Consider the following 54,707-nt stretch of genomic DNA (forward strand, 5'->3'; position numbering starts at 1 on the left):
CACGGCACCATCCTCCCGCAGCCGGCCGGACCCGCGCAGGCGGGTCAGAAGTCGAAGCCGTCGAACAGGTCGCCGATGCCGTCGCCGATGCCGCCGAGGACGTCCCCGATGCCCTCGCCGATCGCGCCGATGCCCTCACCGAGCCCGTCGAAGCCGCCGCCGAAGAGCATGCCCATGAACATCCAGTCCATCGGCGAGAAGGTGCCGAAGTAGCCCTGGGCGTAGGGCTGGTAGGCGCGACCACCCTGCCAGTAGGGCACCCGGCGCGAGCCGACCATGACCTTGCGGATGTCGGGCTCGGCACCGGCCCGTACGCGCTCCACGTCGAGGGCGCAGGCGGGCACGTCGCGCGACGTCCCGCCCGGCGGCGTCCACGGCACGTCGGCGACGGAGAGGCCGTGCCGGGGGTCGAAGAAGCACGGCGGACGGCGCTGCGGGAGCGGCTCGCCCGCCACCCGCGCGCGCACGCACGCCATCGCGTAGCGACCGTCCTCGAGGATCTCGGTCACGTGCCTGACGTCCTCGGCACGGGTGAGCGCGGCGGCAGCGGTCTTGGCCGACTCGTAGGAGTCGAGCGCGCGCTGGTAGTCGGCGTTCGCACCGGGGTCGAGCGGGTGCCCGGCCAGCTCGATGTCGAGGTCCTGCAGCTCGACGCCGAGGGCGGTGACGTCCTCCTCGGCCAGCTTCTTCACCGGCGCGACCTCGGCCTCGACACGCGCGAGCTCGCGCTTCTTGCCGGACCTCCCGGCAGCCACCGCGACCGCCGTCAGCCCGCCGAGGACGACCAGCACGAGGACGAGTTCCATGACCTCAGGATACGCAGCGGCGGCAAGGACGCCGGCGCCCGCGACCTGCAGGAGCAGGCCGCCCATCGACCCCCGACGATGTGCGACCTGCTCCGACATGAGGCCGGTCGGCTGCGGGACCATCCCCTCGTGCAGTCCCGTCGCCCCGGCGTGGCAGAAGCATCCCGCGGGGGCGTGCTGCCCGGCATCCGTAGTCCTACGTATCTCTGGCCCGCGTAGCGATAGGTTCGGTGCGTGCTGTCGCCCTGTCTCGGTCGTGACGAGGTACGTCGCGCGTTGCACGACGCGCTGGCGGAGTCCCGCTGGGTGAGCGTCGTCGGCCCGCCCGGCAGCGGCAAGACCCTGCTGGTGCGCCACCTCGCCGCGGACTCGGCGACGGGACCCGCGGGCGGCCCAGGGGTGGCCTGGGTGGACGCCCGCACCCTCCGTACGCTCGACGAGCTCGTAGTCGCCGCCCTGGAGAGCCTCGGGGCGGAGACCGCGCCCGGCGACTCGCTGGTCGGCGCCCTCGGCCGCGCGGTCGACGGTCGCGACTGCCTGCTCGTCCTCGACGGGCTCGACCTCGACGCCACCGGCGCCGGACCGGTCCTGCAGACCGTGCTGGAGAGCACGAGCGACGCGCGGGTGGTGGTCACGGCACTCACGACGGCCCGGCAGCCGCTGGAGTCGGTCGTACGGGTCGGCCCGCTGCCAGTGCCGGCGCAACGCGCCCCACTGGAGGGGCCGGCGGTCGAGCTGTTCCTGCGCCGCATCCGCGCCGCGGGCGGGCAGCGGGTCGACCTCACCGCGCAGGCGCACGAGGTGCGCCGCCTGCTCGGCGCGACCGGTGGCCTGCCCTTGCTGATCGAGCAGGTCGCGGTGCAGTCCGCGCTGGTCGGCCTCGCCAACGCGATGTCGGCCGTCAGCCTGGACCAGGCCGTCGACTCCGCCCACGCCCTCCTGGACGACGCGAGCGCCACCGCGCTGCGTCGCATCGGGCTGCTCGACTTCAGGGTCGGCCTCGACGTCCTCGCGCGGGTGCTCGACGCGAGCGTCCCCGAGGCGGCCGAGCTCGCCGGCAACCTCGTGCGTCGCAGCCTGCTCGAGGTCGACGGCCAGGGGCAGTTCGACATGCTGTCCCCGATCCGGGGCCGGGCACGCGCACTGGCCCGCCGGTCCGACCACGACGCCGTCGCCGCGGGCCTGCTGGCCTGGGCGCAGGCGCACGCGCCGATGCACGACAACTACGGCGCCGCCGACGCCGCGTGGCTGCGCGACCTGCCCGCGATGCGCCATGCCGTGCTCAGCGCCTGCGCCGACCCCGCGACCCGCGCGGAGGGTTACTCGATCGCCAACCGGATCTTCTCCTCGCTCTACACCTCGATGCGGACCCGCGAGGCGGTCGAGATCCTCGAGGGCGCGCTCGCCAGCGGGGACGGCCCCCCGGAGATCGGCGCCCAGATCGCCCGGCGGGCAGGGATCGCGGCCTCGGAGATGCGCGGGACCTACGAGGGCCTGTGGCTCCTCGCGCGCTCGGACGAGCACGCCTCCGCGGCACCGAACCCCGCCGAGCAGCTGTGCAAGACCGCGTCCATCCGGGCCGAGATGCACCTCGACGCAGGAGACCTGGCGAGCGCCGAGACCGAGGCGGAGCGGGCGATCGACCTCGACCCCGACGGCTCGATCACCCGCCAGGCGACCCGCACGCTGGCCGACGTCTACACCTCGCAGGGCCGGTTCAGCGAGGCTGCCCGGGCCGTCGCAGCGGCGATGCCGGCGCGCACCACCGGCGACGAGCGCTGGATCGACCTGTCGTTGCGCACCCTGCTGGCCCGGATCGCGCTCGAGCAGGGCCGGATCGCCGAGGCGGTCGCGGGCACCCGCGCAGTGGTCCTGGAGGCTCGCGAGCTCGCCGAGGACCGGGTCGGCCTGCTGGCCGAGACGCTCCTGCGGGCCCTGGACCCCACGTGGGAGGCCTCTCCCGTCGTGCGCGAGACCCTGCCGTGGGCCGTACGCCTGCCGGTGCTGGCCCAGGACGGCCGCGACCTGCTGGTGCGCGGGGAGTCGAGGCAGGCGGCCGGCCTGGCCGCCGACGTGGTGGCACTGGCCGACTCCGCCCGGCTCGGCCGCGACGGCGTGGAGGCACGCCTGCTCCTGGGCCGTGCGCTGGTCGACCTCGGCGACCTCGACCAGGCGACCACGACCTACCTCACGGCGCTGGAGGACTGCCGCTCGATGCGCCTCCCGCTCCGCGCCGCCGACGTGCTCGACGGCCTCGCCGCCGTGGCACGCGTACGCGGCCTGCCCGAGGCCCGCTCGCTGGCCGCGGCCGCCCTCGCCCTCCGCGCCCCGCGGATGGCGGTGCGCTGGGGCTACTCGGCCGACTACGACGTCGTCCCGGCCAGCAGGCCGCCGGAGGGGTGCATCGAGGGCGACGAGCTCTCCGCCGACGCGGTCACCCTCGTGACCGCGGTGTTCCAGCGGCCGACGTCGGCCCAGCCGTCGGTCCTCGACGCGCTCACCGCCGCGGAACGGCAGGTGGCGGAGCGGGTGGCGCACGGTCTCACCAGCCGGCAGATCGCCGAGGAGCTGTTCGTCTCCCCCCGCACCGTGGACGCGCACCTCACCCACATCTACCGCAAGCTCGACATCAACACCCGGGCCCGGCTCGCCGCGCTGGTCGTCGACAGCCGCTGAGGCCCACCCGGGAGCGCGCGGTCACGGCGCGATGTCGGTGGGCTGCGTCACCATGGGCGGATGAGCCGGACGATCCAGGTGACCTTCGACGCCCACGACCCCGAGGCCCTCTCGCGCTTCTGGGCCGACGCGATGGCGTACGTCATCCCACCGCCTCCAGGACGCGAGCTCGCTCCGGGGCAGGACCCGTTCGAGGCGTGGCACGCCTTCCTCGCCGAGGTCGGCGTGCCGGAGTCGGAGTGGGGCTCCGCGGCCGCCGCCCAGGACCCGGTCGGCGCCGGCCCGCGGCTGTTCTTCCAGCGCGTGCCCGAGGCCAAGTCCACCAAGAACCGGGTCCACCTCGACCTGCGTGCCGCGCCGGGGCTCGTGGGCGAGGAGCGGATGGCCGCCCTCGAGGCCGAGTGCGAGCGACTCGTCGCCCTCGGCGCCACGCGGGTGGAGCGGCACGAGCCGGCCCCGCCCATGAACGCCGGTCACATCGTGATGACCGACCCCGAGGGCAACGAGTTCTGCTTGGACTGAGGGGACCGTCGCCTCAGCGGGCGCTGTAGTCGCGGAAGCCGCGACCGGTCTTGCGGCCGAGGTAGCCCGCGGTCACGAGGTGCTCCAGCAGCGGGGCGGGGGCGAACCCGGGCTCGCGGAACTCGAGGTAGAGCTCGCGCTGGATGGCCAGGGACACGTCGTTGCCGACCACGTCGAGCAGCTCGAAGGGACCCATCGGCAGGGCGCAGCCCTGCTTCATCGCGGTGTCGATGTCGTCGGCGGTCGCGTAGTGCGCCTCGAGCATCTTGACCGCGTCGTTGAGGTAGGGGAACAGCAGCGCGTTGACGATGAAGCCGGAGCGGTCACCGCACTTGACGGCCACCTTGCCGACCTCGTCGCACAGCGCCAGCACCGTCTCGGTGACGGCCTCGTCGGTCGCGACCGTGGAGACCACCTCGACCAGCTTCATGATCGCGGCCGGGTTGAAGAAGTGCATGCCGATGACGTCCTGCGGACGCTTGGTCACCTTGGCCATCGAGATGATCGGCAGGGACGAGGTGGTGGTGGCGAGGATGGCGCCGGGCTTGCAGATCTCGTCGAGGTTCTCGAACAGCGTCGTCTTGATCGCCAGGTCCTCCGCGATCGCCTCGACGACGATGTCGACGTCCTTGAGGTCGTCGAGCGAGGTGGTGCCGCGCACCCGGCCCAGCACCTCGGACTTCTGCTCCTCGGTGGCGCGACCGCGCTGGATCTGCTTGTCGAAGTTCTTCGTGATGGTGGCGACCACGCCGTCGACCTTGTCCTGGCCGCGGCCGGTGAACAGCACGTCGTAGCCCGCCTTGGCGAAGACCTCGACGATGCCCGAGGCCATCGTGCCGGTGCCGACGACACCGACCAGCTTGATGTCGTGGCGCAGCCGGGGCTTGTCGTCCGCGCTCGGGGTCTGGGCGTCGGCGACGACGACGGGGCTGTCGGGCGCCTCGTAGGTGTAGAACCCACGGCCCGACTTGCGACCGAGCAGGCCGGCCGTGACGTACTGCTTGAGGATCGGCGCCGGCGCGTGCAGGCGGTCGCGACCCTGCTTGTACATCGTGTCGAGGATCTCGTAGGCGGTGTCGAGACCGATGAGGTCGAGCAGCGCGAGCGGGCCCATGGGGTAGCCGCAACCGAAGCGCATCGCGGCGTCGATGTCCTCGCGCGAGGCGTACTTGCCCTCGTACATCGCCACCGCGTGGTTGAGGTAGCCGAAGAGCAGGGTGTTGGCGATGAAGCCGGCCTTGTCACCGCACACGACCGGGTTCTTGCCGAGGCTGCGCAGCAGCTCCTGCACGTCGGCGAGCACGTCGGGCTCGGTCACGACGGTGCGGATGATCTCGACGAGGTTCTGCACGGGCGCCGGGTTGAAGAAGTGGACGCCGACGACGCGACCGGGCTTGGCGTTGGCCGTGGAGATCTCGGTGACGCTCAGCGACGACGTGTTCGTGGCCAGCACCGCGTCGGGGCGCACGATGTCGTCCAGCGCGCGGAAGATCGATTTCTTGACCTCGAGCGACTCCACGACGGCCTCGACGACGAGGTCGGCGCCGGCGAGGTCCTGCATGTCGGTGGTGAGCGTGATGCGGCCGAGCAGCTCGTCGGCCTGCTCCCGGGTCATCTTCTCGCGCTTGACCGCACGGCCGGTCGAGTGCTCGAGGTGCTGGCGCCCGCGCTCGAGGCCCACGTCGTTCTGCTCGACGCCGATGACGGCGAACCCGTTGCGGGCGAAGACCTCGGCGATGCCGGCGCCCATGGTGCCGAGCCCGATCACGCCGACGGTGGTGAACTCACGAGTAGCCGTCTCAGTCATGGACGCATGCTCCCATGCCGTCCGCTCGTCACGGATGTGGGAAGCGTCACTCCGGCCGGGCGGCCCCCGGCCGTACGACGCGCACCTCGTCGCCCGGTCGGACCGGGCCCGGGCGCACCACCCTGGCGCACAGCCCGCGCAGCCTGCGTGGCTTGCCCTCGGGGCCGTTGACGAAGGCCATCGCGTCCTTGCCGAACCGGGCGATGAACTTGCCGCACCCGCTGTGGGGCTGGTCGGTCACCACGATCACCGCCCCGTCGGGCCCGCCGATGTGCAGCTCGCTCCACTCGGGCAGGTGCTCGTGGGACAGGTCGAGGTCGACGAACATCTGGTCGCCGGCGAGCCGCTCGCGCGCCGGGTCCTGCGCAAGGAACTCGACGAGGCGGTGGTTCATCAGGTTGAGCTGCATGTCGGGGTGCGCCGAGCCGTCGGGCGTACGCCGGCTCCCCCGCTGCGACCAGGTGTCCCCGACCAGGCCCTCGTCGACGTCGAGGTGCCCCACCTCGAGCACCTCGCGCTCGCCGGGCGCGGGACGGCGTACGACCGCACGGAGCGTGCCGACCTCGCGGGGGGACGCGTCCAGCACGGGCAGCAGCGTCGTGAGCTCGTCCGCGCTGCGGTGCGAGCGCAGCACCCGCCGCACCAGCACCCGGCCGGTCTCGTCGCGCCGGGATGCCAGCGGGCCGGGCAGCGGCTCGTCCGCGGGGACCTCGGCGAAGCCCAGGCCGGCCAGGGCCGCGGCCTCCGGACCCGCGTAGGGATGGGCGGTCAGCTGCCCGTGGCCGCGCACGGACAGGCGCTCGCACACGGCCTCCACCAGCTCGCGACGGGTGCCGCCGTGCAGGTCCACACCGACGACGAGGTCCGCGAGGTGGGCGTGCCCGTCGAGGAGGTCCACCCGTGCGTGGCCCACCGGCGGGTCGCCCGCGACCATCACGAAGCCGGGCCTGCCGGGGTGCTCGGCAACGCCGAGGTGCGCGAGGTCTCGCTGGCGCGCGGGGCGTACTGCGTGATCGGTCACGCGCTCACTGTAGATTCGCCCGTCGTGAGGATCGTCGTCGCACGCTGCCAGGTGGACTACGCCGGACGGCTCTCGGCCCACCTGCCGCTCGCCACCCGCGTCCTGATGCTCAAGTCGGACGGGTCGGTGCTGATCCACTCCGACGGCGGGTCCTACAAGCCGCTCAACTGGATGTCGCCGCCGTGCACCGTGCGCGAGGGGCTCTCCGAGGACGGCCAGGCGGAGTGGCTGGTGACCGCGACGAAGTCCGACGACACGCTGCGCATCCTCATCGAGGAGGTGCTGCACGACTCCTCCCACGACCTCGGTGTCGACCCGGGACTGCAGAAGGACGGCGTCGAGAAGCACCTCCAGGAGCTCCTCGCCGAGCACCCCGCCACCCTCGCCGACGGGCTCACCCTCGTGCGCCGCGAGTTCATGACCGCCATCGGGCCGGTCGACCTGATGTGCCGCGACGCCGACGGGCTGTCGGTCGCCGTGGAGATCAAGCGGCGCGGCGAGATCGACGGCGTCGAGCAGCTCACGCGCTACCTCGAGCTGCTCAACCGCGACCCGCTCCTCACCAGCAGGGGACCGGTCCGCGGCATCTACGCCGCCCAGGAGATCAAGCCCCAGGCCCGGGTGCTCGCGACCGACCGCGGGATCACCTGCGCGCTCGTCGACTACGACGCGCTGCGCGGGATGGACGACGCGGAGCACCGCCTCTTCTGATGGTGCCCGAGCGCATCTTCCACATCGCCACTGCCGCCGACTGGCGTGCGGCGCTGGAGACGGGCACCTACACCACCTCGACGGTCGGCCGGACCCTCGCGCAGGAGGGGTTCATCCACGCGAGCCGGCGCGACCAGGTGCAGGGTGTGTTCGACCGCTACTACCGCGGGCTCGGCGAGGACCTGGTGCTGCTGACCATCGATCCGGCGCGGCTGGAGTCGGAGGTGCGTGTCGAGCCGGTCGGCGACGACACCTACCCGCACGTCCACGGACCGATCAACCGCAGCGCGGTCGTCGACGTCACTCCCCTGAACCGCAAAGGGGGCGCCGAGACGCTGATGTCGCTGTGGATGAAGGGCATGGCCGTACGCATGGGGGCGGCGGTCCTCGTCATGCTGCTCGTCGCCGCCGTCGTCCTCGCCGCTCAGCGCCTGGCGTGAGGCTACGCCGCCTTCTTCGAGCCCTTCTTGCCGACCTTCGCCGGCTTGCCACCCGCGACGTCGACCTTCACCAGCCGCCGCTTCTTCACCGTGTAGCCCGGGGGCAGCGTGCCCTCCTTGAGCATCCGCAGCGGGCAGCGGCCGCACTTCTTGGTGGACACGCAGCACTTCTTCTTCGGCAGCTTGGCGACCTTGGCCTTGCCTGCCTTCTTCGAAGCGCTCTTGGAACCCACGCCCCGCACCCTACAGGACGGTTAGGCAAGCCTTACCTAGCATCTCGCCCAGTGTCGACCCAGCACTCAGCCGAGCCGGTCCCCCGCCCAGGATCGAGCCACCCAACCGTCCGCGTCGACCTCGAGCGCGACGACGTCGCAGTTCGCCAGCGGCCGGTCCCACCCGTGTCCGGGCGCCAGGTTGGGCGCCAGCGCGGGGGCGGAGAGGCAGATCGCGCCGCCGTGGCTGATCACGAGGACCGCCTCCCCCCGGTGCGTGTCGGCGATCTCCGCCAGGACCCCGGCGACCCGCTCGATCACCTCCGCGCCGCTCTCGGCACCGGGGATGCGGGTGTCGAGGTCGCCGGAGAGCCAGGCCCCGAAGGTGTCGCGGAACGGGTCGGAGTCGTACGTCCCGCCGGCGTGGTCGCCGACGCCGAACTCACGGAGCCCCTCACGGACGACGACGTCGACCCCGAGCACCCCGGCGGCGAGCTCGGCTGTCTGGACCGCGCGCGCCATGGAGCTGCTCCACACGGCCGCGATGCGCTCGGACGCGAGGCGCTCGCCCAGCTCGCGCGACTGCTGCCGGCCCAGCGGGCTGAGCCAGCCGCCGGAGTCGCTCAGCAGCTCGGACTCGTAGAGGGCCTCGCCGTGGCGGGCCACGAAGACCCGCGCGGCGCACTGGAGGTCAGTCACGGGCCAACTCCACCACGTCGTCGGCGCACCCCCACGAGAGGGTGACCCCCGCGCCCCCGTGGCCGTAGCAGTGGACCACGTCGCGGACCCGCTCGACCCGGACCTCCGGGCGCGCCGGCCGGAGCCCGACCTTGTGGCGCAGCACTCGGGCGCCCTCCAGCTGGGGCACGAGCGCGGTCGCCCGGTGCAGGATCGCCGCGGCGACCTCGGGGTCCGGCGTACGGCTCCACTCCCCCTCGACGTCGGTCCCGCCGACGACGACCTCGTGGGTCCGCGGGACCACGTAGGTGAGCCCCGCCCCGTCGAGCGTCCAGCGATCGAGGCCCACCTGCTCGAGGACCATCACCTGTCCCCGGACGGGGTGCACGCCCGGGTCCGCCCCGAAGTGCCGGGCGCCGAGGCCGGTGGCGTTGACGACGAGGCTCCCGTCACCCGGGAGCGCGGAGAGGTTCATCCGGGTCAGGGTTCCGCCGAGGTCGTCGACGCGGGCGGTGAGCCACCGGAGGTGGACCGGCATGTCGACGACCGGCGCGACGAACGTCCAGCCGTCGGCGTACCCGGGCGGCAGCGCCGTCTCCCGGTCCAGCGCCGGCACCGCGCTGCGCCACCAGGGGTCGGGCTGGTGCTCGCGCAGCAGCTCGGTGCCGGTGAGCATCCGTACGCCGGTGCGCTCGTCGGCGGCCAGGTCCTCGAAGACCTCGTAGGACCTCGCGGCCCACGCGGTCACCCGGTCCTGCGGCAGCGCGCGGTAGGGGTACCAGAGCGCGGCGGCGACGGCAGACGTGGTCTCCAACGGCAGGTCCCGCGCGACGACGTCCACGCGGTGGCCGGCCTCGAGCAGGCGTACGGCACACGTCAGGCCCACGACGCCGGCGCCGACCACCAGTACGCGTCGAGCAGAGGAGGACATGGGCCGAGTGTGCCAGTGGGCCGGGGTCGCAGGCGGCGGCTACTCGCCCGGCGCCGCCGGCACCCTGTCGCGCAACCGGTCGATGGCGTCGTCGACCGGCCCCGGAGGCGGGAGGTGGTCGGTCACCGGACGGATGGGGTCGTCGAACAGGTCCCGCAGGGGCGTCCGGGGACCCTGGTCGTCGCGGCGCTGGTCGTCGACCTCGTCGGCCGCGATGTCGGAGAAGCCGTCGATGATCGACTGCGCGGACTCCGAGATCGGCGCACCGGTCAGGCCGGTGACCCCCCTGACCACGGGCTTGATGAGCATGCCCTTGACCAGGATGGTCTTGACGAGGATGCCTTCGCGACTCAGGGTCTTCATCGCCTTGATCGCCTTGAGCGCGTCGGCGACGGCCTTCAGCAGCTTGGCGAGCTTGGCCAGCGCGGACGCGACGCGAGACCCGGCGACGGCCGCCTGCGCTGCCGCGGCTGCTCCGCCCGCGGCGGCGCTCGCCCCGAAGGTCACCACGGTCAGCGCCGCCGAGACGACCAGCGTGATCAGGGCCCACTCGATCAGCTCGCGGATGATGGTCTCGACGAGGTCCTCGGCCATCTTCACCTCGAGGGAGGCGTCGAGGAGGTACTCGGCCGTCTCGTCCATCTCCGCGGCGACCGCGTCGATCTGCCGCGCGAACTCGCGCGTCAGCTGCTCGAAGGCGTCGCTGGCCTGACCGGTCCACCCGGCGGCGGTGCGGAAGGCCTCGTTGAGCTCGGAGTCGCTGAGCGCCCGGGTCCGGCGGGCCATGTCGCGCCAGCGCTCCGCGGTGGCGCTCACCTCTGCTGAGTCCCCGGTGACCCAGTCGAACTGGTCGGCCAGGGGTGAGACCAGCGGCCGCATGATGGCGTCGATCGCGCCCTCCAGCGGTGCCATCCACCCGTTGATCCGCTGCCAGACGTCGACCGCTCCGCTCGCGCTCACGACTCTCCTCGCATCCGGTCGAAGGCCTCGGTCAGGAGCGCCTCCACGTTGCTGAAGTCCTCGACGGTGTCCTTGAGCGCCGAGGCCAGGATCTCCATGCACTCCGCCACGACGTCGAGCGCGTCGGCCGCTCCAGCGGCACGCTGCTCGGACACGGAGCGGATCTCGTCGCTCTCGGGCAGCTTGCCGAGCGCGCCGTCGGGCAGGAGGATCCCCCCGGCCTCGCTCGACATGTCCGAGGCCCGCTCAGCCAGCTCGAGCTGGGCGTCGGCGCCTGCGAGCAGCTCCTCGAAGACGAGCTCGATGCCCGCGCTCACCGGCCCTGCTCCCTCAGCGCACGCAGGTTGGCGAGCTCGTCGTCGACCGAGCGCATCGTGCTGTCAGGGATCCGTCCCTCGGACAGCGCCGCGAGCTGCTCCTCCGGCACCAGGCCGCCGACGATGCGCCGCATGTCGTCGGCCACCGAGACCTGCGCCTCGCGCACGGTCCGGAGGATCTCGGCGGCGATCTGGTCGGCACCGAGGGCGCGGACGCTCTCGGTGAGATGCAGGTCGAGGAGGGCGCCGGCGGGGTTGACCTCCACCCGCACGTTGCCTGAGCGGTTCTGCGCCCGCCCGCGCAACGTCTGCAGCTCGGACTGCATGGCCGCGACAGCCTCGAGCCGCGCCTCGGCGTCCCTCGTGATGCTCTCGATGTCCATCGTTCTCCTTCTCGTCGCGGGACACCATGCCCGGGTCGCCCGGAGGGCAAACCGGATCGTAGGGTTCGTCCCGTGAGAGTTCTCGGGATCTTCGACAGTGCCTGGACCCTGGTGTTCCTCGCCGTCACCGGCGCCGTGCTGGGCCTCGTCGTCAAGGCGGCGACCTCCGCCGACGCCGGCTGGGGCGTGGCGGCAGGGCTGGGTGCGCTCGGTGGCGTCGTCGTGCACTACGTCGGCACCGGCCTGCTCTGGATCTACGGCCTCACCACGGCGGCCGGCGCGGCCAGGCGGGCCGCCCGGCGCGGCTGAGCGCGAGCGCGGCTGAGCGCGACTCGGCGCGGCCCGCTGGCGAGGCGTCAGTCGAGCCCGTTGGCGCGGCGGATCACGTCCACGATCCCGTCCATGATCTCGGTCAGCCCGTAGTCCTTGGGCGTGTAGACGGCCGCCACGCCGAGCTCGCGCAGGCGGCGCCCGTCGGAGTCGGGGATGATCCCGCCGACGATCACCGGGACGTCGCTCAGGCCCGCCTCGTGCAGCCCGTCGAGCACGTCGGGCACCAGCTCCATGTGCGAGCCGGAGAGGATCGACAGGCCGATGCAGTGCACGTCCTCGGCCACGGCGGCGGCCACGATCTGCTGCGGCGTCAGGCGGATCCCCTGGTAGATCACCTCGAAGCCGGCGTCGCGGGCGCGCACCGCGACCTGCTCGGCGCCGTTGGAGTGCCCGTCGAGCCCCGGCTTGCCGACGAGCAGGCGCAGGCGGCCGCCGAGCTCCTCCCCGGTGGCCCGCACCCGCTCGCGCACGGCGAGCAGGTCGGCGCCGGCCTCAGCGACGGCTGCGCCGGCCACACCGGTCGGCCCGCGGTACTCACCGAACACGTCGCGCAGGGTGGCTGCCCACTCCCCCGTCGTCGCCCCTGCCCGTACGGCTGCCAGGGTCGGCGCCATGAGGTTGGCGTCGGTGCGCGCGGCGGCAGCGAGCGCCTCGAGCGCCGCGGTGACCTCGGCCTCGTCGCGCTGGGCCTTCCACGCCTCCACGCTGGCGCGGGCGGTCTTCTCGGCCTCCGGGTCGGCGGCCATGATGGCGCCGTCGAGGTCGGCGGTGAGCGGCGACGGCTCGGTCGACTCGAACCGGTTGACGCCGACGATGACCTCCTCGCCCGACTCGATGCGCGCGCGCCGGGCGGCGTGCGAGGAGACCAGCTCGGACTTCATGTAGTCGACGGCGGCGATCGCGCCGCCCATCTCCTGCACCCGCTCGATCTCGGCCTTCGCACCCTCCACGAGCTCGGCGACCTTGGCGGCGACGACGTGCGAGCCGTCGAAGATGTCGTCGTACTCCAGCAGGTCGGACTCGAAGGCGAGCACCTGCTGCAGGCGCAGCGACCACTGCTGGTCCCACGGGCGGGGCAGGCCGAGCGCCTCGTTCCACGCGGGCAGCTGGAGCGCACGGGCACGGGCGTTCTTCGACAGGGTCACGCCGAGCATCTCCAGCACGATGCGCTGGACGTTGTTCTCCGGCTGCGCCTCGGTCAGGCCGAGGGAGTTGACCTGCACGCCGTAGCGGAAGCGGCGCATCTTGGGGTCCTGGACGCCGTAGCGCTCGCGCGTGATCTCGTCCCACAGCTGGACGAAGGCCCGCATCTTGCAGGTCTCCTCCACGAAGCGGACACCGGCGTTGACGAAGAACGAGATCCGGCCGACGACCTTCTCGAAGTCGTCGTCGGAGACCTGGCCGGAGGCCTTGACCTCGTCGAGGACCGCGATCGCGGTGCTCAGCGCGTAGGCGAGCTCCTGCACGGGCGTGGCGCCGGCCTCCTGCAGGTGGTAGCTGCAGATGTTGATCGGGTTCCACTTGGGCACCTGGTGGACGGTGTAGGCGATCATGTCCGCGATCAGCCGCATCGAGGCCTCGGGCGGGAAGGCGTACGTCCCGCGGGACAGGTACTCCTTGATGATGTCGTTCTGGGTGGTGCCGGCCAGCTGGGCGGCGACCTCCTCGGGCGTGAGGTCGGGGTTCTGCTCCTCGGCGACCACCTGGTACATCGCGAGCATCCACATCGCGACGGCGTTGATCGTCATGGAGGTGTTCATCCCGGTCAGCGGGATCTCGGCGAAGAGCTTGCGCATCTCGCCGAGGTGCGGGACGGGCACCCCGACCTTGCCGACCTCGCCCCGGCTCAGCGGGCTGTCCGGGTCGTAGCCGGTCTGGGTGGGCAGGTCGAACGCGACGCTCAGGCCGGTCTGCCCCTTGGCCAGGTTGGTGCGGTAGAGCGCGTTGGACGCCTCGGCCGTGGAGTGGCCGGCGTAGGTGCGCATGACCCAGGGCCGGTCCTTCGCGGGGCGGTCCGTGTGACCAGAGTCCGTCATAGCCGACAGGGTAGGGCGACGGTTACCCGGGAGTCACCGGGCTGGGGGTGTGACGGATGCCTCAGGCCTCAGGCGGTCGCGGCGGCCCGCTCGACCTCGAGGGCGTGCGCGAGCCGGGTGAGGTGGGCCATCCGGCGCACGGCCGGCCCGGGGTTGCGCACGGTCAGGTGGTGCCCCGAGAGCCACGCGTGCCGGGTGGCGACGGCGAGCAGGCGCAGCGCGGTGGCGTCGATGGTCGACACGTCGGTCATGTCGATGACCACGTCGTCGTCGAAGGTCTCGATGCACTCGTAGATGGCGTTGCGCACCTCCCACGTGCTGCGCACGTCGAAGGCGCCGTGCAGGACGAGCGTGTGACCGTCGTAGACGATGTCCATCCGGTGCTCCTGACCGGCGTCGTCCCCCGACGCCCCCTGTGACTGCTGTCACTCCTACTGACGTAGTTGTACCCCTCCCGGTTGCATCCATGCCTCACCTTTTCCGGCGAGTCACGTGCGCATCGCCTCGCCGGCCGGCCGGTGAGGCGACGCCAGTAGGCTCCGGCACATGGTCAACCTGACGCGCATCTACACCCGCACCGGCGACGCGGGACGCACCCGGCTCGGCGACATGAGCGAGACCTCGAAGACCGACCTGCGCCTCGAGGCCTACGCCTGCGTCGACGAGGGCAACGCCCACATCGGGGTCGCGCTCGCCCAGGCGAGGGTCGACGAGAGCCTCACCGAGGACGTGGTGGCGGTGCTCACCCGCGTGCAGAACGACCTGTTCGACGTCGGCGCCGACTTCTCCACCCCGGTCGTCGAGGACCCGAAGTACCCGCCGCTGCGGGTGGAGCAGGACTACGTCGACCGCCTCGAGGCGTGGTGCGACCACTACAACGAGGACCTGCCGGCGCTGCGCTCGTTCATCCTCAACGGGGGCACCCTCGGTGCCGCGCACCTGCACGTCGCGCGCACCGTCGTACGCCGGGCCGAGCGCGCCGGCTGGGCCGCGTGGGCCGAGCACGAGGACTCCATGAACGTGCTCGCCATCACCTACCTCAACCGGCTCAGCGACCTGCTGTTCATCCTCGCCCGCCACGCCAACCAGGAGTTCGGCGACGTCCTCTGGGTGCCGGGCGGGGAGCGCTGAGCCCTCCGCTCAGGAGGTGACGGTCTCCCGGTCGCCCGTGCGCTGCTCGCGTGCCGCCGGGACCACGAGGGCGGCCGGCATCAGCAGGACGGCGACGACGAGCAGCGCCTTGAGCGTGCCGACCTCGTCGCCGACGAAGCCCAGGAAGGGCGGTCCGGCCAGGAACGCGGCGTACCCGATGGTGGAGACCACGCTCACCCGAGAAGCCGCCCGGACCGGGTCGTCGGCCGCTGCGCTCATCCCGACCGGGAAGCCGAGCGACGAGCCGGTCCCCCACAGCACGATGCCGACCACGACCAGCGCGGGGTGGTCGGAGAAGACGATGAGCAGCACGCCCGCACCGGCGACGGCCATCGTGCACCAGAGGACGACCACGCGCCCGAACCGGTCGATGAGGCCCGCGCCGGCGAGCCGCGCGACGGTCATCGCCAGGACGAACACGGCGAACCCGGCCACACCCGTGGCGTGGGTCGCGCCGTGCCCGTCGACCAGCGCGACGGCGAGCCAGTCGTTGGCCGTGCCCTCGGTCATGGCCAGCGCCAGCACCATCACGCCGATCAGCAGCGTGCGCGGCTCGAGCCAGGCGCGCGCGGCCGACCCGGCGGTCTCGGCGTGCCGCTCCACGACCGGCAGGAAGCTCGGGGACGACCGCCACACCACCACCACGGAGAGCAGCACGACGCCGACGAGGTGCGCCACGGCCGGCACGCCGATCTCGATGAGCAGCACGCCCGCCAGCGCCCCGACGACCGTGCCGGCGCTGAAGCCGGCGTGGAAGCGAGGCATGATCGTGCGGCGCAGGCCGCGCTCGACCTCCGCACCCTCGACGTTCATCGCGACGTCCCACACCCCGATGCCGAGGCCGTAGACGAACAGGCCGGCGACCGTGAGGGGCAGGACGTTGCCCAGACCGACCGCCGCGGCCACCATCCCGGCCGTGGCGGCGGCCGCGCCCATCCGGATGATGCGGACCGTGCCGAGGGCGTTGATGGCCGCACCGGTCGTCGGCAGCGCCAGCACCGAGCCGAGCGCGATCGCGAGGAGCACCAGCCCGAGCTGGCCGTTGGTGAGGTCGAAGCTCGACCGGACCTCGGGGATGCGCGACACCCAGCTGGCGAACACCAGCCCGTTGAGGAAGAAGGTCAGCCCGACGGCGTTGCGGGCGGCGGTGAGGGTGGGCACGGGACAGCTCCAGTCAAGGCACGGGCGAAACGTTTCGATCGAAACGTTTCGATGCTATCGTCCGACTTCGTGACCGGTCCAGTTCGCGCCCCCACGCTCGCCGACGTCGCCAGCGCGGCGGGGGTCTCGCTGTCCACGGCCTCACACGCCTTCTCCGGCACCAAGCCGGTCTCCACCGCCACCCGCGAGCGGGTCCTCGCCGCGGCGGCCTCGCTCGGGTGGACCGGCCCCAACCCGCTCGCGCGCAACCTGCGCCGCGGGCGCAGCGGCGTGGTCGGCATCGCGGTCGGGCAGCTGAGCACTGCGTTCCGCGACCCCGCCGCCCTGGCGATGCTCGACGCGGTGTCGGAGGAGCTGGACGCCGCGGGACTCGGCCTGCTGCTCATGCCCGACGACGAGCAGGTGGGGGTGCCGCTCGACGCCGTCATCTACGACATCTGCGGCAGGGAGACCTGGGGGGCGTACGACGAGCTGGTCGCGCGCGACGTGCCACTGGTGGTCGTCGAGGGCCCCGCGTGGCCGGGCGCCACGCACATCGACATCGACCACCGTACGGGGGCCGCGGCGCTGGCCCGGCACCTGCACGACCTCGGTCACCGGCGGGTCGCGACCCTCACCCTGGAGGCCTCCCACCCGCAGCGCGAGCGCGAGGCCGGGCTGCGCGAGGTCTTCACCGACGTCGACGTGATCGGCCCCAGCGCGAGCGACGTCGCGACTGCGCAGGAGGCCGTCGGACTCTGGTGGGACGCCGGCCACGCCGCCACCGCCGTGGTCTGCCAGAGCGACGTCCAGGCGGCCGGTGTCGTCGTCGAGGCACGCCGGCGAGGGCTCGACGTGCCGGGTGACGTCAGCATCGCGGGCTTCGACGGGGTGGACCTGCCGTGGCTCGACGTCGAGCTCACGACCGTCGTCCAGCCGCTGGGCGAGAAGGGACGGGCGGCCGCCCGGGCCGTCCTGGCGCGGATCGACGGCGAGCACACCGAGGACGTGGTGCTGCCGGTCCACCTGCGGGTCGGCGGGTCGACCGGTCCCGCGCCGACCCCGTGACCGCCCGGTGACCGAGGGCGCGGACTAGCGCCTGTTCCAGTCGGTGCCCGGCGGGCCCGACTCCAGCCAGGCCTGGAAGCCGGTGAGCGACGCCTCGCTCATCGCGATCTCGAGGGGCTCGCCGGAGTACTGGCACGACGCCACGACGTGGCCGTCGTAGAGCGACATCTCCTCGGCGCCCGCCGGCGAGCGGCGTCCGGCGTACTCCAGGAGGTCGCGCGCCCAGACCCGCTTGGGGCGCGGCGAGAGGGAGAAGATCCGGAACCACTCCAGCGACTGCCCGGAGTAGCGGCCGATGCCGAGCAGCCAGCCCCGTCCCGGGTGGTCGGTGCGCGCGCGGTAGCTGAGCTCGAACGTGCCGCCGTGCCGGGCGAGGAAGCGCCGGCGGAAGATCAGGGCGATGCCGTAGAGCAGGGCGAGGAGCAGGCAGAGCCCGACGATGTCGAGCGCCCATTCCCAGACCGGCATCCACACCCTCCGAAACGCAGTGAGCGCACGAACCAACCGGTTCGTGCGCTCACCCTAGCGAGTCGGTTCGCAGGACCTGTCAGGAGGCCCGCTCCACGGCACGGATGCGTGCCTCGGCGCGGCGTACCGCCTCCTGGGCAGCGTCGTCGTTCTCGCCGGCCTCCTTGGCCCGCTCGAGCTCCTGGCGTGCCTTCTCCAGGTCGATCTCGTGCGACATCTCGGCCCGCTCGGCGAGGATCGAGACGCGGTTGTCGGCGACCGAGATGAACCCGGCGTCGACGGCTGCGATCCAGGTCTCGCCCTCCGCCGTCTGCACGTCCACCACGCCCTCGATGATCGAGGACAGCAGCGGTGCGTGGTTGGGCAGGATGCCGACGTCGCCCTCGGTCGTGCGGGCGATGACCATGGTGGCCTGGCCCGACCAGACGAGCCGGTCGGCAGCGACCAGCTCGACCTGGAGGGACTTGTCGGAGGAGCCAGCCATCAGAGGCTCTTCTGGATCTCGGCCCACTTCTGCTCGACGTCGTCCAGACCGCCGCACATGAAGAAGGCCTGCTCGGCCACGTGGTCGTACTCGCCGTCGGCGATCTTGTTGAACGCCTCGATGGTGTCGGCCACCGGGACGGTCGAACCCTCGATGCCGGTGAACTGCTTGGCGACGTAGGTGTTCTGCGACAGGAACCGCTGGATGCGACGGGCCCGGGAGACGATGATCTTGTCCTCCTCGGAGAGCTCGTCGACACCGAGGATGGCGATGATGTCCTGAAGCTCCTTGTTGCGCTGCAGGATCTGCTTGATCCGTACGGCGCAGCGGTAGTGCTCGTCGCCGATGTACTGCGGGTCGAGGATCCGCGAGGTCGACGTCAGGGGGTCCACGGCCGGGTAGATGCCGAGCGAGGCGATCTCACGCGAGAGCTCCGTGGTCGCGTCGAGGTGCGCGAACGTCGTGGCCGGAGCCGGGTCGGTGTAGTCGTCGGCGGGGACGTAGATCGCCTGCATCGAGGTGATCGAGTGACCGCGCGTCGAGGTGATGCGCTCCTGGAGCTGGCCCATCTCGTCGGCGAGGTTCGGCTGGTAGCCCACGGCGGACGGCATGCGGCCGAGCAGCGTGGAGACCTCGGAACCGGCCTGGGTGAAGCGGAAGATGTTGTCGATGAAGAGCAGCACGTCCTGCTTCTGCACGTCGCGGAAGTACTCCGCCATCGTCAGGGCGGACAGGGCCACGCGCAGACGCGTGCCCGGCGGCTCGTCCATCTGGCCGAAGACGAGGGCGGTCTGGCCGATGACGCCGGCCTCCTCCATCTCGACGATGAGGTCGTTGCCCTCACGGGTGCGCTCGCCGACGCCGGCGAACACCGACACACCGCCGTGGTCCTTGGCGACGCGGGCGATCATCTCCTGGATGAGCACGGTCTTGCCGACACCGGCACCACCGAACAGGCCGATCTTGCCGCCCTGCACGTAGGGGGTGAGGAGGTCGATGACCTTGATGCCGGTCTCGAACATCTGGGTCTTCGACTCCAGCTGGTCGAAGGCCGGGGCCTTGCGGTGGATGCCCCACCGCTCCTTGACGTCCAGGGTCTCGCCCTCGGCGAGGTTGAGGCAGTCACCCGTGGTGTTGAAGACCTTGCCGAGCGTGGCGTCGCCGACCGGCACGGTGATGGACTCACCGGTGTCGGTGACCTGCGCGCCGCGGACCAGGCCGTCGGTGGGCTTCATGGAGATGGCGCGCACCATGCCGTCACCGATGTGCTGGGCCACCTCGAGCGTGATCGTGGTGGTCTCGCCGCTCAGGGTCAGGTCGACCTTGAGGGCGTTGTAGATCGCCGGCATCGCGTCGGTCGGGAACTCGATGTCCACGACCGGGCCGATGACGCGCGTGATGCGCCCGACCGAGCCGGCAGCGCCGCTCGTCTGGGTCTCTTCGACGGTTGCAGTCATTTCTCTCACTCACTCCCGGCGTTGGCGTCGGCAAGGGCGTTGACGCCACCGACGATCTCGCTGATCTCTTGGGTAATGCCGGCCTGGCGGGCCTGGTTGGCGATTCGGGTGTACTTCTTGATGAGCTCGTCGGCGTTGTCCGTCGCGGACTTCATCGCCTTCTGACGGGCGGCCAGCTCGGAAGCGGCAGCCTGCAGGAGGGCGAAGAAGATGCGGCTCTGGACGTAGCGCGGCAGCAGGGAGTCGAGCACCTCCGAGGGAGACGGCTCGAACTCGTAGAGGGGCAGCAGGTCGCCCTCCTCGGGCGGCTCCGTCCCCTCGACGACCTCCAGCGGCAGCAGGCGTACGGCGGTCGGCTCCTGGCTGAGCATCGAGCGGAACCGCGTGTAGACCACGTGGACCTCGTCGACGGCCGTCTTCTCCTCGTCGGTCTCGGCGAGGAAGGCCTCGATCAACGTCGCGCCGATCTCGGCCGCCACGTCGTAGGTCGGCTGGTCGGAGAAGCCCGTCCACGACTGGACGACCGTGCGCTGGCGGAACTTGAAGTAGGCCTCGGCCTTGCGGCCGCTGGCGTAGAGGTCGACGTCCTTGCCCTCGCCCTTGAGCTTCTCGACGAGGCGCTCGGCCTCCTTGATCACGCTCGAGGAGTAGGCGCCGGCCAGACCGCGGTCGGAGGTGACCACGAGGACGGCTGCCTTCTTGGGGTTCTCCGGCTCGGTGGTCAGCGCGTGGTCGACGTTGGAGAACGTCGCCACGGCCGACACCGCGCGCGTGAGCTCGCGGGCGTAGGGCGCTGCGGCCTGGGCTCGCTGCTGGGCCTTGATGATCCGCGAGGCAGCGATGAGCTCCATCGCACGCGTGATCTTCTTCATCGACTCCGTCGACTTGATCCGCGCGCGGTACTCGCGTACGGAGAGAGCCATGTCGTCAGCCCCGCTTCTGCTTGACGATCTGCTCCTGCTCGACGTCCTCGTCCTCGAGGGCGACGTGCTCTTCCTTGCCGGCCTTGATGCTCTGGCCGTCGGAAGTCTCGAACTGGTCGAGGAAGGAGTCGTACGCCGCGACCAGCTCGGCCTCGGCGGCGTCGTCGAACTTCGTGGTCTCACGGATGCCGGCGAGGATGCCCTCGTGGCTGCGGCGCAGGTAGTCGAGGAACTCGTGCTCGAAGCGCAGCACGTCGTCGGTCGGGACCCGGTCCAGGCGGCCCGTGGTGCCGAGCCACAGCGAGGCGGTCATCTCCTCGAGCGGGTACGGCGAGTACTGGGGCTGCTTGAGCAGGGCCATCAGGCGCTGGCCGCGGTCGAGCTGCTGGCGCGAGGCCGCGTCGAGGTCGGAGGCGAACATGGCGAACGCCTCCATCGCGCGGAACTGCGCCAGGTCCACCTTGAGCGAGCCGGTGACGGCCTTCATCGCCTTGGTCATGGCCGAGCCACCCACGCGCGAGACCGAGACGCCCACGTCGATGGCGGGGCGCTGGTTGGCCGCGAACAGGTCGGACTGCAGGAAGATCTGGCCGTCGGTGATCGAGATGACGTTGGTCGGGATGAACGCCGAGACGTCGTTGGCCTTGGTCTCGATGATCGGCAGGCCGGTCATCGAGCCCTTGCCCATGTCGTCGGACAGCTTCGCGCAGCGCTCGAGGAGCCGGCTGTGCAGGTAGAAGACGTCACCGGGGTAGGCCTCGCGGCCCGGCGGGCGACGCAGGAGCAGCGACACGGCGCGGTAGGCCTCGGCCTGCTTGGTCAGGTCGTCGAACACGATCAGGACGTGCTTGCCCTCGTACATCCAGTGCTGGCCGATGGCCGAGCCGGTGTAGGGGGCGAGGTACTTGAAGCCGGCGGAGTCGGAGGCCGGGGACGCCACGATGGTGGTGTACTCCAGCGCGCCGGCCTCCTCGAGGGCGCCACGCACGGAGGCGATGGTCGAGCCCTTCTGGCCGATGGCGACGTAGATGCAGCGCACCTGCTTGTCCGGGTCGCCGGACTCCCAGTTCTGCTTCTGGTTGATGATCGTGTCGATGGCGATCGTCGTCTTGCCGGTCGCGCGGTCACCGATGATCAGCTGGCGCTGGCCGCGCCCGATCGGGGTCATCGCGTCGATGGCCTTGATGCCGGTCGCGAGGGGCTCGTGCACCGACTTGCGCTCCATCACAGTGGCGGCCTGGAGCTCGAGCGGGCGGCGGCCGACGGTCTCGACGTCGCCGAGGCCGTCGATCGGCGTGCCCAGCGGGTCGACGACGCGACCCAGGTAGCCGTCGCCGACGGGGACGGAGAGGATCTCGCCGGTGCGGCGGACCGCCTGGCCCTCCTCGATCTTGTCGAAGTCACCGAGGACCACGACGCCGACCTCGCGGGTGTCGAGGTTCAGGGCGATGCCCAGCGTGCCGTCCTCGAACTCGAGCAGCTCGTTGGCCATGACCGAGGGCAGTCCGCTCACGCGGGCGATGCCGTCGGCGGCCTCCGCGACGGTGCCGACCTCTTCCTTGGTCGCCGTGTCGGGCTTGTAGTCGGACACGAAGCGCTGGAGCGCGTCCCGGATCTCGTCCGGACGGATGGAAAGCTCCGTCATCTCATCTCACCTGTTCCTGGTCTGCAGTGCTCGAAAGTTCTGGGCTCGAAAGTGCTGGGTGGTGCCGGTTGGCTCAGCCGGCGAGGCGGCGTCGGGCCTCGTCGAGACGGCTGGACACCGTCCCGTCGATGACGTCGTCGCCGATCTCGACGCGGATGCCGCCGATGACCTCGGGGTCGACGACGACGTTGAGGTGGATCTCGCGCCCGTAGGTGCGCGCGAGCGCGCCGGCGAGCCGCTGACGGTCGTCGTCGGCGAGGGGCCGGGCGACTCGTACGGTGGCGACGGCCTGTCCGCGGACGTCGGCCGCCACCTTCTGGTAGTCGGCCAGGGCGACCCCGACCGTGCGGTAGCTGCCCGACAGCGACTGCTGCACGAGGGCCACCGTCGCCGGGAGCACCTTGTCGCCCAGCAGGTCACCCAGCAGGCGTGCCTTGTCGGCCCGGCTGCGGGCCGGGTCGGACAGCGCGTCGCGCAGCTCGGGGTTGTCCTGGACGACCTGCCCGAAGACGAACAGCTCGTCCTCGAGGCGACCGGCGTCGCCCCCCGCGGACCGGGCGACCGCGACCACACCGAGGCGCTCGAGCGCGTCGGCGAGGTCACGGCTGGCGGTCCACCGCTGGGCGACGGCGAGGGTGACGACGGCCAGCGCGAGGTCGGAGACCTTGCCGGCCAGCACGTCGCGGAGCAGGCCGGCCTTGGCCTCGCCCGCCACGGACGCGTCGGTCGCGACGCGCCGCAGACCGGGCTCGGCCCGCAGCAGGTCGGCCACCGCGAACAGGTCCCGACCCACGGCACCCGCGTCGTCGGCGCCCGTGAGGGCGGCGGCGGTGGCGGCGTACGCGTCGGCGGAGGCTCCTCGCAACATCAGTTGACGCTCCCCGTGGTGCCGTTCTGCGCCTCGAGCTCGGTGAGGAAGCGGTCGACCACGCGGCTCTGGCGAGCCTCGTCGTCGAGGCTCTCGCCCACGATGCGGCCGGCGAGGCCGGTCGCGAGGGCGCCCACCTCGGCCCGCAGCGAGGTGACCGCCTGCTGGCGCTCCGCCTCGATCTGCGTCTTGCCGTGCTCGACGATGCGGGTGGACTCGGCCTGGGCCTGCTCCCGCATCTCGGCGATGATCGCAGCACCCTGCTCGCGAGCCTCCTCACGGATGCGCGCGGCCTCGTGCCGGGCGTCGGCGAGCTGCTTCTCGAGCTCGGCGAGCTTGGCGTCGGCCTCGGCCTGCTTGGACTCGGCCGCGCTGAGGCCACCCTCGATCGCCGCAGTGCGCTCCGCGAAGGTCTTCTCGAAGTTCGGTACGACGAACTTGCGCATGAGGACGAAGAGGATCGCGAAGACGATCAGGGCGAGGATGACCTCTGACCAGACCGGCAGCACCGGACTGTGGGTCTCGCCCTCCGCCGCCGCCAGGACGATGTGGTCCATGAGTCGAACTCCTACGGTCTAGAGCTGGGGTGCGACGGTCGTCAGAGAGGCAGGACGAACGCGAGCGCGACGGTGATGATGAAGAGCGCCTCGGCAAGAACGAAGCCAAGAATGGCGATCGACTGCAGACGGCTCTGGGCCTCGGGCTGGCGCGCGACACCGGAGATGAACGCGGCGAAGATCAGGCCGATACCGACACCGGGACCGATGGCGGACAGGCCGAGACCGACCAGGTTGATGGAGCCTTCCACGGCTTTTCCTTTCGTCGGCGACGCGTCTCTCGCGCCGCTGTTTGGCGAAACTTGTGGGGGGTGGTGCGGATCAGTGCTCGTCGGCGAGGGCCTCGCCGATGTACATCGAGCTCAGGAGGGTGAAGACGTAGGCCTGGAGGAACATCACCAGCATCTCCAGGAAGCTGACGCCGATGCCGAGCCCGAAGGACAGCACGCCGACGGCGCCGTAGAGGACGTTTCCGCTGGCCAGCAGGGCCGCGCCACCGGTGGCGAACAGGATCAGGAGCAGGTGGCCGGCGAACATGTTGCCGAACAGACGCAGCGTGAGCGTGACCGGGCGGATGATGATGTTGGAGAAGAACTCCAGCGGCACCAGCAGGAGCAGGATCGGGCCCTTGACGCCGCCGGGCATCGTGGCGTGCTTGAGGTAGCCGAGCGGGCCGTGCTTCCAGATGCCGGCACCGACGTAGATGCCCCAGCTCAGCAGCGCGAGCGGGACGATGAAGCCGATGCGCGAGAAGCTCGGGAACTGCAGGAACGGGATCACGCCGTAGTAGTTGTTCACCAGGATGAAGGTGAACAGCGTGAAGAGGTAGGGCACGAACTTCATGTAGTGCTCGCTGCCGATGTTGTCGCGAGCCATGTTGTTGCGCACGAAGCCGTAGACCATCTCGCCGGTGTACTGCAGGCGGCCCGGCACCAGGGAGGCGTTGCGCGAGGCGGCGTAGAAGAAGCCGAACACGACCACCGCGGACAGCACCAGCAGGACCATCGGCTTGGTGACGTCACCGAAGATCGGCGGCAGCTCGAAGCTTCCGGGGCCAGGGGCAGTGAAGCCCGAACCGCCCTCTGCCGCGACAGGCTGGGTGATGCTCACTCCGACTCCTCGTTGCTCGTCTTGTTGCTCGGCTTGACGCTGTTGTGGCCCTGCTCGGCATCGGTCTGCCTGCGGAGCTGCACGATCATCATGTAGGTGCCCAGACCGCCGCCCAGCAGGACTCCCGCCGCCACGAGGAAGCGGGTGCCGAGCCACTGGTCCAGCAGCCACCCGACGAACCCGTAGAACAGCACTCCGGCCACCAGGTAGCTGGGGGCACTGCTGCTCCGCGGGGGCTCGGAGGACGTGGCACTGGACTCGGCCATGGCGCTGCGAACGTTAGCAGCCGTGGTGGTCACGACTCACCCCCGGTGGGGAGGTCGAAGTAGGGCGTGCGCTCACGGGCGGTGAGCACCAGGTGCGCGGTGGTCCACACGAGCGTGGCGACCACCATCGACGCAGCGAGCCATCCGCGCGCGACCTCGCCGGAGAACGCGCCTCCGCGCGTGATCGCGAGGAAGACCAGGAGCACGACCGCCAGCTGCGTGGCGTAGGTGACCAGGGCGACCAGGAGGGAGGCGGACGGCATCGCGCTGGCCACCACGTGCAGCGACAGCGTGCCGAACGACACCACCAGCGCCACCAGGCCGGCGCCGACCGCCGCGGCGGCGGCGGGCTCGGCGCCGTGCACGAGTGCGGCGGATGCGGCGAGCACTCCCCCGGCCAGCACCGTGAGGCCCGCTGCGCGGGAGACGACCCGTACGCCCGGCGCGAGGCTGCGGCGACGGGTGGTCGCACTGCTCTCGGTCGTCATGGCGGCGGCCGTTCTGTCGGGTTCTGGCGGGTCTGGCACTGCCGTCCCAGCCTGCCTGGAAGGGCTCCGGAACTGCTCGTGAAAACTATCACAAAGTCCCGGGCGGGCGGAAAACCGGGGCGACCTGCTCGTCCGGCTCCGCTCCCCCGTCGTCGTCGGCCCGGCCCTCGACCGCGTCGTTCTCGGGCAGCCCGGTGTCGCCGAGCCCGGTCTTGCGCGGACGGTGCACCTTGGGGAGCACGAAGGTCAGCGTGACAGTGAGCGCGAGCATGGAGCCGAGGCTCCACCACACCCACGTGCTGTCGAAGAGGCTCACGATCACCGCACCCGCGGCGATGGTGGCGGCCCACATCCACATGATCAGCACCGCCCGGCGCTGGGAGTGACCGATCTCGAGCAGGCGGTGGTGGAGGTGCTGCTTGTCCGCGCTCATCGGCGAGCGACCCGCCCGCGTGCGGCGTACGACGGCGAGCACCAGGTCGACGATCGGCACCATCAGCAGCGAGATCGGCAGCAGCACGGGCAGCACCGTGACGAAGAGGCTGTTGCCCGTCGTCTCCGGCATGCCGACGAACTGCCCGGTCAGCGTCAGTGCGCTCGCCGAGAGCACCAGGCCGATCAGCATCGAGCCCGAGTCGCCCATGAAGAGGCGCGCAGGGTGGAAGTTGTGCGGGAGGAAGCCGGCGCAGGCCCCCGCCAGGGCAGCGCTGAGCAGCGCGCCCGTGGTCGCCAGGGTCAGGTTGGCCTGGGCCGAGGCGAAGTAGCAGTAGAGGAAGAACGCGGCGGCGCCGATGCCGACCACGCCGGCCGCCAGGCCGTCGAGGCCGTCGACGAAGTTGACCGCGTTCATCGTGCCGATGACGACGACGAGCGTCAGCACCGCGCTCTGAACGACGTCGAGTGAGAACTGGGTGCCGTCGGCGCCGGGGAAGTAGTAGAACTGCACGCCCTGCGAGACCAGCAGACCGGCGGCCAGGACCTGCCCGCCGAGCTTGGTCAGGGCGTCGAGGTCGAAGATGTCGTCGATGACGCCGACGGCGCACACCAGCGCGCCGGCCAGGAGCACCACCCCTGCGTCCTTGAACACGAAGCCCTCGCTGCGCAGGCCGAGGAACGGCAGCTCTCGCGCCACGACGTACGCCGCGCAGAGGCCGCCGAGCATCGCGAGGCCGCCCAGGTAGGGGATCGGCTCGGCGTGCACGTCGCGGTCGCGCACCTGGGCGACGGCTCCGGTGCGCAGCGCGATCTCGCGGGCGACGACGGTGAGCAGGTAGGTGACCGAGAGGGCCACCAGGAAGACGAGGAGGTACTCCCGCATCGCCGCCTAGCCCTGGTCTGCGAGCACGACCCCGTGCTCGGCGATGGCGGCGTTGAGCGTCTCCAGCGAGAGCGCGCCGAGCCGCAGCACCCGCCCCTCGGGGACGGTGACGTCGATGATGGTGGAGGCCTCGCCACCCGGGGACGTGCCGCCGTCGACGATCACGGCAACCGCGTCGCCGAGCATCTCCTCGGCCTGGTCGGCGTCGGTCGCCGCCGGGCGCCCGGTGAGGTTGGCCGAGCTGACCGCGAGGGGACCGGTGCGCTCGAGGACGGCCAGTGCCACCTCGTCGTCGGGCATCCGCACCGCGACCGTGCCGCGGGTCTCGCCCAGGTCCCACATGAGGGAGCCCTGCTGGCGGCAGACCAGCGTGAGCGGTCCGGGCCAGAACTGCTCGACGAGCGTGCGGGCCCACGCCGGGACGCCCTCGGCCAGCGCGTCGAGGGTGGTCGCTGCCGACACCAGCACCGGCGGGGGCATCTCCCGGCCGCGGCCCTTGGCGTCGAGCAGCCGCTGCACGGCGTCGTGGGAGAACGCGTCGGCTGCCACGCCGTACACGGTGTCGGTGGGGATGACCACCAGCTCTCCGCGTCGTACGGCGCCGGCGGCGGCGCTGACCGCAGCCTCCCGCTCCTCCTCGGTCGAGGTCGCAAGCCTGTCCACGTCGCTCATCGTGCCAGTCTCGCGGTCACGTAGCGCGGTCGACCCGCGAGGTCGCGGTGGTCGGTCACGTCGGACCACCGCCCGGAGGCGGTGAAGACACCCGGTGCGGACTCGCCCTGGACGTCGGCGTGCTCGGCGCCGACCACTCCCCCGGGCCGCAGCAGCACGCCGGCGCGCCGCTCGAGGACTCGCAGCGCGTCGAGGCCGTCCTGCCCGGAGAACAACGCGAGGTGCGGGTCGTGGTCGCGGGCCTCGGCGGCGACCGACTCCCATGCCTCCAGGGGGATGTAGGGCGGGTTGCACACGACGACGTCGACGGTGCCCGCGAGGTCCTCGAAGGCCGTGGCGAGGTCGCCGTGGCGCAGGTCGACGCCGGTGCCCGACAGGTTGCGCTCGGCCCAGGCCAGCGCCCCTTCGTCGAGCTCGACGGCGTGGACCTCGGCGTCCGGCGCCTCGTCGGCGAGGGCCTTGGCGATCGCGCCGGAGCCGGTGCACAGGTCGACCACGACGGCCGGGCGGTCCAGCGCGGAGGCGGCCGCGATCGCCCAGCCGGCGAGGAGCTCGGTCTCGGGCCTGGGCACGAAGACACCGGGACCGACGGCGAGCTCGACGTGGCGGAACGCCGCGCTGCCGGTCAGGTGCTGGAGCGGCTCGCGGGCGGCCCGCCGCGTGACCAGCGCGTCGTACGCCTCCTGCTCCCCCGCATCCAGCGCGTCGACCAGCGGCAGCCGGCCGAGCTCGACGCCGAGGACGTGCGCGAGCAGCAGGTCGGCGTCGCGCTCCGGCGAGGCGACCCCGGCGGCGCGCAGGCGGTCGGCCGCGCGCCGGCGCAGCTCCCTCACGACTCGAGGGCCGCGAGCCGTGCGGCCATGTCGGTCTCGACGCAGGAGTCGAGGACCGGCTGGAGGTCGCCGTCGAGGACCTGGTCGAGGTTGTAGGACTTGTAGCCGGTGCGGTGGTCGGAGATCCGGTTCTCCGGGAAGTTGTAGGTGCGAATCCGCTCGGAGCGGTCCACGGTGCGCACCTGCGAGCGCCGCGCGTCGCTCGCCTCCGCGTCCGCCGCGTCCTGGGCGGCCTGGAGCAGCCGCGAGCGCAGGATCCGCATCGCGGACTCCTTGTTCTGCAGCTGGCTCTTCTCGTTCTGGCAGCTAGCCACGATGCCGGTCGGCAGGTGCGTGATGCGCACGGCCGAGTCGGTGGTGTTGACGCTCTGCCCGCCGGGCCCGCTGGAGCGGTAGACGTCGATGCGCAGGTCGTTGTCGTCGATGGTCACGTCGATCGGCTCCGCCTCGGGCGACACGAGCACCCCGGCGGCCGAGGTGTGGACCCGCCCCTGCGACTCGGTCACCGGGACGCGCTGGACGCGGTGCACGCCACCCTCGAACTTGAGCAGCGCATAGGGCGCCTGGCCGGGCTCGACCGTCCCGCGGGCCTTGACCGCGGCCGTGACCGACTTGTAGCCGCCGAGGTCGGACTCGGTCGCGTCGAGGACCTCCACGCTCCAGCCGCGCGCCTCGGCGTAGCGGGAGTACATCCGGAGCAGGTCGCCGGCGAACAGCGCCGACTCCTCACCGCCCTCGCCCGACTTGATCTCGAGCAGCGCGTCCTTGCCGTCGGAGGGGTCGCGAGGCACGAGCAGGCGGCGCAGCCGCTCCCCCGCCGCCTCGCGCCGCACCGCGAGCTCGTCGGCCTCCCGGGCGAAGGCCGGGTCGTCGGAGGCGAGCTCGCGCGCCGCCTCGATGTCGTCGCCGAGCCGGAGCCACTCCTGCCAGGTCGTCACGACTGCGGTGAGCTCGGCGTAGCGCTGGTTGAGCTGCTTGGCCAGGCGCTGGTCGGCGTGCGTCTCGGGCAGGGCCAGGCGCTGCTCGAGCTCGGCGTGCTCCTCCCGCATGCCCTCGACTGCCTCGAACATGGTGCTCCTGCTTCCTCGTGCGGCTCCCGGACAGACGACAAGGCGCCGGCCACCCGCGGTGAGCGGGCGACCGGCGCCTGGCGTGGACTACTTGCTCTCGGCAGCAGCCTTCTTGCCGTAGCGGGACTCGAACCGGGCGACGCGGCCGCCGGTGTCGAGGATCTTCTGCTTGCCGGTGTAGAACGGGTGGCACTGCGAGCAGACGTCGGCGTGGATCGAGCCGGAGGTCGCGGTGCTGCGGGTGGTGAACGACGCGCCGCAGGTGCAGGTCACCTGGGTCTCGACGTACTCGGGGTGGGTGTCCTTCTTCATGGTGTCCTCTCGAATTGCTCCGGGTCGCCCGCGTGGATCGCGTAGTGACGTGAACCGGAACCGGCGCACAAGTGTGCCACCGGGGTGAACAACGGCGCCAATCCGTGGATTCCCCGCCGCGACCGGCGGGGCACCGCGACGGCGGACCGGCGGGTCAGTGACCGCCGACGACCTTCGCCACGGCCTGCTGGGAGTCCGCGGCGGCGAGCTTCTTGCGGATGTCGCCGACCACGGCGCCCTCCGCCGGCGCCAGCAGCCGCTCCTCGTGCCGGGTGCCCGAGGCGGTCACGTCGACAGCGGGGACGATGCCCTTCGCCGCCCGCTCCGCACTGAGCGCGAGCTCCCAGTTCTCGGTGCCGGCGATCTCCTCGAGGAAGAACTCGTCGGTCGCCGACCCGGTGCCCACCGCGACCGTGGCCAGGACCGTCAGGGACCCGGCGTCCTCGATCTTGCGGGCCGCGCCGAAGAACTCCTTGGTCGGGTGGACCGCGGACGCGTCGACGATGCCCGCCAGCACGCGCCCGTTCGCCGGTGCCGCCAGGTTGTAGGCGCGACCGAGGCGCGTGAGCGAGTCGAGCAGCACGACCACGTCGTGGCCGAGCTCCACCAGCCGCTTGGCCCGCTCGATCGCCAGCTCGGCGACGAGCGTGTGGTCGGCCGGCTGCCGGTCGAAGGTCGAGGCGACGACCTCGCCCTTGACGGCGCGCTGGAAGTCGGTGACCTCCTCAGGGCGGGCGTCGACCAGGACCACCATGACGTGGCACTCGGGGTTGTTGGTCGTCACCGACTGGGCGATCGACTGCAGCAGCGACGTCGCGCCCGTACGGGGCGGGGTGAGGATCAGGCCACGCTGGCCCTTGCCGATCGGCGAGGCGATGTCGATGACCTTGCCGGTCAGGTTCGCCTCGTCCGTGGCCAGGCGCAGCCGCTGGTGCGGGTGCACCGGGACCGCGTCGGAGAACTCCGGACGCTCCTTGGCGCCCTCGGACTCGGTGCCGTTGACGCTGTCGATGCGGACCATCGGGTTGAACTTCTCCCGACGCTCGCCCTCGCGGGGCTGGCGGACCTGGCCGACCACGGCGTCGCCGCGGCGCAGGTGGTACTTGCGCACCATCGACAGCGACAGGTAGACGTCCTCCGGGCCCGGCAGGTAGCCCGAGGTCCGCACGAACGCGCAGTTGTCGAGGACGTCCAGGATGCCGGCCGCCGGCACCAGCACGTCGTCCTCGAGGATGGTGGTGTCGGGCTCGCTGCGGCCCCCATGGCGCACCGTCGTGCGGTCCCGGCCGCGGCGGCGGCGGTTGCGGCGGCTGCCGCCCTCGCCATCCTCGTCCTCGTCGGGCTGCTGCTGGTTCTGCTGCTGACCCTGGTTCTGCTGCTGGTTCTGCTGCTGGTTCTGGCGGGACTGCTTGTCCTGCCTGTCCTGCTTGTCCTGCTTGTCCTGCTGCTTGCCGTCCTTCGCGGACTGCTGGCCCTTCGGGCCCTTCTGGGCCTTCTGGCCCTGCTCGCGATCAGACTGCTCGGCCTGCTTCTGCTCGGCCTGCTTCTGCCCGGGCTGCTGCTCGGACTGCTGCTGCTCGGCCTGCTTCTGCTCGGCCTGCTCGACCTGGCGCTGCTTGCGGGTCCGGGTGCGTACGGTCGCCTGCGGGGCAGGCTCCTGCTCCGGCTCCTGCCGCGCGGGCGCCTCGGCGCCACCGGGCGCCTCCGCCGGCGCGGACGCCGCGGGCGCGGACGTCGCGGGCCGGCCGCTGGACTGGGTCGCCTTGATGGCCTCGACGAGCTGGGCCTTCTTCATCGAGCCGGCGCCGGCGACGCCGAGGCCGACGGCCATCGACTTGAGGTCCGCCAGCAGCATCGAGCTCAGGCCGGCCGACCTGGACGCGGTCTTCTTGGCAGGCTTCGAGGGGGTCTCGGTCACGTGGGTCCTTCGCACGTTGCGTCGCCTGCGAGGCGGGAGACCCGGCCTGCGAGGCGGATGGTGGTCGCCCGGGCACGCAGTCCTCGAGGATGCCGGAGGACCGGGACGGGCAGGTGCGCCGAACGGCGCGGCGTCAGGTTAGCAGGCGCCACGCCGCGACGACTGCCGGCCGGACGCGGACAACCCGCCGACCGACGGTGGCGGCACATCGCAGCTCCCGACCGCCCCCGTACGCAATCTGCCGCCACCACGCAACACCGCCGACCGACGGTGGCGGCACATCGCAGCTCCCGACCGCCGCCGTACGCAATCTGCCGCCACCACGGCGGCCGGGCGTACGGGATCAGGTGAGGCGGGCGCCGTCGACGTCCACCGACAGCACGTGCGGGGTCCATCCCTGCGGGCAGCGGGCGAGCAGGGCGGAGGTGTCGGAAGACCCGAACGCCAGCACGGTGGGCCCTGCGCCGGACACCACGGCGGGCACCCCGTCGGCGCGCAGCGCGCGGACGAGCTCGAGCGTACGGGGCATCGCGGGCTCGCGCTGGTCCTGGTGGAGCCAGTCGCGGGTGGCGGCGAGCAGGTGCTCGGGCTGCCCACTGAGCGCCGCGACCAGCAGCGCGGCGCGCCCGGCGTTGGCGGCGGCGTCCGCGTGCGGGACGACGTCGGGCAGCAGGCCGCGAGCGACCGCGGTCTCGACGCCGTCCGGCGGGACGAACACGACGGCGGTGATCCTCGGGTCGACCCCGGCGCGCACGGCGTACCACCGGTCGGCCTCGCGCCCGGAGATCACGAACCCGCCGTAGAACGCCGGGGCCACGTTGTCGGGATGGCCCTCGAGGTCGGCGGCGAGGTCGAAGAGCGCGTCGTCGGAGGCCAGCAGCTGACCGCCCGCCACGAGTCCGCGCGCGAGCACCACACCGGCGACGATGGCGGCCGAGGACGACCCCAGGCCGCGGGCGTGCGGGATGACGTTGCGGCACGACAGCCGCAGGCCGGGCGGCTGCTCGCCCATCAGCTCGAAAGCCGCGCGCATCGCCCGTACGACGAGGTGTCGCTCGTCGCGCGGCACGCCCTCGGCCCCCGCGCCCTCCACCTCGACCACCAGGCCGTCGGGCAGGACCTCCGCCTCGAGCTCGTCGCGCAGGGAGAGCGCGAGGCCGAGCGAGTCGAAGCCGGGGCCGAGGTTGGCGGACGTGGCGGGGACGCTGACCCGCACGGGTCCGTCGACGAAGGTCGCCATGCTCAGGCGAGACCGGCGGCCGCTGCCGCGGCTGCCACGTCGGCGTCCACGACCGTGTCGACGACGTCGCCGTACGACTCCAGCGCGGTGGCGGTGTCCTTGAGGCCGTGGCCGGTGACCGTGATCGCGACCGTCGCACCGGCGTAGCTCTCGCCCGCCGCGAGCTCGGCCAGCAGGCCGGCGACGCCGGCGGCGGAGGCGGGCTCCACGAAGACGCCGTCACGCCGGGCCAGCTCGGCCTGCGCGGCGAGGATCTGCGCGTCGCTGACCGCGGCGAACCGGCCGCCGGACTCGTGGGCGGCCGCCTCGGCGAGCTTCCACGAGGCGGGGTTGCCGATCCGGATCGCGGTCGCCTTGGTCTCGGGGTCCGGGAAGGGCTCGCCGGTGACGAGGGGCGAGGCGCCCTCGGCCTGGAACCCCCGCATCACCGGGCGCCTGCTCGCCCGGCCGAGGTCGGCGTACTGCTCGTAGCCCATCCAGTAGGCGGAGATGTTGCCGGCGTTGCCCACCGGGAGCAGGTGGTAGTCGGGGGCGTCGCCGAGGAAGTCGCAGATCTCGAAGGCCGCGGTCTTCTGGCCCTGCAGGCGGACCGGGTTGACGGAGTTGACCAGCGCCACGGGGTAGTCCCAGGCCAGGCCCTTGGCCATCTGCAGGCAGTGGTCGAAGTTGCCGCGGACCATGATGATCTGGGCGCCGTGCACCACGGCCTGCGCCATCTTGCCGGCGGCGATCTTGCCCTCGGGGACCAGCACCAGCGGCTTGAGCCCCGCCTTCGCGGCGTAGGCCGCCATCGACGCCGACGTGTTGCCGGTCGAGGCGCAGACCACGGCCTGCGCGCCCTCGTGCTTGGCGACCGAGATGGCCGTGGTCATGCCGCGGTCCTTGAAGGAGCCGGTGGGGTTGTCGCCCTCGACCTTGAGCCACACCTGCGCACCGGTGAGGGAGGAGAGCCACTCCGAGTGCACGAGCGGCGTGCCGCCCTCGCGGAGCGTGACCGCCTCGAGGTCGTCGGGCAGCAGGTCGAGGAGGTCGCGGTACTCCTCGATGAGTCCGCGCCACTGGTGGCTCATGCGGGGTCCCCGTTCGAAGCGGAGCGCAGCGGGCATTCGGCTGGGGTGTTCATTCGTCCCCGCCCTCCACGCGCATCACGGAGGTGACCTCACGCACGATGTCCATGCTCCGCAGCTGCTCCACGGTGGCGCTGAGCGCGGCGTCGGGCGCGGCGTGCGAGACGACGACGAGCTGGGCGTCGGCCCCGCGGCCCTCCTGCCGCACCGTCTGGATCGACACGTCGTGGTCGGCGAACGCGTTGGCGACCGCAGCGAGCACGCCAGCGCGGTCGTCGACGTCGATGGCGACGTGGTAGCGGGTGCGGGTCTCCCCCATCGGCAGCACGGCGCGGTCGGCGTACGCGGACTCCCCCGCCCCGCGGGTCTCCGCGAGCCGGTTGCGCGCGACCGTCACGAGGTCGCCGAGCACCGCACTCGCGGTCGGGGAGCCGCCCGCACCGGGGCCGTAGAACATCAGCTGGCCGGCGGCCTCGGACTCGACGAAGACGGCGTTGTAGGCCTCGCGGACACTGGCGAGCGGGTGCGAGCGCGGGATCATCGCGGGGTGCACGCGCGCGGCCACCTGGTCCTGGCCGTCGGGGCCGGGCCGCAGCTCGCAGATCGCGAGGAGCTTGACGACCGCGTCCATGTCGCGGGCGCTGGCCACGTCGGCGGCGGTGACCTCGGAGATGCCCTCGCGATAGACGTCGGAGGCGGTGACGCGCGAGTGGAAGGCCAGGCTCGCCAGGATCGCCGCCTTGGCCGCGGCGTCGAAGCCCTCGACGTCGGCGGTCGGGTCGGCCTCGGCGTAGCCGAGCTCCTGGGCCTCCTCGAGGGCTTCGGAGAACCCGGCCCCCGAGGTGTCCATCTTGTCGAGGATGAAGTTGGTGGTGCCGTTGACGATGCCGAGCACCCGGGTCACCTTGTCGCCGGCCAGCGACTCGCGCAGCGGCCGCAGGATCGGGATGGCGCCGGCGACGGCGGCCTCGTAGTAGAGGTCGCGCTCGGCCTTGGCGGCCGCCTCGAAGAGGGTCGGTCCGTCCTCCGCGAGCAGGGCCTTGTTGGCCGTCACGACGCTGGCCCCGTGCTCCAGCGCGGAGAGGATCAGCGACCGGGCCGGCTCGATGCCGCCGATCACCTCGACGACGAGGTCGACGTCGTCGCGGGCGACGAGGCCCTGGGCGTCGGTGGTCAGCAGGCCCTCGGGGACCTCGACGTCGCGCGGCGCGTCGAGCCGGCGTACGGCGACCCCCACGAGCTCGACGGGCGCCCCGACCCGGGCGGCGAGGTCGTCGCGCTGCTCGCCGAGCAGCCGCACCACCTGCGAGCCGACCGCTCCGCAGCCGAGCACGGCCACGCCCAGCGGTCGCTGCTTGTCATGCTCAGTCATGAAACACCCACATCGGTCGCGAACAGGTCGGCCTCAGTCTCTCGTCGCAGGACGGTGTAAGTCTTCCCGTCCCGAACTCCGATCACCGGAGGACGCAGCGCGTGGTTGTAGTTGGACGCCATGGATCTGCAGTAGGCGCCGGTGCCGGGCACCGCGACGAGGTCGCCGGGGCGTACGTCGCCGGGCAGGAACTCGTCCTTGACGACGATGTCGCCGGCCTCGCAGTGCTTGCCGACCACCCGCGACAACGCGGGCTCGGCGCCGGAGGGGCGCGAGGCGATGGTGGCGGAGTAGTCGGCGTCGTAGAGGGCGGTGCGGATGTTGTCGCTCATGCCGCCGTCGACCGAGACGTACGTCCGCACGACCCCGCCGTCGAGGGCGACCTCCTTCACCGTGCCGACCTCGTAGACCGTGCACATGGCGGGTCCCACGATCGCCCGGCCGGGCTCGATCGAGAGCCGGGGCACGGTGATGCCGAGCGCACGGCACTCGTGCTCCACGATGCTCGTCACCTCGCTCGCGAGCTGTGCGGGCTCCGAGGGGTCGTCCTGGGTGGTGTAGGCGATGCCGAAGCCGCCGCCGAGGTCAATCTCCGGCATCTCCACCCCGATCGCTTCGCGCACCGTCGCGTGGAGCGCCAGCACCCGACGGGCCGCGACCTCGAAGCCGGAGGTGTCGAAGATCTGGCTGCCGATGTGCGAGTGCAGGCCGAGCAGCTCCAGCCCGGGCGCGGCGTGCACGCGGCGCACGGCCTCGAGGGCGTCGCCGCTGGCGATCGAGAAGCCGAACTTCTGGTCCTCGTGGGCGGTCGCGATGTACTCGTGGGTGTGGGCCTCGACGCCTGCGGTCACGCGGACCATGACGCCGACCGGGCCTCGTGCCGGGCCCCGGGAGCCCTCCTCGACCAGCGGCCGCGTGAGCTCGGCGAGCCGCTCGATCTCGTGGAACGAGTCGACGATGACCCGGCCCACGCCCAGCCCGACCGCGCGCTCGAGCTCGGCGACCGTCTTGTTGTTGCCGTGGAAGCCCACGCGCTCCATCGGGAAGCCGGCCCGCTCGGCGACCGCGAGCTCGCCGCCGGAGCAGACGTCGAGCGACAGCCCCTCCTCGGCCAGCCAGCGCACGACCGTGGTGCAGAGGAAGGCCTTGCCGGCGTAGTAGACGTCGTAGGAGGCGAACGCGTCGCGGAACGCGCTCGCCCGGGCGCGGAAGTCGGCCTCGTCCAGGACGTACGCCGGGGAGCCGTGCTCGCGCACCAGCTCGGGCAGCGGGACTCCCCCGACGCTCAGGACGCCGTCGTCCTTGGTGGCCGTCCGAGGCCAGAGCGAGGGCACCAGCGCGTCGGGGTCGCGGGGCTCGCGCAGCCAGTGCGGGCCGCCGGGGCGGTTGGCCCGCAGCGCGCCGTCCGCGTGCGCCCAGCCGGAGGGGTGTGCAGTCGGCACGACCGCCTCACATCCTCTCGGGGGCCGAGACGCCGAGCAGCTCGAGACCGTTGGCGAGGACCACTCGCGTGGCGTCGACCAGCATCAGCCGTGCCCGGTGGAGGTCGGAGGTCTCCTCGTCGCCGCGGGGCAGCACGCGGCAGCTGTCGTAGAAGCGGTGGTAGGTGCCGGCGAGCTCCTCGAGGTAGCGCGCGACGCGGTGCGGCTCACGCAGCTCCGCGGCCGCCTTGACCACGCGCGGGAACTCCGCGAGGGCGCGCAGCAGCTCGCCCTCCTTCTCGTGGCTGAGCAGCTCGGGGTGCGACTCGGCGGTGACGCCGAGGTCGGCGGCGTTGCGCATCAGGCTGGACACGCGGGCGTGGGCGTACTGGACGGTGAAGACCGGGTTGTCGTTGGTGGCGCGCGACCACAGGTCGAGGTCGATGTCGATGGGGCTGTCGCTGTGGTAGCGGGCCAGCGCGTAGCGGCTGGCGTCGACGCCGATGGCGTCCACGAGGTCGTCGATGGTGACGACCGTGCCGGCGCGCTTGGACATCCGCATCGGCTGGCCGTCCTTGAGCAGGTTGACCATCTGGCCGATGAGGATCTCGAGGTTCTTGCCCGGCTCGTCGCCGAAGGCGCTGCACATGGCGTTCATCCGGCCGACGTAGCCGTGGTGGTCGGCGCCGAGCATGATGAAGCAGCGGTCGAAGCCGCGCTCGCGCTTGTCGAGGTAGTAGGCCAGGTCCCCCGAGAGGTACGCACCCCTGCCGTCGGACTTGATGATCACCCGGTCCTTGTCGTCGCCGAACTTCTCGGTCGCGAGCCAGGTCGCGCCGTCCTGCACATAGGTGTTGCCGAGCTCGGTCAGGCGTTCGACGGCGTGCGCCACGGCACCGCTGCGGTGCAGGTCGTCCTCGTGGAAGTAGACGTCGAAGTCGACGCGGAAGTCGTGCAGCGACTTCTTGATCTCGGTGAACATCATCTCGACGCCGACCTCGCGGAAGACCTCCTGGGCCTGCGCGTCGTCGAGGTCCTTGACGTCCGGGCGCTGCTGCACGACGGCCGCGGCGATGTCGTGGATGTACTGCCCGCCGTAGCCGTCCTCGGGGGCCGGCTCGCCCTTGGCGCTGGCGAGCAGCGAGGAGCTGAACCGGTCGATCTGCGCGCCGTGGTCGTTGAAGTAGTACTCGCGGGTGACGTCGGCGCCGGTCTTCTCGAAGATCCGGCCCAGCGCGTCCCCGACCGCGGCCCAGCGCACGCCGCCGAGGTGGAGCGGGCCGGTCGGGTTGGCCGAGACGAACTCGAGGTTGATCTTCTCCCCCGCGAAGGCGTCCGAGGAGCCGTACGCCGCCCCTGCCGTGACCACGTCGGCCGCGACCTGGCCCTGGGCCCCGGCCTCGACGGTGACGTTGAGGAAGCCCGGACCGGCGACCTCGACCTCGGCGATGCCGTCGGCGGCCCGCAGGCGCTCGGCGACGAGGTCGGCGAAGGCGCGCGGGTTGGTCCCGGCCTTCTTGGCCAGCTGGAGGGCCACGTTGGTGGCGTAGTCGCCGTGCCCCTTCTGCCGGGGTCGCTCCACCGTGACCTGGGTCGGCACGCCGTCGGGCAGCGTGATCGTGCCGTCGGCCACGAGGGAGGCCAGCACGTCGACGATGGTCTGGGAGAGCTGCTCGGGATTCACCGGGCAAGCCTATCGGCGGGCCGCCGCACGGGCCGAACCGGTTTCACGCCGTGGCCACGGTCGCGCCGCGTACGTCCTGCCCTAGGGTCCTGCCTGTGACGACACACCCGACCTACGACCAGCTGATCGACCTCCCGGCCTACGTCGAGCAGCCCGTGCCGATGCCGTTCGAGGACATCAACGGCCACCTCAACGTCCGCCACTACATCGGCATCGCCAGCGAGGGCCTCGACGAGTCGCTGGTCGAGGTGGGCATCCCGCAGATGTGGCCGCTGACCCACGGCCACGCCTGCTTCACCGCCGAGCACCACGTCACCTACCTCCACGAGCTGCGCACCGGCGACACGATGTCGGCCCGCGTGCGCCTGCTCGGCCGCTCCGAGCGCGCCGGGCACGGCCTCGTCTACCTGCTCGACGAGACCCACGAGCGGGTGGCGTGCGTGGTCGAGGAGATCTTCCTCCACATCGACCTCGAGACCCGGCGTACGGCGCCGTGGCCCGAGGAGGTCGCGAGCGCGCTCGACGCGCGGATCGCCGAGCACGCCGCGCTGCCCTTCCCTGCCGCGACGTCGGGTTCCCTCGCGCTCCGCTAGGCGGTTTCACCACCGCGCCGCACGACCGGTAGTGTTCACCGCGCACCGGCCGACGGCCGGTGCGGGCCTCCGTAGCTCAGGGGATAGAGCACTGGTTTCCGGTACCAGGTGCCGCAGGTTCGAATCCTGCCGGAGGCGCCCTCTCGCACGGCTCGACACCAGGCCCGGACCCCCAGAGGTCCGGGCCTGGTGTCGTCGTACGGGGTGCCGCCTCCACGATCCCGTCGTCCGTCACCAATCGGGTCGCCCGTCGTTGTGGGGGCGAGGGAGCTACCGGCCGGTCACCTGGCGGGTCGCGCGTCGGCTCCCCGGGAACCCTGGGAGGGGACATGGGACACATGGACGAGCAGGTGCGTACGGGGCTGCGGCGGGGGTTCGCCGGCGCGGTCGGCATCGGCCTCGCCGCCTCGCTCACTCTGGCCGCCGGGATGGCACCCGCAGGGGCGAGCGGCGGCGACGACGCCCGCGCGGCGGCGGACCAGCTCACGAAGTTCGGCTACCGCGGCGACGTCTACGGCGTGAAGCTGGTGACCGACAGCGTCGAGGCCCTCAACGTGAAGGACGCGCACGCCCAGCAGCTCTGCACCCGCGCCGCGGACCGGGTCGTGGAGCAGCAGAGCGCGGTGTCGGTCCCGGACAACCCCCTCATCCGCGTGTCGGCCAGCACCAGCCGCACCCGGACGTACGTCGACGGCGCCACCCACGGCGTACGCGGCACGAGCACCATCGGCGACATCAGCATCGGCGGCACCGTGGGGCCCCTCACCACGCCCCGGTTGGTGATCAAGGGCCTGGAGACGACGGCGCACGCCTTCCACACCCCGCAGGGCTTCGGCCACGACGAGGGCTTCACCTTCGCGAGCATCTCCCTCGAGCTGCTCGACGACACGGTCGTGCAGCAGCTGCCGCCGGAGCTGCAGCAGCTCCTCGCCCCCCTCGACCAGGTCACCGACACCGTCTTCACCGGCACCCAGCAGACAGCACAGGAGGTGTTCCAGGTGCTGAGCGACGTGACGAAGCCGATCGTGATCCCGGGCCTGGGTTCCATCGCGCTGGGCTACGAGAACGGACGCGCCAACAGCCACAACGCCCAGTCGCAGGCCTCGGCCCTGCGGATCGAGGTCACCGCGGGTGAGCGGCGCCAGCTCGTCGAGCTCGGCACGGCCCGGGTCCGGATGGGCGGGCCCGCCCCGGTCGGCGTGTTCCGCTCCGGCGGCACCGCGATGGACTACCAGGTGCTCGACGGTGCGCTGAGGTTCGGCAACGTCCAGCACAAGGCCCTCCCGTGCCAGGGCACGCGCGGGCGCACCCAGACCTACCAGGTCCCGCACGCCAGCCAGCTGCTCCCGGTGCCGGTGGTCCTCGACGGCGTGACCTACCAGGTCAACGGCGACCAGCTCCGCCGCAAGAAGGTCGCCAAGGGCTGGTCCCGCTCCGCGATCAGGTCGGTCTCGATCCCGACGGCGCAGCTCGTGATCACCGACGTCAGCTCGCGCGTGGCGATGCGGCAGAAGGCGGGCAAGCGGGTCGGCTCGAAGGTCTCGACCGCGGTCGGGTCGATCACCGTCGGCGGCCAGCCGGTGGAGGTCCCCGCGCCCGGTGGGGTGGTGGAGCTGCCCAACGGGGCCGGCGAGATCCAGCGCCAGCTCGTCGACACGGGCTTCCGCGGGTCGCAGGTGATCGGGCTGCGGATCAAGCTCTACTCCGAGGCGGTCGTGATCGACCTGGCCCGGACGGCCGGGCGCATCTACCCCCGCTGAGGCCTGCGGCGCCAGCCCTCCGCTGCCTCAGCAGCCGCGGAGGGTGGCGTCCCGCCGGGCCTCGCGCCCCAGCCTGCGCGCCTGGGCGACGTCGGGGAACACCACGCTGGCCGCGCCCACGGAGCCGATCCGGCCGCGCACCACGCACGTGGTGATGCGACGCGGGTCGACCTGCGCGACGGCCTGGGCGATCTCGAAGAGCTCGACGGGCGAGGCGTTGGTGTCGGTGTGCGCCATCACGGTCATCACGCCCCGCTCGATGAAGCCGGGCACGTCGGCCTGCGACCGGATGCGGGCGTGGATGCCGCGCAGGGTGCGCTGCTGGTTGGCCGAGCGGTCGAAGTCACCACCGGCGAGGTTGTAGCGGATCCGCGAGAACGCCATGGCGTCGTAGCCGCCGAGACGGATGCGTCCCTTGCGGAAGCCCTCCTTCTTGAGGTTGGGGTCCCAGAAGCGGCGCGGGTTGGTGACGGTGATGCCGCCGATGTCGTCGATCATGTCCTCGAAGAACGGAAATCGGGTCACCATCACGTAGTCGGGCTCGATGCCGACCAGGTTGCGCATCGCGCCGGCCATGCCGCGCGGTCCCGCGAAGTAGAGGGCGGAGTTGATCTTCTCCCGGCCGTGACCGGGGATGGCGACCCACGAGTCGCGTGGCACGCCGATGGCCGTGGCGGCCCCCGTGCGGGTGTTGATCCCGACCATCTGGAGCGCGTCACCGCGCGCCCGGGTCATGGCCTGGCCCGGCCGGGCGTCCGAGCCGACAGCCAGGATCCACACGACGTCGTCGCCACCGGTGGCCACGCCCTGCGCGTGCCGGATCTTCATCAGCGCGACGTCGGTGGGCTGCACCGCGGACTGCGGCACGACGAGGGCCGTCAGGCCGAGCACCGTGGCGAGCACGACGCTCCGGCTCCAGCGGCGCGCGCGGCGTACGTGGCGTACGTGGCGTACGTGGCGTACGTGGCGGGCGAGGGTGTCCATCACCGCGATCCCTTCGCGAGGTCGTAGCCGAAGATGCGCCAGGCCCCGCGCTTGCGGGTGAGGAACAGGCGCCCGCGGACCGTCGTGGTGCCGGTCTTCGACCCCGTGGTGTCGAACCTCAGCAGGACGTGGGCCGTCACGGTGCGCGCCCGGCCGCGCGTGGCGAGGATGTCGACCATCACCGAGCGCTTGCGAGCCGCGACGGCGTCGATGCGGGAGCCGCCGGTCTGGTTGGTGAGCAGCGCCTTGTCGGCACGTGCCCTCCGCTCCGCCGCGTCGGTGAAGCCCGGGAAGGCGGACGGGAAGCTCCGGCGCGGGTAGGTGCCGCCGAGGTACGCCGCCTCCCACCAGCGGTCGACGACCGCGCCGACCTGCCTGCGCACGGCCTTGCGGCGGGCGTCGGGGAGGCGGCCGAACACCCGGTGGATCGTCGTCCTCGTCGGCACCGGCTGCGAGGCCAGCCTCACCTGCGCGTCGCCGCGGCTGAGCCGCTCCGGGGCGGCGGAGGGTTGGGCGGTGGACTGGCACCCGGTCGAGACCGCCACGAGCAGGACGAGCAGGGGTGCGGCGAGCCGGCGGGCCCACGTGGTGCGGCCCGGTGAGGGGCAAGGCATGACGACTCCAGGCGGTGCGAGGGCGGTGCGGGGGGTGACGCGGGGGGCACGGGCGTGCCCGTGTGGGGCACACCATGCCCCAAAGGACGAGCCCGCCCCTGCATTTGCACGCGTGTGCGACTAGCCTTGTCGGCGACTTGGTGAATACCTCGCGCGATGAGATCTGGAAGAGGCGAAACAAGCGTGGCGCAGTCCCCGAACGGGCAGTCCGGCAACCAGTCCTCGGTTGCACCGTCATCTGATCTGGGAGCCAACGAGTGGCTCGTGGAGGAGATGAAGGAGCAGTACGACAAGGATCCTGCGAGCGTGGGGCCGGAGTGGGCGAAGTACTTCGGCAACGGGAGCGCCCCGGCCGAGGAGCGGGCGCCGGAGCCGGTGAAGGCCGCGGCCGCGCCCACCGCCCAGAAGACTGCCGAGAAGCCGGCTGACACCCCCGCCGCGAAGCCCGCCACGAAGCCCGCCGCGAAGCCGGCCGGATCGTCGGGCGCCACCTCGAAGCCGCGCCCCGCCGCCGCTGCGGACGAGCCCGCCAAGGGCACCAGCAAACCGGTCGCCAAGGACCCCAAGCCCGCCGCGCCGAGCCCTGCGAGCGACGAGCCGACCTACACCGTGCTGCGCGGCGCACCCGCCCGTACGGCCGCCAACATGGACGCCTCGCTGTCGGTGCCCACCGCGACCTCGGTCCGCTCGGTGCCGGTCAAGCTGCTGTGGGACAACCGCACCGTCATCAACAACCACCTCGCCCGCGCCCGCGGCGGCAAGGTCTCCTTCACCCACCTGATCGGCTACGCGCTGGTCAAGGCGCTGCGCTCGATGCCGGAGATGAACGTCGGCTACGAGGTCGTCGACGGCAAGCCCAACCTGATCACGCCGGCCCACATCAACCTCGGCCTCGCGATCGACATGCAGAAGCCCGACGGCACCCGCCAGCTGCTCGTCCCGAGCATCAAGGGCGCCGAGGCGATGGACTTCGCCGCCTTCTGGACCGCCTACGAGGACATGGTCCGCAAGGCGCGCGACGGCAAGCTCACCGTCGCCGACTTCCAGGGCACCACGATCTCGCTGACCAACCCCGGCGGCATCGGCACCGTGCACTCGGTGCCGCGCCTGATGTCCGGGCAGGGAGCCATCATCGGCGTCGGCGCGATGGAGTACCCCCCGGAGTGGCAGGGCGCCTCCGAGGAGGCCATCAACCGCAACGCGATCAGCAAGTCGATGACGCTCACCTCGACCTACGACCACCGCGTCATCCAGGGTGCGCAGTCGGGTGAGTTCCTCAAGCGCGTGCACAGCCTGCTGCTCGGCGAGAACGACTTCTACGACGAGATCTTCCGCTCGCTGCGCATCCCGTACGAGCCGATCCGCTGGGCGCGCGACGTGGTGGCCAGCCACGACGACGACATCGTCAAGCAGGCCCGGATCCTCGAGCTGATCCACGCCTACCGGGTCCGCGGCCACCTGATGGCCGACACCGACCCGCTGGAGTACCGCCAGCGCAGCCACCCCGACCTCGAGGTGGAGTCGCACGGCCTCACCCTGTGGGACCTCGACCGCGAGTTCGCGACCGGGTCGTTCGGGGGCGAGGGGCGCCGCTTCATGAAGCTGCGCAACATCCTCGGCATCCTGCGCGACTCCTACTGCCGCACCACCGGCATCGAGTACATGCACATCATGGATCCCGAGCAGCGCAAGTGGATCCAGGAGCGCGTCGAGCAGCCGCACGTGAAGCCGCCCCGCGAGGAGCAGCTGCGGATCCTGCTCAAGCTCAACCAGGCCGAGGCGTTCGAGACCTTCCTGCAGACGAAGTTCGTCGGGCAGAAGCGGTTCAGCCTCGAGGGTGGCGAGACGACGATCCCGCTGATCGACGAGATCTGCGAGGCCGCCGCCGAGACCGGCCTCGACGAGGTCACCATCGGCATGGCCCACCGCGGTCGCCTCAACGTGCTCGCCAACATCGTCGGCAAGAAGTACAGCCAGATCTTCCGCGAGTTCGAGGGCAACATCGACCCGCGCACCGTGCAGGGCTCGGGCGACGTGAAGTACCACCTCGGCGCGGAGGGCGAGTTCATCGCCGGCTCCGGTGACCGGATCAAGGTGTCCGTCGCGGCGAACCCCTCGCACCTCGAGGCGGTCAACCCGGTCCTCGAGGGCATCGCCCGCGCCAAGCAGGACATCCTCGACCAGGGCGAGAAGTTCCCGGTGCTGCCGCTGCTGGTGCACGGCGACGCCGCGTTCGCCGGCCAGGGCGTGGTCGCCGAGACGCTCAACCTCTCCCAGCTGCGCGGCTACCGCACCGGCGGCACCGTGCACGTGGTGATCAACAACCAGGTCGGCTTCACCACCGCGCCCGGGTCGTCGCGCTCCTCGCTCTACGCCACCGACGTGGCGCGGATGGTCCAGGCGCCGATCTTCCACGTCAACGGCGACGACCCGGAGGCCTGCATCCGCGTGGCGCGGCTGGCGTTCGACTACCGCCAGGCGTTCAACAAGGACGTCGTCATCGACCTCGTGTGCTATCGCCGCCGCGGCCACAACGAGGGCGACGACCCGTCCTACACCCAGCCGCTCATGTACGACCTGATCGAGCAGAAGCGCTCGGTGCGCAAGCTCTACACCGAGTCCCTCATCGGCCGTGGCGACATCACGGTCGAGGAGGCCGAGCAGGTCCTCAAGGACTACCAGCAGCAGCTCGAGCGGGTCTTCACCGAGGTGCGCGAGGCCAGCTCGGAGGCGCCCACCGAGTGGACGACCGTCCCCGACTACCCCGACAAGCCCGCCGGCGACTTCTCCACCGCCGTCAGCCTCGAGGTGCTCAAGCGCATCGCCGACAGCTACGTCACCCCGCCGGAGGACTTCACCGTCCACCCCAAGGTGATGCCGCAGCTCCAGCGCCGCTCCGCCGCGATCACCGACGGTCCCATCGACTGGGGCACCGGCGAGATCCTCGCCTTCGGCTCGCTGCTGATGGACGGGCGTCCCGTGCGCCTGGCCGGCCAGGACTCGCGGCGCGGCACGTTCGTCCAGCGGTTCGCCACGATCATCGACCGCACCAACGCCGACGAGTGGACCCCGCTGACCAACCTCACCGAGGACCAGGCGAAGTTCCACGTCTACGACTCGCTGCTCTCCGAGTACGCCGCTCTCGGCTTCGAGTACGGCTACTCCGTCGCACGGCCGGAGGCGCTGGTGCTGTGGGAGGCGCAGTTCGGTGACTTCGTCAACGGCGCACAGACCGTCATCGACGAGTTCATCTCCGCCGGCGAGACCAAGTGGCGCCAGCAGTCCGGCGTCGTGCTGCTGCTCCCCCACGGCTACGAGGGCCAGGGTCCCGACCACTCGTCGGCGCGCATCGAGCGCTTCCTGACGATGTGCGCCGAGGACGCGATGGTCGTCGCGCAGCCGTCGACCCCCGCGTCGTACTTCCACCTGCTGCGCCGCCACTCGCTCGGCGAGGAGCACCGTCCGCTGATCGTCTTCACCCCGAAGTCGATGCTCAAGCGCAAGGAGGCCGCCTCGCAGCCGGCCGACTTCGTGGGCGACACGACCTTCCGCGCGTTCATCGGCGACGACGCCGCGGACCGCGACAAGGTCGAGACGCTGCTGATGTGCTCGGGCCGCGTCACCTGGGACCTCATGGTCGAGCGGGGCAAGCGCGACAACGGCGACACCTTCGCCATCGGTCGCGTGGAGCGCCTCTACCCCAACCCCGTCGAGGAGATCCGCGCCGAGGTCGCCAAGTACCCCAACCTCAAGGCGATCCGGTGGGTGCAGGACGAGCCGCGCAACATGGGCCCGTGGCCGCACTACCAGCTCAACGTGTGGCCGCAGCTCGACCTGGTCGTCGAGCCCGTCACCCGTACGGCCTCCGCCTCGCCGTCGGTCGGCACGATCAAGCGCCACGTCGAGGAGCAGAAGGCCCTGCTGGACGCGGCCTTCGAGTCGCCCCACGCCCGCGGCACCGACTACTGAGGCAGGACCGGGGTGTACTTCACCGACCGCGGGATCGAGGAGCTGGAGAGGCGCCGGGGTGACGAGGAGGTCACCCTGGCCTGGCTCGCCGAGCAGCTGCAGGCCTTCGTCGACGCCCACCCCGACTTCGAGGTGCCGATCGAGCGGCTGGCCACCTGGCTGGCCCGTCTCGACGACCCGGAGGACTGAGTGCCGACCGGCCTCGCCGACGAGCTGGGCTATGCCCACTCCCCCGGCAACCCGCTGCACCGTTCGGTGCGGTGGGCTGCCGGCACCCGGGCCGGGGGGTGGGTGTTCTCCCGCACGCTGCGCCACCTCGACGACGCCGTCGGGCGGCTGTCCGGAGGCCGCCGGAGCGCGCCCGGCCTGCTCGCCGGCCTCGCCGTCCTCGACGTGACGACCACGGGCCGCCGGTCCGGCCGGCGGCGGACGAGCCACCTCATCGCGACCCCGTACGCCGGCGGGCTGGCGCTGCTCGGCACGAACTTCGGGCAGGCCGCGACCCCGGCCTGGGCGCTCAACCTCGAGGCCGACCCGCGGGCCACCGTGACCTATCGCGGCAGGTCGCGCGAGGTGCTCGCGCGTGCGGCCACGCAGGCAGAGGTCGCGGAGGTCTTCGCGCTGGCCGGCCGGTTCTACCCCGGCTACGCCCACTACCGTCGGCGCGTCGGAGACACCCGGAGGATCCGGGTGTTCGTGCTGGAGCCTGCCTGAGCCCGTGCGAGCGGCTCAGGTGCCCGGGCGGGGCACCACCGGGCGCACGGTCACGTCGGGGATGGTGGCGTCGGCCGGCAGGTCGATCACGTGCAGCAGCGTGTCGACGACCGTGTCGGCGCTGATCCAGCGGGAGGCGTCGTACGTCCGGCCCTCCTGCTCGTGCACCTTCTCCTGCATCGGCGTGGCGGTGCGGCTGGGATAGACCGTGCTGACCCGTACGCCGTGCTCGAGCTCCTCGGCCCGCAGCGCGTCGGCGAGAGCGCGCAGGCCGAACTTCGACGCGGCGTAGGCCGACCACTCGGCGCTGGCGCTCAGGCCGGCCGAGGAGTTCACGAACACGATCGTGCCGCGGCTCGCCCGCACGTGCGGCAGCAGCTCGCGGGTGAGCACGGCCGGGGCCGTGAGGTTGACGACGACCTGCTCCTCCCACGCGGCCAGCCGCAAGCGCTCGACCGGCGCGAGGTCGACCACGCCGGCCACGTGCACGAGGGAGTCGACCGGGCCGTCGACCTGACGGCCGAGGCCGTTGAGCGTCCCCGGGTCGGCGAGGTCGGCGACGAGCAGCTGGGCCGCCGGGAAGCTGCCGGCCAGCTCGGCGGCGCGCGCCTCGCTGCGGGCGAGGAGGACGAGGTCGTCGCCGCGCTCGGCGAGCCGGCGCGCCAGCGCCGCGCCGATGCCTGACCCGGCGCCGGTGAGGACGTGGCGCCGGCCGGTCATCGGGTGAAGACGATCTTGCCGAAGACGTCGCCCTCCGCCATCGCGGCGAAGCCCTCGCGCGCCTGGTCCATGGGGAGCGTGCGGTCCACGAGCGGGCGGGCGCCGGTGGCGTCGAGGAACCGCACGAGCCGGTCGAGCTCGGCACGCGTGCCCATGGTCGAGCCGATGACGGAGAGCTGGAGGAAGAAGATCCGGGTCAGCTGCGCGTCGTCGACGTCGGGACCGGAGGTGGTGCCGCTGATGACGATGCGGCCACCGGGGCGCAGCGAGCGGACCGAGTGGGCCCAGGTCGCCTTGCCGACGGTCTCCATGACGGCGTCGACCTTGACCGGCAGGCGAGCGCCGGACTCGAAGACCTCGTGGGCACCGAGCTCGAGGGCCCGCTGCCGCTTGGACTCGTCACGGCTGGTGGCCAGGACGGTCAGGCCCGCCGCGCGCCCGAGCGTGATGAGCGCGGTGGCGACACCGCCGCCGGCGCCCTGCACCAGGACGGTCTCGCCCGGCTGGCAGGCGCCCTGCACGAAGAGCATCCGGTAGGCGGTGAGCCACGCCGTCGGCAGGCACGCGGCCTCCTCGAACGAGAGCGAGGCGGGCTTGGGCACGAGGTTGCGGCGCGGGACGACGACCTGGTCGGCGAAGGTCCCCTGGTGACGCTCGGAGAGCAGCGAGCGCCCGGGGTCGTCCGCCTCGTCACCGGTCCAGGCGGGGTCGCCGACGACTCCGTGCACGACGACCTCGTTGCCGTCCTCGTCGACACCGGCGGCGTCGCAACCGAGGATCATCGGCAGCGCCTCCTGGCGCAGGCCGACGCCGCGCAAGGACCACAGGTCGTGGTGGTTGAGGCTGGCGGCCTTGACCGTGACCGTGGCCCACCCGTCCGGCGCCTCCGGGGCGGGGCGCTCCCCCACCACCAGGCCGCTCAGCGGGTCGTCGAAGTTGAAGGACTCGGCATAGACGGCGAACATGTCCCGACCCTAGCGAGTGGACCCACCGGTCCGCTGGCAGGTCCTGCCCGCGGACGCCCTCCGGCTCAGGCGAGCTCGAGGACGCCGTACCCGAAGCCGTCCACGCGCAGGCTCCCCGCCGCCACGTCGACGCCCTGCCCGAGGAGCAGCCTCGCCCCCGCCAGTCCGTCGACGTCCACCTCGGCGGGCTCTCGGCGCGGGTTGACCACGACGACGTGGGAGTCGCCGCGGCGCCAGGTGAACGGGTAGCCCTCGTGCAGGACGGTCGTCGGTGCGCGGCCGCCGAGGGCCGGGGTCGAGCGGCGCAGCGCGGCGAGCCGGCGTACGAGGTGCAGCGTCGAGCCGGGGTCCTGCTCCTGCGCGCTGACGGTCGGGCGGTCGGGGACGGGGTCGATGGGCAGGTAGAGGTCCTCGGGCGCGGCCGTGGAGAAACCGGCGTTCGGCGAGTCGTCCCACTGCATCGGCGTGCGGCAGCCGGAGCGGTTGTAGCCCGGGTTGCAGATCGAGCCCTCGACGTCGGGGAGCCCGGGCAGGTAGCGCATGCCGATCTCGTCGCCGTAGTAGAGCGACGGCACCGTGCCCCAGGTGAACAGGAACGTCAGCGCGGCGCCCAGCTCCTCGGGCGCACGGGGGTCGGTGCGCAGCCGGCTGAAGTCGTGGTCGGCGCTCCCCAGCAGCACCGGCCGGGCCGGGTCGTCCGCCTTCGCGGCCGCCCACCCGTCGAGGAAGGTGCGGGTCGTGCCCCGGCCGTCGGCGTGGAAGAACGCCTCGCCCGTGCGCTGGAACGGCAGGACGCCCGCCCCCTTGTTGTCGAACAGGCTCGCGTGCTCGGCGTGGATGACGAGGAAGAAGTCGGCGTCGAAGCCCGCGCCCAGCCCCGTGCGGGGCTCCTTGCCCTCGGGGATCAGCACGGCGTCGGGATGGGCCGAGGCCAGCCACGCCCGGAGGTCGCGCCAGATCTGCGTGGTCGCCACCGTCCCGGCGTTCTTGCCGCGGTCGTCCTTCACCAGCGAGAACGCCATGTCGACGCGGAACCCGGCGACGCCCTTGCTCAACCAGAAGTCGAGCACCTCTCGCAGCATCTCCTTGTTGCGCGTGGGGCCCGGGTCGTCGACCCCGTCGCGCCACGGCTCGCCCTCGGGTGTGGCGGTCCAGCCGAAGTTGAGGGCGGGCTGCTCGTCGTAGAAGTTCTTCAGGTACCAGCCGGGTCGTGGGCCGGGAGACGGCACCCAACCGGGCGTGCCGGGGACCGTGGAGTCCCACTCCCACGCCGGTAGCTCCTCGCACCACACGTAGCGGTCGCCGTCGGGGCTCGGGCCGTCGGCGTGGAGCTCGGCCTGGAACCACGGGTGCTCGATCGAGGTGTGTCCGGCGACGAGGTCGAGCAGCACCCGGATCCCCCGCTCGCGCGCCCGGTCGACGAGCTCGACGAGGTCGTCGTTGGTGCCGTAGCGCGGCGCGACCTGCAGGTAGTCGGAGACGTCGTAGCCCGCGTCGACGAACGGCGAGGCGAAGCACGGGTTGAACCAGATCGTGTCGACGCCGAGCGACTCGATGTGGTCCAGGCGCTCGATCACGCCACGGAGGTCGCCGATCCCGTCGCCGTCGGAGTCGGCGAAGGACTGGGGGTAGATCTCGTAGACGATCGCGTCGCGCAACCAGTCGCCGGCCATCAGCGGCGGGCCACCCCGTCGGCGCGGGCCGCGGCGGCGACCGCCTCGCGCACGGCTCCGGGGACCCGTGGGTCGAACGGGGACGGGATGATGTGGTCCTCGCCCAGGTCGTCGCCGACGAGCTCGGCGAGGGCCGTCGCGGCGGCGACCTTCATGCCCTCGGTGATGGCCGTGGCGTGGACGTCGAAGGCGCCGCGGAAGATGCCGGGGAACGCGAGCACGTTGTTGATCTGGTTGGGGAAGTCCGAGCGGCCGGTGGCCACGACCCGGGCGTACTTGTGGGCGAGGTCGGGGTGCACCTCGGGCGTGGGGTTGGCGAGGCCGAAGATGATCGCGTCGTCGGCCATCGAGGCGACGATCTCCTCGGGGACCTGGCCGCCGGAGACGCCGATGTAGACGTCCGCCCCGGCCATCACGTCGGCGAGCGTGCCGCGCCGGCCGAAGTGGTCGGCGGTGTCGCGCGCGAGCGCCGCCTTGACCTCCGTGAGGTCGGAGCGCTCGGAGTTGAGCACGCCCTGGCGGTCGAGGACCGCGATGTCCTTGATGCCCGCCTCGAGGAGGATGCGTGCCACGGCGACGCCGGCCGCACCCGCACCCTGCACCACGACACGTACGGTCGCGGCGTCGCGGCCCGTCAGCCGCAGCGCGTTGGTCAGCGCGGCGAGGGCGACGACGGCGGTGCCGTGCTGGTCGTCGTGGAAGACGGGGATGTCGAGCCGCTCCTTGAGCCGCGCCTCGATCTCGAAGCAGCGCGGTGCGGAGATGTCCTCGAGGTTGATGCCACCGAAGCTGGGCGCCAGCCGGACGACCGTCTCGATGATCTCGTCGACGTCGGTGGTGTCGAGGCAGATCGGCACCGCGTCGACGCCGCCGAACTGCTTGAACAGCACCGCCTTGCCCTCCATCACCGGCATCGCCGCGGCGGGCCCGATGTCGCCGAGGCCGAGGACCGCCGTGCCGTCGGTCACGACGGCGACCGTGTTGGGCACCCAGGTGTAGTGCTGGGTCATCGACGGGTCGGCCGCGATGGCCTCGCACACCCGCGCCACACCGGGCGTGTAGGCGAGCGACAGCTCGTCAGGGCCGCTCAGCGCGGCCGTCGAGAGGATCTCCATCTTGCCGCCGACGTGCAGGTCGAACACGGGGTCGCCGGCGTGCGGATGCGTTGCCATGCCGGCGATACTCGCACAGCTCAGTGGTCCCGGAGCCGGCGTCCCACGCGAGGCGTCGGCCACACCCGCAGCCGCACGACCGCCAGGACGTCGTCCTCGGCGACCGCTCCGCGGTGGCGGGAGTCGACCCCCTCGCCGGGGTTGTCGCTGAGCAGCCACCAGCCCGGCGAGCCGGAGCGCGTACGCCGCGGCTCGACCGCGCGCTTGACCGCCACGGTGCCGTCGACGAACCGCGCCACCACCAGGTCACCGGCGCGCACCGGGGCGCCGTAGCGCACGAGCAGCACGTCCCCCTCGCGCAGCGTCGGGAGCATCGACCGCCCGCGTACGACGGCGGTCCCGAAGGGCGCACCCCTGCGGGCGAGACCCCGCTGCTGACGCCCCTGCACGCGGAGTAGTGTCGCAGCAGATGCACATCGTCCCGAATGAGAGGAACCCGATGCTTCGCCACCTGCTCGCCCCCACTGTCGAGGTCTCCGCGCACTGCGACCTTCCGTGCGGCGTCTACGACCCCGCCCAGGCCCGCATCGAGGCGGAGTCGATCAAGGCGCTCATCGCCAAGGTCGCCGACAACGACGACCCCGACTTCCGCACCCGCGCGATCCTCATCAAGGAGCAGCGCTCCGAGCTGGTCAAGCACCACCTGTGGGTGCTGTGGACCGACTACTTCAAGCCCCCGCACTTCGAGAAGTACCCGCAGCTGCACACCCTCGTCAACGAGGCCACCAAGCTTGCCGGCGCCGCCGGCACCAAGGGTGAGCTCGACGCCGGCAAGGCCGACGAGCTGCTCGCCAAGATCGACGAGATCGCCGAGATCTTCTGGGAGACGAAGAAGGCCTGAGCAGGGGCGACGGAGTCGCGACTGCTCAGGCCTTCTTCTGAGCAGCTTGCTGCTTCGTCCCTCTCGGGCGACGGAGTCGCGACTGCTCAGGCCTTCTTCTGAGCAGCTTGCTGCTTCGTCCCTCCCCTCGCACGCCGCCCCGGTCCACCGACCGGGGCGGCGTTCGTACGTCCGGACGCGCCCGCGCTGGCTAGGCTCCGCGAGCGGAGGAGGAGCCCGAATGATCGAACAGGTCACCTTGCGTGACGGCACCGACGCCTTCGTCGTGCCCCTGGAGCGCACCGACAGGGCGACGCTCGCGGCCGAGTTCGAGACGCTGTCGCCCGAGTCGCGGCGGCGTCGCTTCCTGGCGCCCGTACGGCACCTGAGCGACACCATGCTGGACCACCTCGTCGACGACGTCGACGGGGTCAACCACGTGGCGCTCGTGCTGTGCGCGGAGACGCGACCCGACGTCTACGACCCGGTCGCGCTCGCGCGGATCGTGCGCTACGCCGACGTGACCGACGCCGCCGACCTGGCCGTGACGGTGAAGGACGACTGGCAGGGCCGGGGCGTGGCCACCGTCCTGCTCGAGGCGTTGCTGCGCGCTCGCCCCGCCGGCGTGAGACGTATCGTCACCGAGGTGCTGAAGGAGAACCCCGCCTCGCTCGCCATGCTGCGCCGGCTCGGCGAGCTGACGCTCGAGGACCAGGGCTCGGGGGTCTACGGCGTGGTCGTCGAGCTCGCCGAGCCGGCCGGGGTCGCCGCTCCCCCGCCGACGACCGGCGCGCCCGCGAGGTCCGCCCCGCTGCTGCACGATCCACGTCACCGGCTCGCGCTGCGCTCCCGCGACCAGGTGTGTCCGTGGTTCGCCTGACGGACCCGGCTAGGGTGGCCGGAGCATCGGCTTCGACGACGGGACCTTGACGCAGATGGCAGATCACACGGGGGGCGCTCGCGCCGACGTCGAGCTGCGGCTGCCCGCGGAGGGCGCCTACGCGACGATCGTTCGCACCACGGCGGCCGGCCTGGCGGCTCGGCTGGACTTCACGATCGACGACATCGAGGACCTGCGCATCGCCATCGGCGAGGCGAGCGCGCTCGCCATCCCCGAGGCCGACCCCGGCACCGACCTCGTGGCCTGCTTCTGGATCGGCCGGGGCTCGATGACCGTCGAGCTCGAGACCGAGGCCTCCGACGACCCCCCGCTCGACACCGAGAGCTTCGCCTGGCAGGTGCTCGACACGATGGCGCAGGACGCTACGGCCGGATCGGAGGGCGGACGCTTCCGGGTCCGCTTCACGGTCACGTCGTCGGTCGCTGCGGGAAGGACAGGTGCCGGGCTCTGACATGAGCGCAGACACGGGGGACACGGGGGACGACACCGCAGTGCGCGCTGCGGTCGAGCGGGAGATCGACGAGGACGTCGGGCTGGCCGGACTCGACCACGTGCGCGCGCGCAGCGCCGAGCTGTTCTCGGTGCTGCGCGACGAGGCCCAGGGCCCGGCCGCGCGCTCGGTGGCGCGCGACGACCTGGTGCACCTCCACCTGTCGCTGGTGGAGCACTGCGCGCGGCGCTTCCGCAACCGCGGCGAGCCCTTCGAGGACCTCGTCCAGGTCGGCACCATCGGTCTGATCAAGGCCGTCGACCGGTTCGAGACCGATCGCGGTGTCGAGTTCAGCACCTACGCGACCCCGACCGTGATCGGCGAGATCAAGCGCCACTTCCGTGACAAGGGGTGGGCGATCCGCGTCCCGCGGCGCCTGCAGGAGCTCCGCATGCAGATCGGCGGTGCCACCGCCGAGCTGACCCAGAGGCTGGGCCGCTCCCCCACGCCGCGCGAGCTGGCCGAGGTGATCGGGTGCACGGTCGAGGAGATCATGGAGGGCATCGAGTCCTCCCACGCCTACGCCACGCTCTCCCTCGACGCCTCCGACGACAACGACGACGGCCCCCCGGCGATCCTGGCCGGCCTCGGCATCGAGGACGCCAACATCGAGCACGTCGAGGTGCGCGAGTCGATCAAGCCGCTCCTCGAGGGCCTCGGTGAGCGTGAGAAGCGGATCTTGTTGCTGCGCTTCTTCAAGAACATGACGCAGTCGCAGATCGCCGAGGAGATCGGGGTCTCCCAGATGCACGTGTCGCGGCTGCTCACCCGCACGCTCGCGCAGCTGCGCACCTCGCTCGAGGCGGACTGACCCGGGCCTCTCGCACGCGGTCCCTCAGGGCCCCAGCCGGGAGTCGGCCTCCAGCGCCGCGGTGGTCGCGGGGTGGAGCAGCCCGGCCAGCACGACCAGCGCCACGGCGGCGAGCCCGACGGCGATCAGGGTGGTCGGCGCGTCGCGGAAGTTCC

Annotated in this window: 59 protein-coding genes and 1 tRNA gene (2 of these 60 only partly in view); 17 read left to right on the forward strand and 43 right to left on the reverse strand. The window is 71.9% G+C overall.

Annotated features, from left to right (window positions below; genetic code table 11):
* Together IE200_RS10970 and IE200_RS10975 are read right to left on the reverse strand one after the other, a co-directional pair.
* On the reverse strand, nucleotides 1–3 hold the start of the coding sequence (locus IE200_RS10970; protein ID WP_191279521.1) for an alpha/beta fold hydrolase. 765 nt of this gene lie to the left of the window's left edge; only the first 3 of its 768 coding nucleotides appear in the window; the start codon lies at nucleotides 1–3; its stop codon lies off the left edge, out of view.
* Between the two features lie 41 nt (nucleotides 4–44).
* On the reverse strand, nucleotides 45–806 hold the full coding sequence (locus IE200_RS10975; protein WP_191279522.1) for a hypothetical protein: 762 nt from the start codon (nucleotides 804–806) through the stop codon (nucleotides 45–47).
* 234 nt (nucleotides 807–1,040) lie between these two features.
* Here IE200_RS10975 and IE200_RS10980 point away from each other — a divergent pair, with 234 nt between their 5' ends.
* A complete protein-coding gene (locus IE200_RS10980; protein WP_191279523.1) occupies nucleotides 1,041–3,482 on the forward strand; it encodes a helix-turn-helix domain-containing protein in 2,442 nt (813 codons plus the stop codon).
* A gap of 60 nt (nucleotides 3,483–3,542) precedes the next feature.
* Nucleotides 3,543–4,004, forward strand: a complete 462-nt coding sequence (locus IE200_RS10985) for a VOC family protein (protein WP_191279524.1) — start codon at nucleotides 3,543–3,545, stop codon at nucleotides 4,002–4,004.
* Between the two features lie 13 nt (nucleotides 4,005–4,017).
* Here IE200_RS10985 and IE200_RS10990 read toward each other — a convergent pair whose 3' ends face one another.
* Together IE200_RS10990 and IE200_RS20745 are read right to left on the reverse strand one after the other, a co-directional pair.
* Complete coding sequence (locus tag IE200_RS10990; protein ID WP_191279525.1) at nucleotides 4,018–5,811, reverse strand: 3-hydroxyacyl-CoA dehydrogenase family protein; 1,794 nt, start codon at nucleotides 5,809–5,811, stop codon at nucleotides 4,018–4,020.
* Between the two features lie 46 nt (nucleotides 5,812–5,857).
* The gene (locus IE200_RS20745; RefSeq protein WP_229856398.1) at nucleotides 5,858–6,832 is read right to left on the reverse strand and encodes an MOSC domain-containing protein; all 975 of its coding nucleotides are present in this window, start codon (nucleotides 6,830–6,832) and stop codon (nucleotides 5,858–5,860) included.
* Between the two features lie 24 nt (nucleotides 6,833–6,856).
* Between IE200_RS20745 and nucS the strand changes: the two genes are divergently transcribed.
* Both nucS and IE200_RS11005 read left to right on the forward strand, forming a co-directional pair.
* On the forward strand, nucleotides 6,857–7,543 hold the full coding sequence (gene nucS / locus IE200_RS11000) for an endonuclease NucS (RefSeq protein ID WP_191279526.1): 687 nt from the start codon (nucleotides 6,857–6,859) through the stop codon (nucleotides 7,541–7,543).
* Nucleotides 7,543–7,983, forward strand: coding sequence for a DUF952 domain-containing protein (locus IE200_RS11005; RefSeq protein ID WP_191279527.1), 441 nt, complete (start codon nucleotides 7,543–7,545; stop codon nucleotides 7,981–7,983). The genes nucS and IE200_RS11005 overlap by 1 nt, the downstream gene beginning before the upstream one ends.
* A 2-nt stretch (nucleotides 7,984–7,985) precedes the next feature.
* On the opposite strand, the gene IE200_RS11010 is transcribed toward IE200_RS11005, so the two are convergent.
* The 6 genes from IE200_RS11010 to IE200_RS11035 form a co-directional block, all read right to left on the reverse strand.
* Nucleotides 7,986–8,216, reverse strand: coding sequence for a hypothetical protein (locus IE200_RS11010; protein ID WP_229856399.1), 231 nt, complete (start codon nucleotides 8,214–8,216; stop codon nucleotides 7,986–7,988).
* A gap of 66 nt (nucleotides 8,217–8,282) precedes the next feature.
* Nucleotides 8,283–8,894: a histidine phosphatase family protein gene (locus IE200_RS11015; protein ID WP_191279528.1), complete on the reverse strand. Its 612-nt coding sequence runs from the start codon at nucleotides 8,892–8,894 to the stop codon at nucleotides 8,283–8,285.
* Entirely contained in the window at nucleotides 8,887–9,804 is a 918-nt protein-coding gene (locus tag IE200_RS11020; protein ID WP_191279529.1) for an FAD-dependent oxidoreductase, read from the reverse strand. The genes IE200_RS11015 and IE200_RS11020 overlap by 8 nt, the downstream gene beginning before the upstream one ends.
* Before the next feature lie 39 nt (nucleotides 9,805–9,843).
* Entirely contained in the window at nucleotides 9,844–10,764 is a 921-nt protein-coding gene (locus IE200_RS11025; protein ID WP_191279530.1) for a WXG100 family type VII secretion target, read from the reverse strand.
* Nucleotides 10,761–11,081, reverse strand: a complete 321-nt coding sequence (locus IE200_RS11030) for a hypothetical protein (RefSeq protein WP_191279531.1) — start codon at nucleotides 11,079–11,081, stop codon at nucleotides 10,761–10,763. Before IE200_RS11030 ends, IE200_RS11025 begins: the two co-directional genes overlap by 4 nt.
* On the reverse strand, nucleotides 11,078–11,464 hold the full coding sequence (locus tag IE200_RS11035; RefSeq protein WP_191279532.1) for a YbaB/EbfC family nucleoid-associated protein: 387 nt from the start codon (nucleotides 11,462–11,464) through the stop codon (nucleotides 11,078–11,080). The genes IE200_RS11030 and IE200_RS11035 overlap by 4 nt, the downstream gene beginning before the upstream one ends.
* A gap of 72 nt (nucleotides 11,465–11,536) precedes the next feature.
* Here IE200_RS11035 and IE200_RS11040 point away from each other — a divergent pair, with 72 nt between their 5' ends.
* Complete coding sequence (locus IE200_RS11040; protein ID WP_191279533.1) at nucleotides 11,537–11,773, forward strand: hypothetical protein; 237 nt, start codon at nucleotides 11,537–11,539, stop codon at nucleotides 11,771–11,773.
* A 47-nt stretch (nucleotides 11,774–11,820) separates the two neighbouring features.
* Here IE200_RS11040 and IE200_RS11045 read toward each other — a convergent pair whose 3' ends face one another.
* Together IE200_RS11045 and IE200_RS11050 are read right to left on the reverse strand one after the other, a co-directional pair.
* Nucleotides 11,821–13,833 carry a protein meaA gene (locus IE200_RS11045; protein ID WP_191279534.1) on the reverse strand — a complete coding sequence of 671 codons (2,013 nt, stop codon included), beginning with the start codon at nucleotides 13,831–13,833 and terminating at the stop codon, nucleotides 11,821–11,823.
* Nucleotides 13,834–13,901: 68 nt separating this feature from the next.
* Nucleotides 13,902–14,210 (reverse strand): STAS domain-containing protein, encoded by a 309-nt coding sequence (locus IE200_RS11050; RefSeq protein WP_191279535.1) that lies wholly within the window; start codon nucleotides 14,208–14,210, stop codon nucleotides 13,902–13,904.
* Nucleotides 14,211–14,379: 169 nt separating this feature from the next.
* Between IE200_RS11050 and IE200_RS11055 the strand changes: the two genes are divergently transcribed.
* Entirely contained in the window at nucleotides 14,380–14,964 is a 585-nt protein-coding gene (locus IE200_RS11055; protein WP_191279536.1) for a cob(I)yrinic acid a,c-diamide adenosyltransferase, read from the forward strand.
* A 9-nt stretch (nucleotides 14,965–14,973) separates the two neighbouring features.
* Here IE200_RS11055 and IE200_RS11060 read toward each other — a convergent pair whose 3' ends face one another.
* Nucleotides 14,974–16,146 carry an MFS transporter gene (locus IE200_RS11060; RefSeq protein WP_191279537.1) on the reverse strand — a complete coding sequence of 391 codons (1,173 nt, stop codon included), beginning with the start codon at nucleotides 16,144–16,146 and terminating at the stop codon, nucleotides 14,974–14,976.
* Between the two features lie 69 nt (nucleotides 16,147–16,215).
* On the opposite strand from IE200_RS11060, the gene IE200_RS11065 reads away from it, so the two are divergent.
* Nucleotides 16,216–17,193, forward strand: coding sequence for a LacI family DNA-binding transcriptional regulator (locus tag IE200_RS11065; RefSeq protein ID WP_229856403.1), 978 nt, complete (start codon nucleotides 16,216–16,218; stop codon nucleotides 17,191–17,193).
* A gap of 24 nt (nucleotides 17,194–17,217) precedes the next feature.
* On the opposite strand, the gene IE200_RS11070 is transcribed toward IE200_RS11065, so the two are convergent.
* The 22 genes from IE200_RS11070 to argS all read right to left on the reverse strand — a co-directional run bounded on the left by IE200_RS11070 (nucleotide 17,218) and on the right by argS (nucleotide 38,366).
* Nucleotides 17,218–17,661 (reverse strand): DUF2550 domain-containing protein, encoded by a 444-nt coding sequence (locus IE200_RS11070; protein ID WP_191279539.1) that lies wholly within the window; start codon nucleotides 17,659–17,661, stop codon nucleotides 17,218–17,220.
* Nucleotides 17,662–17,740: 79 nt separating this feature from the next.
* Complete coding sequence (locus IE200_RS11075) at nucleotides 17,741–18,145, reverse strand: F0F1 ATP synthase subunit epsilon (RefSeq protein ID WP_191279540.1); 405 nt, start codon at nucleotides 18,143–18,145, stop codon at nucleotides 17,741–17,743.
* Nucleotides 18,145–19,602: a F0F1 ATP synthase subunit beta gene (atpD, locus tag IE200_RS11080; RefSeq protein WP_191279541.1), complete on the reverse strand. Its 1,458-nt coding sequence runs from the start codon at nucleotides 19,600–19,602 to the stop codon at nucleotides 18,145–18,147. Before atpD ends, IE200_RS11075 begins: the two co-directional genes overlap by 1 nt.
* Nucleotides 19,603–19,607: 5 nt before the next feature.
* The gene (locus IE200_RS11085; RefSeq protein WP_191279542.1) at nucleotides 19,608–20,525 is read right to left on the reverse strand and encodes a F0F1 ATP synthase subunit gamma; all 918 of its coding nucleotides are present in this window, start codon (nucleotides 20,523–20,525) and stop codon (nucleotides 19,608–19,610) included.
* Between the two features lie 4 nt (nucleotides 20,526–20,529).
* Nucleotides 20,530–22,170 (reverse strand): F0F1 ATP synthase subunit alpha, encoded by a 1,641-nt coding sequence (gene atpA, locus IE200_RS11090; protein ID WP_191279543.1) that lies wholly within the window; start codon nucleotides 22,168–22,170, stop codon nucleotides 20,530–20,532.
* A 73-nt stretch (nucleotides 22,171–22,243) separates the two neighbouring features.
* The gene (locus IE200_RS11095) at nucleotides 22,244–23,038 is read right to left on the reverse strand and encodes a F0F1 ATP synthase subunit delta (RefSeq protein ID WP_229856405.1); all 795 of its coding nucleotides are present in this window, start codon (nucleotides 23,036–23,038) and stop codon (nucleotides 22,244–22,246) included.
* A complete protein-coding gene (locus IE200_RS11100; RefSeq protein ID WP_191279544.1) occupies nucleotides 23,038–23,595 on the reverse strand; it encodes a F0F1 ATP synthase subunit B in 558 nt (185 codons plus the stop codon). Before IE200_RS11100 ends, IE200_RS11095 begins: the two co-directional genes overlap by 1 nt.
* A 41-nt stretch (nucleotides 23,596–23,636) precedes the next feature.
* A complete protein-coding gene (gene atpE / locus IE200_RS11105) occupies nucleotides 23,637–23,846 on the reverse strand; it encodes an ATP synthase F0 subunit C (protein WP_030482691.1) in 210 nt (69 codons plus the stop codon).
* A 70-nt stretch (nucleotides 23,847–23,916) separates the two neighbouring features.
* A complete protein-coding gene (gene atpB, locus IE200_RS11110) occupies nucleotides 23,917–24,705 on the reverse strand; it encodes a F0F1 ATP synthase subunit A (protein ID WP_229856406.1) in 789 nt (262 codons plus the stop codon).
* Nucleotides 24,702–24,971, reverse strand: a complete 270-nt coding sequence (locus tag IE200_RS11115) for an AtpZ/AtpI family protein (RefSeq protein ID WP_191279545.1) — start codon at nucleotides 24,969–24,971, stop codon at nucleotides 24,702–24,704. The genes atpB and IE200_RS11115 overlap by 4 nt, the downstream gene beginning before the upstream one ends.
* A gap of 29 nt (nucleotides 24,972–25,000) precedes the next feature.
* Nucleotides 25,001–25,459 carry a hypothetical protein gene (locus tag IE200_RS11120; RefSeq protein ID WP_191279546.1) on the reverse strand — a complete coding sequence of 153 codons (459 nt, stop codon included), beginning with the start codon at nucleotides 25,457–25,459 and terminating at the stop codon, nucleotides 25,001–25,003.
* A gap of 88 nt (nucleotides 25,460–25,547) precedes the next feature.
* The gene (locus IE200_RS11125) at nucleotides 25,548–26,777 is read right to left on the reverse strand and encodes an MraY family glycosyltransferase (RefSeq protein WP_191279547.1); all 1,230 of its coding nucleotides are present in this window, start codon (nucleotides 26,775–26,777) and stop codon (nucleotides 25,548–25,550) included.
* 6 nt (nucleotides 26,778–26,783) lie between these two features.
* Complete coding sequence (locus IE200_RS11130) at nucleotides 26,784–27,449, reverse strand: L-threonylcarbamoyladenylate synthase (RefSeq protein ID WP_191279548.1); 666 nt, start codon at nucleotides 27,447–27,449, stop codon at nucleotides 26,784–26,786.
* Nucleotides 27,446–28,282: a peptide chain release factor N(5)-glutamine methyltransferase gene (prmC, locus tag IE200_RS11135; RefSeq protein ID WP_229856408.1), complete on the reverse strand. Its 837-nt coding sequence runs from the start codon at nucleotides 28,280–28,282 to the stop codon at nucleotides 27,446–27,448. The genes IE200_RS11130 and prmC overlap by 4 nt, the downstream gene beginning before the upstream one ends.
* Nucleotides 28,279–29,352, reverse strand: coding sequence for a peptide chain release factor 1 (gene prfA, locus IE200_RS11140; RefSeq protein WP_191279549.1), 1,074 nt, complete (start codon nucleotides 29,350–29,352; stop codon nucleotides 28,279–28,281). Before prfA ends, prmC begins: the two co-directional genes overlap by 4 nt.
* 87 nt (nucleotides 29,353–29,439) lie before the next feature.
* A complete protein-coding gene (rpmE, locus tag IE200_RS11145; RefSeq protein WP_129453600.1) occupies nucleotides 29,440–29,664 on the reverse strand; it encodes a 50S ribosomal protein L31 in 225 nt (74 codons plus the stop codon).
* Between the two features lie 154 nt (nucleotides 29,665–29,818).
* Entirely contained in the window at nucleotides 29,819–31,582 is a 1,764-nt protein-coding gene (gene rho / locus IE200_RS11150) for a transcription termination factor Rho (RefSeq protein WP_191279550.1), read from the reverse strand.
* A gap of 343 nt (nucleotides 31,583–31,925) precedes the next feature.
* Entirely contained in the window at nucleotides 31,926–32,822 is an 897-nt protein-coding gene (gene thrB / locus IE200_RS11155; protein WP_191279551.1) for a homoserine kinase, read from the reverse strand.
* A 2-nt stretch (nucleotides 32,823–32,824) separates the two neighbouring features.
* Nucleotides 32,825–33,892, reverse strand: a complete 1,068-nt coding sequence (gene thrC / locus IE200_RS11160; RefSeq protein WP_191279552.1) for a threonine synthase — start codon at nucleotides 33,890–33,892, stop codon at nucleotides 32,825–32,827.
* 49 nt (nucleotides 33,893–33,941) lie between these two features.
* Nucleotides 33,942–35,261, reverse strand: a complete 1,320-nt coding sequence (locus IE200_RS11165) for a homoserine dehydrogenase (protein WP_191279553.1) — start codon at nucleotides 35,259–35,261, stop codon at nucleotides 33,942–33,944.
* Nucleotides 35,258–36,703 (reverse strand): diaminopimelate decarboxylase, encoded by a 1,446-nt coding sequence (lysA, locus tag IE200_RS11170; protein WP_407940986.1) that lies wholly within the window; start codon nucleotides 36,701–36,703, stop codon nucleotides 35,258–35,260. The genes IE200_RS11165 and lysA overlap by 4 nt, the downstream gene beginning before the upstream one ends.
* A 7-nt stretch (nucleotides 36,704–36,710) precedes the next feature.
* Entirely contained in the window at nucleotides 36,711–38,366 is a 1,656-nt protein-coding gene (gene argS / locus IE200_RS11175; RefSeq protein WP_191279554.1) for an arginine--tRNA ligase, read from the reverse strand.
* Between the two features lie 95 nt (nucleotides 38,367–38,461).
* On the opposite strand from argS, the gene IE200_RS11180 reads away from it, so the two are divergent.
* The 3 genes from IE200_RS11180 (at nucleotide 38,462) to IE200_RS11190 (ending at nucleotide 40,719) form a co-directional block, all read left to right on the forward strand.
* Complete coding sequence (locus tag IE200_RS11180) at nucleotides 38,462–38,959, forward strand: thioesterase family protein (protein ID WP_191279555.1); 498 nt, start codon at nucleotides 38,462–38,464, stop codon at nucleotides 38,957–38,959.
* Nucleotides 38,960–39,024: 65 nt separating this feature from the next.
* Nucleotides 39,025–39,097 (forward strand) — tRNA-Arg (locus IE200_RS11185).
* A gap of 191 nt (nucleotides 39,098–39,288) precedes the next feature.
* Complete coding sequence (locus tag IE200_RS11190; protein WP_191279556.1) at nucleotides 39,289–40,719, forward strand: choice-of-anchor P family protein; 1,431 nt, start codon at nucleotides 39,289–39,291, stop codon at nucleotides 40,717–40,719.
* Between the two features lie 27 nt (nucleotides 40,720–40,746).
* On the opposite strand, the gene IE200_RS11195 is transcribed toward IE200_RS11190, so the two are convergent.
* Complete coding sequence (locus IE200_RS11195) at nucleotides 40,747–41,703, reverse strand: LCP family protein (RefSeq protein WP_191279557.1); 957 nt, start codon at nucleotides 41,701–41,703, stop codon at nucleotides 40,747–40,749.
* Nucleotides 41,703–42,317, reverse strand: a complete 615-nt coding sequence (locus IE200_RS11200) for a hypothetical protein (RefSeq protein ID WP_191279558.1) — start codon at nucleotides 42,315–42,317, stop codon at nucleotides 41,703–41,705. Before IE200_RS11200 ends, IE200_RS11195 begins: the two co-directional genes overlap by 1 nt.
* A gap of 183 nt (nucleotides 42,318–42,500) precedes the next feature.
* Here IE200_RS11200 and IE200_RS11205 point away from each other — a divergent pair, with 183 nt between their 5' ends.
* The 3 genes from IE200_RS11205 to IE200_RS11215 are packed head-to-tail and all read left to right on the forward strand — an operon-like array spanning nucleotide 42,501 to nucleotide 47,000.
* Entirely contained in the window at nucleotides 42,501–46,286 is a 3,786-nt protein-coding gene (locus IE200_RS11205) for a multifunctional oxoglutarate decarboxylase/oxoglutarate dehydrogenase thiamine pyrophosphate-binding subunit/dihydrolipoyllysine-residue succinyltransferase subunit (RefSeq protein ID WP_229856411.1), read from the forward strand.
* A gap of 12 nt (nucleotides 46,287–46,298) precedes the next feature.
* Nucleotides 46,299–46,475, forward strand: coding sequence for a DUF6104 family protein (locus tag IE200_RS11210; RefSeq protein WP_168218509.1), 177 nt, complete (start codon nucleotides 46,299–46,301; stop codon nucleotides 46,473–46,475).
* Nucleotides 46,476–47,000, forward strand: coding sequence for a nitroreductase family deazaflavin-dependent oxidoreductase (locus IE200_RS11215; protein WP_191279560.1), 525 nt, complete (start codon nucleotides 46,476–46,478; stop codon nucleotides 46,998–47,000). It begins immediately after the preceding gene.
* A gap of 15 nt (nucleotides 47,001–47,015) precedes the next feature.
* Here the strand turns inward: IE200_RS11215 and IE200_RS11220 are convergent, their stop codons facing one another.
* From IE200_RS11220 to IE200_RS11240, 5 genes are all read right to left on the reverse strand, one after another.
* Nucleotides 47,016–47,720, reverse strand: coding sequence for an SDR family oxidoreductase (locus IE200_RS11220; protein WP_191279561.1), 705 nt, complete (start codon nucleotides 47,718–47,720; stop codon nucleotides 47,016–47,018).
* Nucleotides 47,717–48,685 carry a zinc-binding dehydrogenase gene (locus IE200_RS11225; RefSeq protein WP_191279562.1) on the reverse strand — a complete coding sequence of 323 codons (969 nt, stop codon included), beginning with the start codon at nucleotides 48,683–48,685 and terminating at the stop codon, nucleotides 47,717–47,719. Before IE200_RS11225 ends, IE200_RS11220 begins: the two co-directional genes overlap by 4 nt.
* A 65-nt stretch (nucleotides 48,686–48,750) precedes the next feature.
* The gene (locus IE200_RS11230) at nucleotides 48,751–50,358 is read right to left on the reverse strand and encodes an alpha-amylase family glycosyl hydrolase (RefSeq protein ID WP_191279563.1); all 1,608 of its coding nucleotides are present in this window, start codon (nucleotides 50,356–50,358) and stop codon (nucleotides 48,751–48,753) included.
* The gene (locus tag IE200_RS11235) at nucleotides 50,358–51,530 is read right to left on the reverse strand and encodes an NAD(P)-dependent malic enzyme (RefSeq protein ID WP_191279564.1); all 1,173 of its coding nucleotides are present in this window, start codon (nucleotides 51,528–51,530) and stop codon (nucleotides 50,358–50,360) included. The genes IE200_RS11230 and IE200_RS11235 overlap by 1 nt, the downstream gene beginning before the upstream one ends.
* Nucleotides 51,531–51,550: 20 nt before the next feature.
* Nucleotides 51,551–51,919, reverse strand: coding sequence for a S24/S26 family peptidase (locus IE200_RS11240; protein WP_229856412.1), 369 nt, complete (start codon nucleotides 51,917–51,919; stop codon nucleotides 51,551–51,553).
* 50 nt (nucleotides 51,920–51,969) lie between these two features.
* Here IE200_RS11240 and sodN point away from each other — a divergent pair, with 50 nt between their 5' ends.
* The 4 genes from sodN (at nucleotide 51,970) to IE200_RS11260 (ending at nucleotide 54,552) form a co-directional block, all read left to right on the forward strand.
* A complete protein-coding gene (sodN, locus tag IE200_RS11245) occupies nucleotides 51,970–52,371 on the forward strand; it encodes a superoxide dismutase, Ni (protein WP_191279565.1) in 402 nt (133 codons plus the stop codon).
* Nucleotides 52,372–52,591: 220 nt separating this feature from the next.
* On the forward strand, nucleotides 52,592–53,230 hold the full coding sequence (locus tag IE200_RS11250) for a GNAT family N-acetyltransferase (protein ID WP_191279566.1): 639 nt from the start codon (nucleotides 52,592–52,594) through the stop codon (nucleotides 53,228–53,230).
* 55 nt (nucleotides 53,231–53,285) lie between these two features.
* Nucleotides 53,286–53,702 (forward strand): ATP-binding protein, encoded by a 417-nt coding sequence (locus IE200_RS11255; protein ID WP_191279567.1) that lies wholly within the window; start codon nucleotides 53,286–53,288, stop codon nucleotides 53,700–53,702.
* 1 nt (nucleotide 53,703) lies between these two features.
* The gene (locus IE200_RS11260) at nucleotides 53,704–54,552 is read left to right on the forward strand and encodes an RNA polymerase sigma factor SigF (RefSeq protein ID WP_191279568.1); all 849 of its coding nucleotides are present in this window, start codon (nucleotides 53,704–53,706) and stop codon (nucleotides 54,550–54,552) included.
* A gap of 24 nt (nucleotides 54,553–54,576) precedes the next feature.
* On the opposite strand, the gene IE200_RS11265 is transcribed toward IE200_RS11260, so the two are convergent.
* A protein-coding gene (locus IE200_RS11265) for a hypothetical protein (RefSeq protein ID WP_191279569.1) crosses the window boundary here: on the reverse strand, nucleotides 54,577–54,707 show its 3' portion. It continues 289 nt past the right edge of the window; only the last 131 of its 420 coding nucleotides appear in the window; its start codon lies off the right edge, out of view — the gene reads right to left on this strand; it ends in the stop codon at nucleotides 54,577–54,579.

Source organism: Nocardioides flavus (ex Wang et al. 2016) (genome assembly GCF_014653115.1).
GTDB classification, from domain to species: Bacteria; Actinomycetota; Actinomycetes; order Propionibacteriales; family Nocardioidaceae; genus Nocardioides; species Nocardioides flavus.

Excerpts from the sequence above, each read along its gene's own strand:
- IE200_RS10975 (WP_191279522.1), bottom strand. The coding sequence starts at position 806 with ATGGAACTCGTCCTCGTGCTGGTCGTCCTCGGCGGGCTGACGGCGGTC.
- IE200_RS10985 (WP_191279524.1), top strand. The coding sequence starts at position 3,543 with ATGAGCCGGACGATCCAGGTGACCTTCGACGCCCACGACCCCGAGGCC.
- IE200_RS10990 (WP_191279525.1), bottom strand. The coding sequence starts at position 5,811 with ATGACTGAGACGGCTACTCGTGAGTTCACCACCGTCGGCGTGATCGGG.
- IE200_RS11005 (WP_191279527.1), top strand. The coding sequence starts at position 7,543 with ATGGTGCCCGAGCGCATCTTCCACATCGCCACTGCCGCCGACTGGCGT.
- IE200_RS11020 (WP_191279529.1), bottom strand. The coding sequence starts at position 9,804 with ATGTCCTCCTCTGCTCGACGCGTACTGGTGGTCGGCGCCGGCGTCGTG.
- IE200_RS11035 (WP_191279532.1), bottom strand. The coding sequence starts at position 11,464 with ATGGACATCGAGAGCATCACGAGGGACGCCGAGGCGCGGCTCGAGGCT.
- IE200_RS11045 (WP_191279534.1), bottom strand. The coding sequence starts at position 13,833 with ATGACGGACTCTGGTCACACGGACCGCCCCGCGAAGGACCGGCCCTGG.
- IE200_RS11050 (WP_191279535.1), bottom strand. The coding sequence starts at position 14,210 with ATGGACATCGTCTACGACGGTCACACGCTCGTCCTGCACGGCGCCTTC.
- IE200_RS11055 (WP_191279536.1), top strand. The coding sequence starts at position 14,380 with ATGGTCAACCTGACGCGCATCTACACCCGCACCGGCGACGCGGGACGC.
- IE200_RS11070 (WP_191279539.1), bottom strand. The coding sequence starts at position 17,661 with ATGCCGGTCTGGGAATGGGCGCTCGACATCGTCGGGCTCTGCCTGCTC.
- IE200_RS11075 (WP_191279540.1), bottom strand. The coding sequence starts at position 18,145 with ATGGCTGGCTCCTCCGACAAGTCCCTCCAGGTCGAGCTGGTCGCTGCC.
- atpD (WP_191279541.1), bottom strand. The coding sequence starts at position 19,602 with ATGACTGCAACCGTCGAAGAGACCCAGACGAGCGGCGCTGCCGGCTCG.
- IE200_RS11085 (WP_191279542.1), bottom strand. The coding sequence starts at position 20,525 with ATGGCTCTCTCCGTACGCGAGTACCGCGCGCGGATCAAGTCGACGGAG.
- atpA (WP_191279543.1), bottom strand. The coding sequence starts at position 22,170 with ATGACGGAGCTTTCCATCCGTCCGGACGAGATCCGGGACGCGCTCCAG.
- IE200_RS11095 (WP_229856405.1), bottom strand. The coding sequence starts at position 23,038 with ATGTTGCGAGGAGCCTCCGCCGACGCGTACGCCGCCACCGCCGCCGCC.
- IE200_RS11100 (WP_191279544.1), bottom strand. The coding sequence starts at position 23,595 with ATGGACCACATCGTCCTGGCGGCGGCGGAGGGCGAGACCCACAGTCCG.
- IE200_RS11115 (WP_191279545.1), bottom strand. The coding sequence starts at position 24,971 with ATGGCCGAGTCCAGTGCCACGTCCTCCGAGCCCCCGCGGAGCAGCAGT.
- IE200_RS11120 (WP_191279546.1), bottom strand. The coding sequence starts at position 25,459 with ATGACGACCGAGAGCAGTGCGACCACCCGTCGCCGCAGCCTCGCGCCG.
- IE200_RS11125 (WP_191279547.1), bottom strand. The coding sequence starts at position 26,777 with ATGCGGGAGTACCTCCTCGTCTTCCTGGTGGCCCTCTCGGTCACCTAC.
- IE200_RS11130 (WP_191279548.1), bottom strand. The coding sequence starts at position 27,449 with ATGAGCGACGTGGACAGGCTTGCGACCTCGACCGAGGAGGAGCGGGAG.
- prfA (WP_191279549.1), bottom strand. The coding sequence starts at position 29,352 with ATGTTCGAGGCAGTCGAGGGCATGCGGGAGGAGCACGCCGAGCTCGAG.
- rpmE (WP_129453600.1), bottom strand. The coding sequence starts at position 29,664 with ATGAAGAAGGACACCCACCCCGAGTACGTCGAGACCCAGGTGACCTGC.
- thrB (WP_191279551.1), bottom strand. The coding sequence starts at position 32,822 with ATGGCGACCTTCGTCGACGGACCCGTGCGGGTCAGCGTCCCCGCCACG.
- thrC (WP_191279552.1), bottom strand. The coding sequence starts at position 33,892 with ATGAGCCACCAGTGGCGCGGACTCATCGAGGAGTACCGCGACCTCCTC.
- IE200_RS11165 (WP_191279553.1), bottom strand. The coding sequence starts at position 35,261 with ATGACTGAGCATGACAAGCAGCGACCGCTGGGCGTGGCCGTGCTCGGC.
- IE200_RS11190 (WP_191279556.1), top strand. The coding sequence starts at position 39,289 with ATGGGACACATGGACGAGCAGGTGCGTACGGGGCTGCGGCGGGGGTTC.
- IE200_RS11195 (WP_191279557.1), bottom strand. The coding sequence starts at position 41,703 with ATGGACACCCTCGCCCGCCACGTACGCCACGTACGCCACGTACGCCAC.
- IE200_RS11200 (WP_191279558.1), bottom strand. The coding sequence starts at position 42,317 with ATGCCTTGCCCCTCACCGGGCCGCACCACGTGGGCCCGCCGGCTCGCC.
- IE200_RS11220 (WP_191279561.1), bottom strand. The coding sequence starts at position 47,720 with ATGACCGGCCGGCGCCACGTCCTCACCGGCGCCGGGTCAGGCATCGGC.
- IE200_RS11225 (WP_191279562.1), bottom strand. The coding sequence starts at position 48,685 with ATGTTCGCCGTCTATGCCGAGTCCTTCAACTTCGACGACCCGCTGAGC.
- IE200_RS11230 (WP_191279563.1), bottom strand. The coding sequence starts at position 50,358 with ATGGCCGGCGACTGGTTGCGCGACGCGATCGTCTACGAGATCTACCCC.
- IE200_RS11235 (WP_191279564.1), bottom strand. The coding sequence starts at position 51,530 with ATGGCAACGCATCCGCACGCCGGCGACCCCGTGTTCGACCTGCACGTC.
- sodN (WP_191279565.1), top strand. The coding sequence starts at position 51,970 with ATGCTTCGCCACCTGCTCGCCCCCACTGTCGAGGTCTCCGCGCACTGC.
- IE200_RS11250 (WP_191279566.1), top strand. The coding sequence starts at position 52,592 with ATGATCGAACAGGTCACCTTGCGTGACGGCACCGACGCCTTCGTCGTG.
- IE200_RS11255 (WP_191279567.1), top strand. The coding sequence starts at position 53,286 with ATGGCAGATCACACGGGGGGCGCTCGCGCCGACGTCGAGCTGCGGCTG.
- IE200_RS11260 (WP_191279568.1), top strand. The coding sequence starts at position 53,704 with ATGAGCGCAGACACGGGGGACACGGGGGACGACACCGCAGTGCGCGCT.